The organism is Sphingomonas sp. CFBP 13728 (genome assembly GCF_014841895.1).
In the GTDB taxonomy this organism is placed as follows: domain Bacteria; phylum Pseudomonadota; class Alphaproteobacteria; order Sphingomonadales; family Sphingomonadaceae; genus Sphingomonas.
In genome coordinates this window covers 1-57671 of the sequence record NZ_JACYUS010000006.1, presented here as the reverse complement: position 1 = coordinate 57671, position 57671 = coordinate 1, and the positions used below count along the sequence as shown (strand labels likewise).

Here is a 57671-nt window from a genome sequence, read left to right as displayed (position 1 = left end):
ATGACGTCTGGATCATTCTGGACTTCGGGCGGGTTCATACCAACCGCAAAGACGTCCAGCGGAGGGCACGTCTCGAAGGTGGCCGTAGGCACGGTCGGCCATGATCGAAAGCCTTCGACCACGTCATAGTTCTTCCAGATAAAGTGGATCTGCGATCCCGGCATCATCGCCAGCACGGTCTGCACACCGATGATGTCCATCGGCACGAAGCCGGGTCCGATCAGGATACCAACGTGGAACGGCGGAACGCCTTCGGGCGCGAGCGAGGCGAGCATGCCATCGTAGGAGGTGATCTTCATGGCTGATTCCGTCACACGTGTCAGTTGGCAACGAGCGCACTACCGCCCCGTCACGGATGGCTGTAGGGCATTAATCCCTCAATTTCGGCCATAGGTCGCTTTTGCCGATGCGTCCGGAAGCAACTTGCCTAGGAGGTGAGTTGGCTTGGTTCATGAGGAGGTACGATGTCAGCGCCGTTCGCTTTCTACCTGTGCGAAGGCTTTCAACTTCTGGATCTGGCCGGGCCAACGGCGGCTCTGACTGCGGCAAACCGTTTGCTTGGTGCAGAGTATTACCGGATCGAACTCATCTCCAAAGACGGCGATACTGTTTTGGGTGATGCGGGGCTCAGCCTGGCGGCACGTCTCGCGGGGTCGTCCCCGGTCGAGACGGTCGTGGTGGTGGGGGGCATGATCGAACCGATGCTGGAACCTGACAACATTGCAGGTATTCAGCGTGCATCTGCCGAAGCCTCGAGCATCGCAAGCATTTGCACCGGTGCGTTCCTACTTGCCGCTGCGGGCTATCTGGACGGCAAACGAGCGACAACGCACTGGCAGTTCGCGCAAAGACTGCAGGATCGATATCCTAGAGTGACGGTCGATGCAGACCGGATTTTCATCAACGATGGTGCGATCTGGACGTCAGCGGGCATGACCGCTGGTATTGACTTGATGCTGGCACGCATTGAAGTCGATCACGGCGCAGAAATAGCCAAATCGGTATCACGCGAGCTCGTCGTGTATCACCGGCGACCAGGTGGACAATCGCAGTACGCGGCAATCTCCCAGATGGAGCCGCGGACCGACCGCATCCGCAAGGCGCTAACCTACGCACGCGACCACCTCTCAGAACCGTTATCAGTCGATCGGCTTGCTGAGGCTTCCTGCCTTAGTGTTCGTCAATTCACTCGCCTGTTTCGGAAGGAGACGGGTGAATCACCTGCACGTGCGATCGAACGTCTGCGCTGCGAAGCCGCACGCATCCGTCTCCGCGACGGGAATGAACCGGTCGGAACCGTCGCGCTGCTTGTCGGGTTCGCAGATGCGGAGCGCATGCGGTGCGCATTCCTACGCAACTTTGGTCATCCGCCGCAGACGCAGCGTCGGCTTGACCAGCCATTTGCAGTAAACGTTAGTGGCCTTACCTGCTGGCCTCCAGCATAACGGTGCTGACATATCAGATCCTGTAATTCCTCATCTTCGTTGCTATTTCTCATTCGGGAAGCGCTAGCAGCAATAGATCTTGGGACCGTCGCGCGGAGGTGGCGGGGCCTTGTGCCTGTCCCATCTGGGCGGCTTGGTTGACCCTCTCAGTCGGGAATGCAGACCGCTAAGCGCGGTGGGGTCCAAAGAAGATTACGCCGGCACCTAGAATGCAGAGTGCCGTGCCAACCAAATCCCAGCGGTCAGGCCTGACACCTTCCGCTCCCCAGAGCCATAAAACTGCAAAGGTGATGTAGATGCCGCCATAGGCGGCATAGGAACGTCCCGCAGCAGCGCTATCAACGCGGGTCAGAAGATAGGCAAAAATCACCAACGAGAGGCAGCCGGGAATAAGCCAGAACGGTGACTTCGACATGCGAAGCCACGCCCAAAAGGCGAAGCAACCGGCAATTTCCGCGATAGCTGCACCGCCGTAGATAAAGATCGAGAGCATTTTTAAAGCCTAGCAACCCGGCGCGATGATGTCAGTAAGGTTTTCATACTTTACTGATCATCTAATCCAATGGGGGAGCTGAACCGGGAATAAAGCTTTTTTAAAGATCTTCTTAAGAATTATAAAGTGACGGCTACTCTATATCACTGCGAGGTTCGTCACGCTGAAAATTGGGTATTAGAACCAGTCCGGAGTTTCCGGTTTTAGTATTGATGGCGCTGACGTAAATCTGCGTCGGGGTGGACGATGGTACGTCGATTGAGCCGGTGAATACGCCGGGAGATTCCGTAAACGGCAGCGATGTTGTCACCAGTTTCTTGCCGGCCGACCAGACGGATGCTGTTACCACATACTCCGATGCATCCCATTCTCCCCCCGGGGTGATTGGGCATCCGCACATCAACTCGACCTTAGCTTGAACCGCCACGGCACTGCCGCTGCGCATTGCGGTCGGGGTAATCGCCAGCCCAGGCAGTTCGACCATCCAGCCATTGCCGATATCGATTGCCTGGCCTGGCACCATCCATCGTTGAGACTTTACCTGGAGGAGCGACCCAAGCCGCCCAAGTGGTCCAGCCACCTCGAGATCGACTAGAGTTGGCTCTGCAATGTCGACAATCGTATCAAAGGTTGCCGCGCCGTCGGTTTGCAACAGTGGAGAGCGACCGGTCGCTCGCATGATCCGGACGGTGTTCCCGGTGCCGCCCTTCGTAATGCCTTGAGCCAGCGTTTTACCGGACTTGGCGTCGCGGAGGGTGATGCGCGCACCGCCAGTATGATCGCCGACAAACTTGCCGTCCTGACTCAATACCCGAACCACCACACGGGTAGGCTCAGCGTACGCGGGAGTAGCGACTGCCATCCCAAAAGCTGATACGAAAAGCCCGATTTTCATCCCCATCTCCTTGCTGACATCAAGGACTAATCCGCTAGCCGCATGTCAAGCCGTTGCTGACGCCGTGGGGCAGCATCACCGTTGTTGGCCCACGGCGCCTTGCTTAGATCGAAATATTCTCGCCGTCGGCGGGGATAAGTAGCCGCTGAGCGAAGCCTTCCTTTTTAGCAAAGGCTGCGAGATCGGCCCGACTAAGGACACAGTGATTGATTGCTTCCATATGCGTCGCGACGAGCTGAGCGGTCGGTGCCGCGCGATGGACGGATAATACCCCTTGTGGACCCATCAGTATCGGCCCCAGATCAACCCATTGGGCATACCCCGCGTTGAGGACGATGACGTCGGGTTTGTAAGTCTCGACCGCCTGCGCCACGGCTGCATCCCAAATAGTGTCCCCCACGACGTAAACCGACTTATGCGATTGGTGACGGAAGACAACGCCGCTGACGGGATCGAGCGTTGGCACTGCGCGCAACACAGCGTCTCCGCCATGATGCCCACCTGTCCGGGCAAGTTGAACACCCTTGAAGCGCGTATCCGTCGTCATAATCCGCACATCAGAAAAGCCCTGCCCCCGAATGGTGGCAGCGTCCGTTGCGTTCTGAACGAAGATTGGCATCGCCTTCGGCAGTGCCTTCTGCGCGGCGTCGTCCCAGTGATCGATATGCGTATGGGTAACTATAACAGCGTCGGCATCGACAAGGTCTGCAACTGCAACTGGCAAAGGAACGAGCGGATTGCGCAGATGGCTCATCGCTGAACCAGGGAAGCCCGGATAGGCCCCTGGATCCGCAAACATGGGATCAACCAGGAACCGCACCCCGGCATAGTTGACGCGAATTGTCGCGTTCCGGATCTGGACTATCGAGTTCCCGGTGCTTGGCGCAGGCAACGGCGCTGCCTTGAGCGAAGGGGCAACGCTGAGGGTAACGGCAGCGGCACCACCGGCTGCCAGAAGCTGGCGGCGAGAGAGGCCGGACAGAGTTTCCGATGTCATAGTAATGCTCCAGCTCAGGCAGGAAGAAAGTCGGCGGTGGAGACTACCTGACCGTAGGCAAAGGCGAGTGCGGCCATGAAGGCGGCATGAACATGGTCCGCAGGGACCTCGACGCCGTTGATCGACAAGGCGCGCGTGGCACAGGCATCATCAATGACGGTCACGGCATAACCGAAGTCGAACGCTGCGCGAGCCGTCGCATCGATGCACATGTGGCTCATCGCGCCGACGATGATCACCTCCTGCACGCTCGCGTCATCGAGCAGCGCCTTCAGCCCCGTGTCGCGAAAGGCGTTGGGGTAGTGCTTGGTGAGCGTTGTTTCACCATCGACGGGCGCTACTGCCGCGATGATTTCGGTGCCGCTCGTACCGATCGCAAAAGGTACCGCGTCCAAATTCGGTGTCTCGTGACGAATGTGAACGATCATTTCCTCGCCGTCACGCGCGGCGGTAAGGACACGCTTCGCATTCGCGACGGCTTGATCCAGATTCTCCAGCGGCAGCTTGCCACTGGCTTCATATTCGTTCTGCAGATCGACTACGATCAGGGCTCGTTTGGCCACAACATTGCTCCCGTTGAGTATGGAGCCTGTCTAACAGGATGATCAGGCCTATATGAGTGGCGACAGCGACAAAAACCGGGTTAGAAATGACATGATGGAAATTGCTCTCCTTGCCTATCGTGGAGCCCAGCAAGCAGCGATTTTGGGCATGACGGATCTCCTGATTGCTGCCGATCGCATTGCCGCTGCGTTGCCGGCGCAAGCGCACAGATCCAGGCTAGTGGTCAGTCACTGGGCTGCAGCGAAGGCAACGGGCCGGTTGGAGCGCGTTTATTCCTCGGCGTCATGTAGCACTGATCCATCGATGTGCATTTTGCCACCGGCGTTGGATGGCCCGCATGATGACAGGGATCCAGATATAAAGAGCTGGTTGCTCGAACGGCACGCCGAGGGCGCCGTGCTGGCCTCCATCTGCTCAGGTGCATTCGTGCTTGGCGATACCGGCTTGTTTGACAACCGAACCGTCACGACGCACTGGACCTACGAAGATCGCTTTCGAAGCCGCTTCCCTTTGGCGCGGGTCGAAACCGACCGGATCGTCATCGACGATGGTGACATCATCACGGCCGGGGGCGTCATGGCCTGGACCGATCTTTGCTTGACGATCATCGCGCGGTTCATGGGAGATGCCGTGATGATAGAAGTGGCCCGTGGCTTCCTCATTGATCCGCCCGGACGCGAGCAGAGCTATTACAGCGGCTTCAGTCCCCACGTTGGCCACAAGGATGAAGCCATACTGAAGGTACAGGAATTTTTAGAGGATAGTGAGGGCAAAACCGTCGACGTGGCAACGCTTGCAGCTCAAGCCAGCCTTGAGGAAAGAACACTTCTACGCCGCTTTCAAAAAGCGACCGGCTATACCACGACCGAATACTGGCAACGCCTGCGAGTATCGAACGCCAAGACAAAGCTGCGGGGTACGAGGCTTGCTATCGACCAAATCGGCTGGGATGTGGGCTACACCGACCCTAGTGCCTTTCGTAAAGTATTCCATCGCATTGTCGGCTTATCTCCTTCCGATTATCGGCGACGGTTCGCTACGGCGGTCAAGACGGTAGCCTGACATTGCCTGCACTGTGTCACCGTCAAAGATGAAGATTCTTGAAACACCATCGATGCTGCGGTGTCCGTGCCATCTCGCTTGCTGTTAGGGCGTGTCAGGAATCATGTATTCAGAATATCACACTCGTTCGATCAACAAGCCGATCCCCTGCCCTACGCCGATGCACATGAAGACCATCGCGTGGCGACCACCCGTACGATGAAGTTCCTCGACCGCGCTAATCGTGATCCGCGCGCCGGACATGCCGAGAGGGTGACCGAGCGCAATTGCACCACCATTGCGATTGACGCGCGGGTCATCGAACGGATCGATGTCGAGATCACGTAGCGTCGCGATTGCCTGGCTGGCGAACGCCTCGTTCAACTCGATCACGTCAAGTTGGTTCAGCGTGATCCCACCTAATGTCATCAGCTTACGCGCGGCCTCGATAGGTCCCACGCCCAGCTACTTCGCGCTCGAAGATATGTAGCATATTTGGTCAAACCGCACTTTCTGCGGCGAAGCTCGCAATCGCCATTCCCTGCTCTACCGTTCCAGCTACCAAGCCTCCCTGTATGACCATAAGCATGTGATGACAGACGTGCTTTGAGCCACGATGATATACGTTCGACTACGCCGATGCGTCGAGTAAAACACCGGTGCGGCTGGCTCACCGCCCCGTCGTGCTAACTGACACGGTTACCGACGCCGCGACGGTCAGGCGTATGTTGGACGCGCTCGAGGACCATCAAACAGTTGGCGCTGATATCGCTCTGAACGATATCGCAAGACCGCCGGGCCCAAGGCAACACACAACGTCGCCCTGTTCGCCGAACATCCCGGCGAGATCGAGTGACTGCAACTGGCAATTAGGGCGTCACCGCCCTTCCCGCCGAGAATCGTCGCTGATATTCGGACGGGGACAGGCCGACGATGCCACAATCTTGATCAAGCTGTCGCAAACGAGAAGCGGGTAATCGATGCCGCGCCCGACGCCGGGGAGATGGTCGTGGATTTCCAGCACGAGACGCCGGATTTGGACGACGCACCGTTTGCTGTCGGCACGAATGGCACGCACATCATCGAAGCCGTCGCGCCAGTCGAAGGCGAAACGGTCTTGACCAAGCATTATCGAACTCGTTCCGGGACAATGGTCTAAAATCGCTGTTGGATGACGCTGGCGTCGAGCACGTCGTGATCGTCGGCGCGATGGAGCCACATGTGCATCGACGTGACAGCATCTGCCGCATTCGATTTCGGTTACGGCTTCATCCAAGGAAACTTGGGTGCCCTTTTCGCTGGCCATCGTACACTTTGGTGTAAGTAGGGGTGGCAATCGAAAAACAGCAAGATCGTTCCGCAGTGACGTGCCTAGAGGCCTTGCGGCATTCGTAGGAACCGTACGTTCATGGCAGTGCTCCCCTCTGGTTACGGTGATCGGAGTAGCACGATAACCCGTTAGCTTCGGATACGGGACAGTACGCGCGCTGCGACGTTGCTCCTGGCTGCAAGCTTCCGCCCATAGCGCAGCGCGGTCGACGGTGAAGACCAGTGCAGCGCCTGCGCAATGCCAACGCCGTCCTCCCCGGCTGCGAACAGATCCTGCGTGAGGCCTACGCGCAACGAATGGCTGGACAGCGCTCGCGCTGCATGTTCGACCTTCGCGATCGGCATCTCGACCAGCCCTTGATCAAATGCACTCAGCGCCACCCGCCGATAGATCCCGTTGACGCCCTGCCGGCTCAGTGAGGCCGTACCAACGGTATACACCGTCCGCGCTGGCTCGGCCCTCTTGCCCTTCAGCTTCTCCTGCCAGTGCCGCGTGTGCCCGGGAATCGCTTCGTACGCCATCGGCGGAACCGCGGCGCGCAAACGGCGCCGATCGACCCCGACGCGGCGGAAGACGGGCCCCTCGGTAATCGCACTCGCGACCAGCCAGGCGCCGACCCGGCGCATCGTGTCGGCGGACAGCCAGCCCCAGGTCCCCTGCCCTTCCTGATCGGTCTTGGATGATGGAATGAACAGGAGCGCCGAGCCATCGCTGTGCGGATCGATGTGCGCGACGGTGACGGCGACAAGCTCGCTGACGCGCAGTCCCGCATCATAGCCGAGTGAGAGCAGCGCTGCGTCGCGCAAGCCCTGCAGATCGCCGCCACAGGCGCCGAGCAAGGCAGTAAGCGTGAACCCCTTGGTATGGGGATCTAGCGAGGTGCCGAAACGCAACGGGGCAGCCTGGCGTTGGGCAGCGCCACGACGCCGGCGCAAGCCCTTGAGCGCGGCGCGGACCATGACGTGGCTGGTGGGCGCATGCCCCCTCTCCTGCAGGCCTGACAGGCCGTGTGCCGTGGCGAGACTGGCAACCCGCCGGGCGACCGTGGCGGGCTTGGCGCCCCGCGCCTCGAGCATGGCAATGTAGCGGACCAGGTTTTCGGGCTCGGCGGGCAGCGGGGCGCCACGGATGTCCTCACACCAACGCAGATAGCAGGCTAGATCCGACGCCAGCGCCGCCTTGCTGGCTGCTGCCATAGCGCCAAGCTGCGCGGCAAAGCCGATCTCGCTGACAGGGCCGGCATCAGCGGGCAGCGCAAGGCCCAGCAACCGGGTAACCCGGGCATCGATCGGCTCGACGATCCCACGCCGCGCGCGGACTGGCAGCTCTTCCCCGTCGGTACGATGGACGACGATCTCGCTCATACCGCACCTGCCCGCTGGTCCGTTTTACCCTGCATTTCGCCTGTGTAGCACATCCCTATAGTTACCATAATGTCCGATTATGGTGAGTGCAGTCTGTCCTTCGGAAAGGTGCCTATCAGCGCGCCAGCGGTCAAATCGATCACACGCTGACGAACGTCGCGGTTCGTTGCGACATCTCCCGGTAGGTGACCTTCGCCGGAAACCATTCGGGCTTGGACGGCACTTTGAGATAGCCGCTGAGGTCCGGCAGCCGCTCGATCTCGGATGGCATGACGGCGTCATCGGTGCGCGCTGAAAGGGAATGCCCCCAGCTCTTGCCGCCTGGGGCGGCGCCTTCGTTGAAGCTCTGCTGCATATAGCTCTGCTGGCCGATCAGCGATGACGCGAAGCGTGCCGTACTGGCAGTATCGCCCCCTGCGCACCGCAGGATCAGCCGGGTGCTGCAATTTTCCACCAGTGCGGCCGCAGCGCCATCGCCGTACATCGCGCGTACCTTGCCAATGGTCTGGAACCCAAGCACGCACCGACCACCGAACTTGCGGATACGCTGAAGAGCGTCGTCCAGCCCCTCGATCTTCCCAATCGCATCCAGTTCGTCGGCGACGAACCACGTCGGCGTGGTGTCCCCTTCGAGCCGGCTCATCGTCGCAAAGATGGCCAACCGCATCCATGGTCCGATCAATGCCTTAAGGGCGGCGATCTGGTCGGCCCGGTAGGGCAGGAACACCCAGCGCCGATCGTCCGGGTCCGACGCCCAGCGTGTCAGCGAAAACGACTGCCCGCCGGTCGTGCTGGCGGCATATTCCAGCGCACTCATCGCGTCACCGCTGGATGAGCGCACGCTGTCGAACAGCCGCGTCGCACCCTCAGCCAGAAATGGCTCAGCTGCCGTACCGGCAAGCATTGCGCGCAGTTCCGCGCGATCGGCCATGGCAAACAGCCGGTAGACCTCGACCGTATCGATACCAGTCAGCCGCCCGCGGCGCAGGATCGCAGTGAGCAACGTCCGCGCGCGCGCCGCCCATGTTGCATCCGCATTACCGCCCGGGCTCGGGATCAGCGACGCGGCGAGTTGCTCAGCCGCAAAGTCGTTCGGCACCTCACCCATCATGTCCCAAACGGCCGACCGAGCATCGAACGGGTTCAGGATCACGTCGCCGCGCGCGGCATCGTAGAACCGGGACAGGAACCCGCCGTCCGGATCGGCAATAATCGCTCGGTCGCCGCGCGCTTGTGCACCGCACAGCATTTCGCGGATCGCGACCGACTTGCCGGTACCGGTCGTGCCCATGAGCAGGAAGTGCTTGGGCTCGTCCGCCCGCTCGATTGCAAGGCCGGCAAGCGAGATGACATCGGCACTGCGTGCCTGCATCCGCTGCGTCCGTTTGCGCCAGCGATCGGCGGTGGAGAGTTGCGCGCCGCGCATGACATCGCCCGCCTGAGGCCCCCTGGCCTCTCCCATCACAAAACCAAGAACATGACCACCGATTGCACACAACAGGACCAGTAACGCCGTCGCGATCAGCCACGCCATGATCGACAGGCCCGGGATCCGGCTGAGCATCTCGAGCGGTGCGGCCGTCAGTCCGGACACGGACGCTGCCAGAGATGGCACAACAAACAGCGCCACAAGAATTGAACCTATCGTGGGTCGCCTGTTCTGACGTCTCGCGCTGCGAATGAAGGCGCTCACGGACGCCACTACACTAAGGCCGATGCTGATGCTGGCCAGACCGCTCACCATAACGTCACGCTCCTACCGTCCTCGATGATCGACCCACTGTTGCGCCGCCGGAAAGTGCGGCGGCAGGAATCTCTGGCGTGGAATGCCCGGATGACGTGCGGCCCCGTTCCAAACCCATCATGATTTTTCTCGGTTCTGCACTTCCACCTCTATCGTGCAGCGCACGGCCTTCTTCGCCTTTGCCGCGCGTGTGCGGCAGGCCTCCAACACCTCCCGATTTGTGACAGCCATCCTGTTGTTTGCCACGATACCGACGAACGCTGCTGGCGACGCCGTACGCATGAGGTGCTGACCGCCTTCCCACATCGGCATGCGCAAGCTCCGCCCTGCCATCCGTTCTGGCCAGTGCCAGCCTGATGGTGCGGCCCGTACAATCGGGCCGGCAAGGATCGCCCACATGGCCATGCCCAAGGCTAACCCGAATATGCCGACGCGACGAACACGCTGGCGTTGCTCGTCCGCCATCAGATGCGATTTCAGCTGACGGCCGATCTTTGTCGCGACTTCGTCCAGCCCCTCCCTCGCGGCGACAAAGGCGCGGTGATCTTCGCGTCGAGCGTTGTAACTGGCCGCCAGCGTCTGCCGGCCGAGTTCCTCCGGCGTCAGCGACAGCGCCGGACTGTGCACCAGCGCATCCACCCGCTGCGCGGTCGCGGAGAGGTTCTGCGAGATGACCCCCAGGGTCTCGGCGTAATCGGGCATCTCCGATGGTTCGGCACGTTCCGCGGCCAGCCGCTCGACGGCTCGGCGCAACAACGACACCTCGCTGCGCAGATCGTCGAACGCCTTTGCCGCTTCGTCTTCGCCGTCTGCCATATGCGCTTCCCTATCGACTCAAATCGAGATCCTGCTGACGATCGCGGTCCATCCTCATTTGACGCTCCAGGATCTGCTCGATTGTCGGCTCTCTCTCGATCTGGATCCCCAGTTCAGGCGCGCGTCGCGCCAACTCTTCCTTCAGCGCAGGATCCTGGCTGAGGTCATCCATCATTATCGCCATGCGCTGGTGGGCAGGCCCTGTCCTTGCATCTTCGTGGCCAGCCTCAAGCAATCGCCAGCGTTCCATGAACCGATCGGCGCGCAAGGCCGGATCGCTCCGGACCCGGGCTTCCTCAGCCATGGCGCGAACAGCGCCACGGACGTCGCCAGCAGCGGCGTCCCGCGCGAGCTTCGGATTGCGCTCGATTGCCGAGTTTAGATCATCCGCTCGGCGGTAGCGGGTTTTGTCGAGCGCTTCGCCAGCACGGGTGAGAGCCGTTTCCTGGTGCGGCAGCACCGGCAGGCCCTTGTCCCGCATGCCGGCAATATCGACGGCAGCGCGTGCATAGCGCTGGATCGCCGTGGCTGCACTGGGCTGCCTCGTGCTTTCAGGCACAGGTTCGTCAGCCAGCCGAACCTCCTGCGGCCTGGGCTTGAACCCAGCAAACATGCTTCTCGCCTTAACTTCTACCTTGTGTGGGATGTCCCGCACTCGCTCGGGCAACCGGATCTCCCGCCTGTCCGCGAAGCCTCGTGCCGCGTCATCAGGAACGGCCGCGTAATCGGCGGCCATGTCCTTCGCCCGATCACGTGACAGGACTGCAGCGAGCTTTGCATCGCTCGCAAAATCGTCGTGACCATAATGCAGCTTTACCCCGTCCCGATGCCGCGACAGCGCAACATAGGCGGCGTGTCGGTCCATGCCCGGCGTAGCCAGTACGTGTACCTGATCGACCGTCACACCCTGCGACTTATGGATGGTCGCGGCGTAGCCGTGATCGATCGCCGCATAGTCCTTCACGTCGAAGGCAACCGAACAGCCATCGTCCAGCCGCACCGCAAGCGTCCCCGGGGCCGCATCGTGGATCGTGCCCAACGTACCGTTCTTCACCCCCAGCCCGCGCTCGTTGCGCAGGAACATGATCCGGTCGCCGGTTGCAAACGACCGCGCGCCACGCTCTGCTTCGATGGTCACGTCTTCGCCAAGGTCGCCGCTGTCCCGCAGCCGCGCGCGTGCTTCGCCGTTGAGCGCCTGCACCTCGGCATTGGTATGCGTAAGGATGATCCGGCTCTTGTCCGGCTCGGCCTGGCGCTGCTGGTCCCAACCGTCGACGAGCGCGGCCCGCGCCTGCTCGCGCGTGCCCGCCGCAGTCACCATGCCGTGCTCGCGGTACGCGCCAATCGCCTCGGATGTCATGCCGGTTGCCAGCCACCGCGTTGCGTCCCGCTGCCAGTCGTTGCGCTGCCGCCGGATCTCAGTGATCTCGGCGGCCCCGTGGCGCTCGCTGATCGACCGGAACGCAGCGCCCGCCTCGATCGCCTGGAGCTGCTCGGGATCGCCGACCAACACGACCTTGGCGCCGGCCTGGTCCGCCGCAGACAGCAACCGCTCCATCTGGCGTGTCCCGATCATGCCGGCCTCATCGACCACCAGCACATCGCGGGGTCCAAGCTGTTCGCGGTCCCTGCCCCATGCATATTCGAGGCTGGCGATGGTGCGCGACGCGATGCCCGAGCCGGCTTCCAGATTTTCCGCTGCAATGCCGGAAAGGGCAGCCCCGCGGACGGTGTAGCCGGCATCCTCCCACGCCTCACGCGCCACGCCTAGCATCGCCGACTTGCCGCTGCCGGCATAGCCGACGACGGAGGCAAGACCGTCACGCGTCGTGATCCGTCCCAACGCGTCACGCTGCTCGCCCGAAAGTGTAAGCCCCCTGCCCTCAGCATTCTCCAGCGCACGATTGACCTGGCGGGCGGAAACGAAGTGATCGTCAGTCGCGGCCAGCCGGTCGGCGGATCGCTCCAGACGCGCTTCCACGGCGATCATGTCGCGGCTGGTAAACCGCGCGTCGCCGCGGCCATCAAGACCGAGCGCCACGAGGTCCGGCGAGGCCTTCGTCGCCGCCATGACCTGATCATACTGATCCTTGCCATCCGAGTGTCGGAACGCGAACACCGCAAGGTCGCGGGTCGTAAACGTTGCCTGGGTGCGCGTGATCGCGTCTAGCGCGACGGTCGGATCGGCAATGATCCGCTCACCGTTCTCGCGAGCAATTCGGGCGTGATCTTCGATCCGCTCGGCTTTAAGCCCCTGTCCGGGTCGACGTGATGCCGCCGGTCCGATCTTATGCTGCGGCTCGAGCGCGATGCCCTGTTCGGCATAGGAGCGATGATCGATACGCGTATCGATCCCAAGCTCCGCAAGTCGTTCGTTAACGTGTGCGCTCCACGCCTCGCGCCACTCCTGCAGCATCTCATTTCGATTCCAATCGCGCACCTTCTGGCCAAACCCGTCAGGGCCCACTTCGCGCATCGCCAGCATGACGTGTGCGTGTGGCTTTGGACTGCCGTCTTCAGCATGATCCCAATGCACATTGAGGTCTGCGACCATGCCGCGGTCGACAAACTGCTGCTTTACGAAATCGCGTGCGAGCGAAATGCCCTGATCGCGGTTCATCTCTCGCGGGATCGAAAACTCTACCTCACGGGCCAGCTGCGCGTCCTTGCGCTTCTCGGTGGCCTCGACCTCGTTCCACAGCGTCGTGCGATCGTGCAGCCGCTCCGGCGCGCCTTCGGGCAACAGTACTTCCGAACGAACGACACCGCTCTTATTCGAGAAGTTGTGGTGGCGCTCTAGCCGTTCGTCGAACAGGTCGCTGGCCGAACGATAGGCCGCCGACGCAACTGCACTCGAGCCGTTCGCACGGCTGATGATCTTGGCCGAGAAATGGTAGATCGCCATGACGGGTCTCACCTGTTTCTGCAGTGCCACGTCGGTCCCGACGTATAAGCGCGCAATCACGACCAACTTCGTCGGCCGCTCATGACTTGATGGACTATCCGCAAGATGAGATACTCGCAAGACGTGATGAACCATCATGAACAGACACGATGCGTAAAGTCCGGGACTATGACGCCGAGCTCAAAGCGCTGAACGATCGCGCACGAGACATCAAAGCCAAGAAGATTCAGCAGCTTGGTGAGCTGGTGATCGCAACAGGTGCCCATGCGCTCAATGTCGAGACGCTCGCTGGCGTTCTGCTTGCTGCGGCGAACACAACAGATACCGAACAAAGGGAGGCATGGCGTGGCAAAGGCACCGCCTTCTTTCAACGACGCGGGCGCAAGTCGGGCGGCAGCCAGGGCTCTGGTGAAAAATCTGGCGGCGACGACCTCGGCCGAGCGCTACAACCGGGTGGCGGTCCTCCGCCTGGAAGCAACGCGGCGTCGGACTGATATGCGAGGCTGGGTTGTGCAACGGCGCGAACGCACCCGCCACCTGATCGAGCTCGGCGGTCTTGTTCAAAAAGCGGGCTTGGTCGCCCTCACCGAGGATGATCGCGCCACGATCTACGGTGCGCTTCTGGAGATAGCGGCCAGGGCGCGCGGCGACGATACCTGCGGCATACTGGCCCTGTGGAAAAGACGCGGAAAACGCGCTTTCGAGATGGAGGCGGACTGAGATGACGCAGGCCTGTCGATGCCGCTCGTCGGCCTGAACAAAGCGGACTAGGATATGCGTGTCCAGCCTAAAGATCGATTTCTCCGCTTGAAGGAAATCCGTCAGCGTATCGGGCTTAGCCAAAGCACCATCTACAGGATGATGAAAGACGGCACCTTCCCGTCGTCTCTATCGCTTGGAGCCAGAACGTCAGTCTGGCTGGAAAGCGAGGTCGAGGCATGGATCAGCGCGCGCCAGCCCGAGGAGCGGGAAGCCTGGACTTCGCCGCCGCCACCGGCACGAAGAGTGGGCGAAAAGAAGCTTCCCCCGCTCGTTCCGAATGAAAAGGGAGCGGAAGCTGCCGCCAGGATTGCTGGTGTCGTCGGCCTGGTAATCCCGCCTGACGACGTGCCGTCGGATCGGGACATAGCTCTGCGCTTTCCAGATTGGCCGGAGATGATGCGGCAACGAACGGCAGCCGCTTACCTGGACCTTTCAGAGTCGGCATTCATTCGTGAGGTCTACCGAGGGACTTTGCCAAACCCAGTCGTCCTTGGTGGACGACAATCCTGGAGCCGCAAGGAACTGGATGCCTCGATTGCGAGGCTCCTGATGCGAAAGCAGCCAGCGCGATGAGGCCGCCCGGTTTCCTGACATTCTGGCTCTTTGATGCTCTCGGCGTGAATTCGCTAGCGCGAGCTTAGCCGGCCGTAGACCACATGCATTTTGAAATGAGTGAGTTGCTCTACTCTGCAGCGTCGAGGCGCTGGGACTGGAGCGCTGCCAGCCGCTCCGAACACACTTCGTGAACAGCCCGGCCCAGGTCTTCGACACGTGCGCCGAGCCAGGTAAGTTCCTCTGCGCTGATCCGGTAATGCTTGGAATACCGCGCTTTCACATAGGCATCCTTCAGCTTCTCGAACATCGCGCGGTCACGTCGATTGTTCATCGGCCAGATGCCGTGAAGACGGGGATCAAGCCGTTCGGCTTGTGCGCGCAGAAACCCAAGGTTGTGATTATGCGGCGTGTAAAAGTTGAGAACGAGTAGTAGGCAGTGATAAAGGCTTTCAGCTGACTGATGCAGCACAAATGCAGACTGTTTGTAAATCCCCTCAGCCAACCCCGCCTTAAACATCTTGAAGAATCCATTAGACTGCGGAAACCATTCCTCAAAGTACTCCTTGGCCATCGAATATGCCTGTTCAGGTGTCTTTGGCTTAGGTTGATGAAGTTCGACCTCGTCTGCTTCGTACAGCGCAATCCCGTCCTTGGCGACGTCAATGAAGAAGTAGCGGCCGTGCGCGAGTCCGTCATTCACCTGCTGTAGCGAATGAATTATGAAATTGACCGGCGTCTGCAACGTCCTGGTAATCGCCCGTTCGCGGTTCAGTCGTTCTTCCGCCTTGTACCAATAGGTGGCACGGTCAGTGACCTCTTTCTGGCTGACGATGATCATCAGATCGAAATCGGACTGATAGCCTTTGGCGGTGTGTGGCTCATCGATCCAGCCACCCCGCGCATAGGATCCGTAAAGGATGACCTTGAGGATCCGCGCGCGCTTGCGAGGGCCCGTGGCATCACCATTGGCGGCGTCGAACTCCTCGAACAGGATCTGCAGGACGCGCTCGATCTCGCGCTGTTTTGCAGACGGTAGATGATCAAGGTCGCGGCGCATGACTGCTCATCCTAATCCACGTTCGACGCGAAGCCCAGTGCACCCTCCCCCTGTGTTTACGGGATATACAGCTGACCGCCTTATGGCCAGAGTGTCACGCCCGACGTCTTCGTCGCCTCCGACCCAGTTGCGGACGCTCACGCCCCGTCGCGCGCGTCCCAACTTCAGCCATTCGTTCATGCCGAATGCGAAGGGAACACTCTCGATAGCGACCGCGCATGGCGGCAAACGAGCTGTGTCAAAAACGACGGTGAGCCGGGAATGAGATGGCTTTCGGACCTCGTCGGTCGCGAGGATCGGAAGGCCGGCGAGTCAGTTGACAAGTTCTTTCGAGCATGGCTGACTAGGCGCATGGGGATCGCGATCTCCCCACGAGGCGTCAGCTAAAGCATCGCGTCCAGCACGAACACGCAAGGGACGCGTCATGCCTGCTCCAAACGCCATTATACCCGACAAACTTGCCCGCCTTATCGCATCCGCCAACGCGCCTCGCGTCGTCGATCTGCGCGACGGAGTTGCGGAATGCATTCCGGGGTCGACCTTTCCAGCCCATCCCGATCCAACTGGATGGGGCTATGCCGCCGGCTCTGCCGTCGTAACGGTCGACGCCGACGGCAATGGTTCGGCAGTCGCCGCGGCGGCCATACTGCGCAGCGAGGGTGTGGCGGCCGAAGTACTGGAAGGTGGGTTCGCCGCATGGGCGGCAGGCGCATTGCCGACCGTATCGCTCGCCCATCTGCCACCCCGTCACGAGGACGGACGCACATGGTGGGTCACGCGGGCGAGGCCCAAGGTCGATCGCATAGCCTGTCCCTGGCTGATCCGACGCTTCGTCGATCCCGAGGCCCGCTTCCTTTTCGTGGCTCCCGGCGAGGTGTTGACCGTCGCTACGCAGCAGCAGGCCGAGCCGTTCGACGTCGCGGACGAAGGCGTATTCTGGAGCCATCGCGGCGAGCGTTGCACCTTCGATGTGATGGTCGAAGCATTCGGACTTGAGAAGCATGAGCCGCTGATGCGCTTGGCGGCGATCGTCCGCGGGGCCGATACCGACCGACTTGACCTAGTGCCGGAAGCCGCCGGACTGCTCGCCATCTCGCTCGGCCTGTCCCGCATCCATAGTGATGACCACGTCCAGCTAGAGGCAGGCATGGTGGTGTACGATGCGCTCTATCGCTGGTGCCGCGACGCGCAGGGCGAAAAGCACAACTGGTCCTCGCATCAGCCGTCGCGCGGCAAGGCGTCGGCATGACTACGGTGACGGCGGAAGCAGCAACCTCGGCGCGCCCCGAGCCGGTCACGCTCGGCCAAGCCTTTTGGGTCTGGCTGCGCATCGCGATGCTCTCGTTCGGCGGTCCGGCCGGGCAGATCGCGGTCATGCACCGCATCCTCGTCGACGAGAAACGCTGGATCGGTGAACAGCGGTTCCTGCACGCCCTCAACTATTGCATGTTGCTGCCCGGGCCAGAGGCGCAGCAGCTTGCCACCTACATCGGCTGGCTGATGCACCGCACGAAGGGCGGCATCGTCGCCGGCGTGCTGTTCGTCATTCCCGGCGCCGTTGCGATCATGGCGCTGAGCTGGGTCTATGTCCTCTACGGTCGGGTCGGGGTCGTCTCGGCACTGTTCTTCGGCCTCAAGTGCGCAGTGCTGGCCGTCGTGCTTCAGGCAGTAGTGCGGATCGGCGGACGGGCGCTCAAGTCGACGCCTGCAAGGGCGCTTGCCGCGCTGGCGTTCGTCCTGATCTTCTTTGTCGGTGCGCCTTTTCCACTGATCGTGCTGGGTGCCGGTCTCATCGGATGGTGGTCCGCCCGGCAGGGCAGCACGGCCTTCCGGGGCGGGGGACACGGCGCATCCAAGGGCGCGGTCGTGGCCGATGCCGACACGCTGCTGGGCGAGGATCTGCCGGCCCATGCGCGGCCGACGTGGGGCGAGACGATCCGCACGGCGCTGGTCTGGCTGGCGCTCTGGCTCGTACCGGTCGCGGCGCTGCTGATCGCGCTCGGACCCGATGACGTGTTCAGCCGCATCGCGACCTTCTTCTCGACGATGGCGATGGTAACGTTCGGAGGCGCCTATGCCGTGCTCGCCTATGTCGCGCAGCAGGCGGTTGAGAATTACGGCTGGCTGGGGCCGAAGGAGATGCTGGACGGCCTCGGCATGGCGGAAACGACGCCCGGGCCGCTCATCATGGTCCTGCAATTCGTCGGCTTCCTCGGCGCCTATCGCGATCCCGGCGGGCTGTCCCCACTGGTGGCGGGCACGCTCGGAGGCCTCCTCGCGACCTGGGTGACGTTCGTGCCGTGCTTCCTGTGGATCTTCCTTGGCGCCCCCTTCATCGAGCGGCTGCGCGGCAATGCCGCGGTCGCCGGTGCGCTCTCCGCCATCACCGCGGCGGTTGTCGGCGTTGTTCTCAATCTAGCCGTCTGGTTCGCCCTGCATACGCTCTTCCGTGAAACGGCAGCCGTCGCGTTCGGTCCGATCCACTTCGACGCGCCCGTGCTTGCGAGCCTCGATCCTTGGGCAATGGCACTCGCGGGGGCAGCTGTCGCCGCGGTGTTCTGGCTGCGCGCCGGGATCATCACGACACTGGTGGCAAGCTCGATTGCTGGACTGGCGCTGTATCTCCTTGGCCTGATCGGCTGATGCGGACGATCACGATCCTCGCCGCGTCGGCGGCAGCGCTGCCATGCGTGCCGGCCATGGCACAGGTCAGCGCGAGCGGTACAACCCGCCCTCGCGTCGAAACCATCGATGGTCAGGCGCGGGCCGGCTTCAACGAGAGCGATACGCTGCTCAACCTCCGCACCACGTTGGCGGCGCAATATGAAGAGAGCCCCGTCAAGGTGGTGGGCGAGCTGTGGGATAACCGCGGATACGACAATTGGCGACGCTATGATCGTGAATGACGTGCAACCCATGGGCATGTCAGGGACGATGGTCTCTTCGTTAATTCTTCTGCTCAGTCCCGGGCTTTCCGACCGATATGAGGACCGAACCCTCCAGCATTCGTGGAACCTTCTGTGCTCCCAATTGCAGAAATTCATTCATGTTCCAAGGTAGCCTAGAATGAGATCACGCTTTCCTGCTCGGAAGCCCATCTAGGGGCACCCAGCGCCTGCAGCCCCCCCCTGGTGATCAACACGCGGTAGTTCGCATAGTCTTAGCATTCACCGCGAGTCTTTTTCGCCATCGGATTGTTATGCAAGTTCTCAAACTGGAGTCTTCCATGACCGATAGCAACGACGTGTCCGTACTGAATGGCCTTATCAAAACCACACTCGATAGCATGAAGGGCTATGAGGACGCTGCGAAAGACGCAGAAAGCACCCAGTATGCACGCATGTTCGCAGACTTCGCCCGGGATCGGGCAAAGGTTGCAACCGACCTACAGAACCAGGTCCGCAGCCTCGGCGGTGAACCGGAACTGGATTCAAGCATGTTGGCTGCCGCACACCGCACGTTCATGGACTTGAAGCAGGCAATGACCGGCAAGGATGACAAGGCGATCATTCAAGAAGTCGAGCGCGGCGAAGACCATATCAAGGCGAAATTCGAAGATGCTATGAAGGACGGCGTTTTGGAACCTGCGACACGCGAAGCGATCACGGCTGCCTTTGCTTCGGTCCGCGAAGGCCACGACAAGATGAGTACGCTGAAGCACAGCGTTGCATAAATAATTACAGGGCGGCAGATCGCCTCTGCCGCCCTGATCTCTTCGCAACATTATCGACGTATCGACCCAGAAACGGCCGTTCGCGGCCCCTTTACCACCGCCCAACTTCTGCCGTCCATTCATGTTGGTGGCTAAGGAGTGCTGAACCAATTCCAACTCGATGTCGGGCCGGCGTTCTCAATGGGAACGGCATTCTGGGAGTATTTTAAAGTTAGCTGGCCGGCATTGAGCGGTGACCCGGTGGAAAGGCGAAACGGCGTGCGGCCAACACGATAAGGAAAGCGATCAGGGTCAGCGCGACGACAGCGGGCGGCAGCAGCGTGGTCCCCCCCGTTGTAAGGAGCACCCCGCCCAGCGCCCCGCCGACCGCGATCGCCAGGTTCCAGGCCGTGGTCACCATCGCCTGCGCCAGATCTACGCCGTCCCCCGCTGCGTCCGCCGACGCCGTCTGCATCATCGCCCCGACACCACCGAAGCCAAGGCCCCAGACGATGGCTGCCGCATAGACGGCAAGGCCTTGCCCACCGGCAAACGTCAGAAGAACTGCAATGGCCGCAAACGATCCGATCGCGAGCAATACCAACATGCGCAGCATCCGATCGACCAGTCGCCCGACGATCCAGATGCCGACGAGCGAACTGATGCCGAACGCCAGCAGGACGAGATCGACCCGCGCGGACGCAGCGGTCGCGAACGGCGCGATGTAGGTATAGAGGATGTTGTGGCCCGTCATCCATGCAAGGATGACGAGCAGGATCGGTATGATACCCGGTGTCGCGACGACGCGGCGCAGAGAAGGACGATCGTCACCCGTCCGCCCGGGAGCATCGGGCACCTTGAAGATAATCCAGCCGATCAGCACGACACTCAGTGCCGAGAGGATCAGGAACGATCCGCGCCACCCAACCAAACCGCCTAGGAAGGTGCCTATGGGAACACCGACTGAAAGCGCCAGCGGCACGCCGACCATGGCGAGGGCCATTGCCGGGCCGGTCTGATCGGCACGCACAATGCTACGCGCGTAACCCGCAAGGATCCCCCAGGCGAGACCCGCCGCGCACCCGGCGACGAACCGCGCGACCAGCACGACCGTGATCGATCCGGCCCAAGCGGTCAGCGTGTTGCCCACAACGAAGCAGATGATGGTGGCAAGCAGTACCGGTCGTCTGCGAAGGCCTTGGGTCAGGCTCGTGAGCGGGATAGCTGCGAGCAAGGACCCAAGCGCATAGACGGCAACGAGTTGTCCCGCGATCGCCTCGGAGATTCGCAGGCCGGATGCGATCTGCGGGAGTAGGCCAGCGGGCAGCGTCTCGGTAACGATGCACAGGAAGCCACTGGCGGCGAGGCCGGCAAGGGCCGCGATCGGGAGTGCGGCGCGCGCCGCTGAGCCCGCTTGAACGCCAATTTTGTTGGAGGAGGGCGGCATGGGTGTCCTTGTTCGTCGATGTAATGCCCGCCTCTGCACCGTGACGGTTCTGAGGCATCGCTATTTCCGTTAATGACCGCTATATAAATGCGACTTTCAGAGGCAAGTGAATTCTGTAATGGACGTTTATATAAATAAGCGACAACGGGGGCGCCCCCGTGGGTTCGCGCTTGAGGCTGCGATCGAAGCCGGGCAGCATCTGTTTCATGAGCACGGCTATGAGAAAGTCAGCGTGGCCGTGCTGACCGAGGCGATCGGGATTTCCCTGCCGAGCTTTTATGCAGCGTTCGGCAGCAAGGCCGCATTCTTTAAAGAGAGCCTAAGGCTCTACTCGGCCACCGTGGTGCCGCTGGACCGCTTCCTCACACCGGGTGCAGCGCCGATGGCGGCGCTTGGCGACATGCTGCGAGCTGCGGCGCACGCTTATACCAATAGTCCGCAGCGGCGTGGTTGCCTGATCCTTGAACACGCAAAAGCGGGCACAACGGATTGGGGCATCGCAGCCAAACAAATTGCGGGAGAAAACCGCAGTAGGGTGACGGAATTTCTAGACGATGCGGGAATTAAAGCTTCCGGACGTGTCGCAGATTACGTTGCTACGACAATGCTCGGCCTATCGGCTGCAGCGCGAGAGGGATGGGACGAACCAAGACTGCTTGCCGTCGCTGACACGGCAGCCGAGGCTCTGCTTTGTCGCTCAACCCTAGAGGAGTGAACAGATTTCTGCTTGGGCCGGCTTTACCAACTGGGGACCTGTGACCCACAAGCGGACGCTCAGGCCGCCCTGCTCGCTTCCCAGCTTCGGTCGTTCATTCAGTGTCAATTGTTGGCCCAAATTTTTATAGGCCATCAGTAACGACCGCTTGCCGCATAGTCTTTCCTAGGAAACCGGCCGCAGTCGAAAAGCGATCGCGAACCTGGTATGTCCCGGGTGCGATGTCAGTGTCACCTGCGTAGCGTGCGCTTCGGCAACCTGCGCTACGATCGCGAGGCCGAGACCGCTGCTACCTGCCGAACGGTCCCGTTTCCAGAACCGATGGAAGATCGCCGCATGGTCCTGTTCGCGGATCCCGGGGCCGTCGTCGCAGACGGCCAACGTCCCGTCCGTGCCGACCGAAACGTCGATCCTGCTGCTGGTACCGCTATGCTTGACCGCATTCTCCAACAGGCACCCCAGCGCCTTGGCGATCCAGGCCGCGTGCCCCGCGACCATCACGCTGTCCGCACCGGGTGACAACGCGATCGACTTGTCCGAGCGGAAGGCCAGCGGTGCGATCGATGCCACGCCGTCCGTCGCGATCTGGACGAGATCGACCGATGCCGCGGTATCCAGTGCCACGGTCTCCAACTCGGCGAGTTCCAAGACCTGCTCGACGATCCGGCCGAGCGCGTCCAGGTCGCTGCAAAGCCTTGCCCGCAACGCCGCGTCGTCGACCGCCTCGACACGCAGCCGGGCGACGGCGATCGGCGTACGTAGCTCGTGGGCGGCATCGGCGATGAAATCGCGTTGCATGCGGTAACTCGACGTCAGCCGTTCGAGCAGCGCGTTGACGGCTAGCGCGAGCGGGCGAACTTCGGCAGGAAGCCGCTCGTCATGCAATCGAAGATCAAGCGGCACGCCTTCCGCGGTCTCCAGCGAAGCCGACGCCCTACGCACTGGCAAAACCGCGCGGCGGATGATCAGCACGTCGATCGCGAGCAATAGCAACAGCAGCGGCGCCACGATCGCCATTCCGTAGAGCAGGAACTGCGCGAGCAGATCGTCGAGGATATAATCCGGATGCGTGAGGTTCTGGAGCACGGCGATCCACACCCGTTCGTTACCAACCTGAGCCGGGCTACTCGTCCCTGCATAGAAGGTGCGGCGCGACTGGCGACGAAAGAAGCTTTCCTCGTCCTCCAGCGGAATATCCGCGGTCGGCAGGACCATCTTTGACGCCGATTGGAACAGGACCGTGCCGCGTTGATCGAGAATGCGGAACGAGAAGCCTGCACTGGGCGCGAACACCGCCGCGCTGGTATTGTCCTGCGTCAACCGGAGCCGGCCGGTCCCGTCGTGCGATAGCGCCTGCCGCAAGGCTTGCGCGTGGACGTGGAGCGTCTGGTGCTGAATCCGCGCCGCGGTCGTGTCGAGGAACAGGTACACGCTGCCGGCGACCGCGATGGCAGTGATCAACACCGCGATCGCATGCCACCGCAGGATCTGCGCCATCAGCGACCGCGGCTGGCTTGTCATGCGGCACGCTCCATAATCATATACCCCACCCCGCGGACGGTGACGATCTCGACATCCGCCTCGGCCAACGTCAGCCGCCTTCGCAACCGGTGGATATACACCTCGACCGCATTCGAGCCGAGATCGTCAGCGAGCCCGAACAGCAGTTGCTCGATATGCGCCTTCGTCACGACCCGGCTCGACCGACGGATCAGCGCGGCGAGCACCTCCAGTTCGCGCGCGGACAGCACCGTCGGCACGCCGCCGATCGCAACCTCGCGCGTGGCGGGATCGAAGCTTACATTGCCGCAATCGATCGTCCGATCGACAATCGTCCCGCTACGCCGGAGCAGCGCCTGGATCCGGGCGAGCAGTTCCTCGGGCGCGAACGGCTTGGCGAGATAATCGTCGGCGCCCGCTTCGAGACCCGTCACCCGGTGTGCGACGCTCGCCCGTGCGGTCAGGGCGATCACCGGCGTGCGATCGTCCCGCTCGCGCATCGCACGCACGACCGATAGCCCATCGGCATCCGGGAGTCCCAGATCGAGGATAACGACGGCGTAGCGCGTGTAGGACAGCACGATCAGCGCATCCTCGGCCGTGGTCGTGCAATCTGACGCATAGCCCGCCGTATCGAGCAGACGGACCAGCATCGTGACCAGCTCGGCATGGTCCTCAACGATCAGGATTCTCATCGCTCGGCCCGGCTCTGGGCGCGCCGATTGCGCGGCGCTTCACGCGGCGATCGGTCTGTAAGGCTCACGTAAGCCAGGCCGCGTAGCCCGGTCGATCCACGATCCAGATCTTGATCCCAATCGATGTCGCACGATGCGCCCTCAGCAAAAATCAGAGTGTCTCCATGTTCGATACCCTTCGCCCGTTCCGGCGACCCGCTACGCTTTCCGCCCCGGCGATATTCGATGTGCCACGACGGGTCGCGCTGTTTTCCGGCAACTACAACTATCTTCGCGACGGCGCCAACCAGGCGCTGAACCGCTTGGTGACGTATCTCGAACGCCGCGGCACCGACGTCCGGGTCTATTCGCCGACCTCGGATACGCCGGCGTTCGAGCCTGCGGGAACGCTCGTTTCTGTTCCGTCGGTGCGCATCCCGGGTCGCGGCGAGTATCGACTGGGCCTGGGATTGTCCGCTGAACTGCGTCGCGACGTGCAGGCATTCCGGCCCGATATCGTCCATGTGTCCGCTCCGGACTGGACCGGCGTCGCAGCACAGCGGCTCGCGAGGACGATCGATGTTCCGGTCGTTGCCAGCCTCCATACGCGGTTCGAGACCTATGCGCAGTTTTATGGCGCAGGGCTGATCCGGCCGGCGATGGAGCGACACCTCGATCGCTTCTACCGGAGCAGCGACATGATCCTCGTTCCGACCGCGCCAATTGCGGACGAATTCGCCGAGCAGGGCTTTGCCGACCGCACGCGCCTATGGGGGCGCGGCGTCGACCGCGACCAGTTCTCGGGCCGCCATCGCAATCTCGCCTGGCGGCGATCGCACGGCTTCCAGGACGACGACGTGGTCGTCCTCTTCTTCGGCCGCCTCGTTCGCGAGAAGGGCACCGCATTGTTCGCCGATATCGTCGACCGGATCACCACCTCGGGCGTCGCGATCCGGCCGCTGATCGTCGGCGACGGTCCCGAACGCCCCTGGCTCGCGAAGCGACTGGCGAATGCGCGGCTGACCGGCAGCCTGTCGGGCGACGAGCTCGGCCGCGCGGTCGCCAGCGCGGACATCTTCGTCAACCCGAGCATCACCGAAGCGTTCGGAAACGTCACGCTGGAGGCGATGGCGTCGGGCCTGCCCAGCGTGTGCGTCGACATCCCGAGCGGCCGCAACCTCCTGCGCAAGGGAACGGGCATGTTCTACGCCCCCGACGATATCGACGGCGCGGTCGCGGCCGTCCGCCGCCTCGCGGTCTTCTCCGATCTGCGGTCGACCATGGCGCGCGCCGCGCGTGCCGCGAGCGAAGAGTATAGCTGGGACAAGGCGTCGAAGATGGTCATGGACGCGTATCGCGCGCTCCTGAACCAGGAGCATGGGGAGACCGTACCGACTGCCAGGCCGCTGACCCGGTCGATCTCGGGCTGACCACGGTGATCGCACGGTGGCGTGGTCCGGCATGGTCGGGGTTGCGTCGCGCTACCTCCTCGCGGTCGGTTCGTACCGGCGTTGCCGTGGTGGCGATGCTCGCGATCGTCGGCATCGCCGTGTCGGCGTTGTCGCACCTGCTGGACGGCGTCAATGGGAGCGACATCCGCACGGCCTTGTCGCGGATCAATTGGCCACGCCTGTTCGCCGCCGCTGTCGTGACCGCGATCAGCTACGGGGTACTGACCGGATATGACGTGGTCGCGCTGCGGATCGTCGGGAAGCGCGTCCGCTATACGCGCGCCGCACTCGCGTCGTTCACCAGCTATGTCTTCAGCCACAATTTTGGGTTCGCGCTGCTGACCGGCGGCACCGCGCGATTGCGGATCTACCAGCCGGCGGGCCTGACGATCGGCGAAGTAGCGCATATCATGGTTCTGACTGGCGTAACCTTCTGGTCCGGCGTCCTGCTATTGCTGGGGTTCGGACTGATCGTCCAGCCAGGGACGGTGGCTGTCGCCGGCGTAGCGCTGTCCTATCCAGTGCACGCTGCGATCGGCGGGTCGAGCTTTGCCATTCTCGCTGCGGTTCTGGTTGGACTGAAACGTCGCGCAGGACGGACGCTCGTCCTATTCGGCCGCTCCATACCGCTGCCCAGCGTGTCGCAGGCGCTCGCTCAGATCATGCTGGCGAGTGTCGACATCGTTTTGGCAGCCACCGCGCTGTTCGTGCTGCTGCCGGGTGCGGAGGCAACGCTTTTTCCCGCCCTGCTGCTCGGGTATCTCGTCGCGATCGTCACCGGTCTCATTACGCACGCGCCCGGCGGGGTCGGCGTGTTCGAGGCGGTGATGCTCGTCAGCCTGCCCGATATCGACCGCGCAAGCCTGTTCGCCGCATTGCTCGCCTATCGCGTGGTCTATTACCTGATCCCGCTGGCGATCGGCATGCTGCTGTTCGGCATCCATGAGCTACGCGGCGCACGTGTAAGGTCCGCGTAAGTCGGAGACGCGATGAGGGCGTGTCCATATGCTCGGTCTATCGGAACCCTCACATGTCCATTCGCGCCCTGTTCTGCGCATCGGTCGTCCTCGGTGTAGTCGTCGCCACCGGCGCGGACGCGCAATCGGCGATACCAACGTCAATTCCGGGCGCGACGTCCGCTGCGATCCCCGCCATTCCCGAACCGATGATCTTCGACATGGTGCGCCCTCTTGGCGCCCGTCGCGGCGAACTCGAAGTCAACGCGCTCGCGCAGGTCAATCTCAGCGGCCCCGGCCGGCATGTCGAATGGGCACCGGAAGTCGAATACGCCGTTGCCGACGGCTTCGCGGTCGAGATCGAACTGCCGTTCACCAATAGTCGCCCGACCGATTACAAGATCGGCCTGCAAGGCACATTCGGCACGTTCCGCGGCGGCCGCAGCATCCACGGTGTCCAGTATCTGGGACTCCACAACCGCCGCGACGGCGGCTGGTCGAGCAGCCTGTTGTACCTGCTCGGCAACCGCTTCGGCGAGCGACTGAGTACGATGACGATGGTCGGCGCGGGCGACGTGACGCTCAAGAGCACGAAGGGTACCGGGCTGATCGTCAATCACACGACGTTCTGGGACGTCGGTCCAGACACCGTGCTTGGCTTCGAAGTGAACCGCCAGACGGGGGCGAGCCGGTATTGGCTGCTGATGCCGCAGTTGCACCGCGCGATCGGGCAGAAGGTGTCGGCGCAGATCGGCGCGGGTACCGAACGGAGCGCGACTGGTCCGTTCCGCCCAAGGGTCGGCTTACGCGTCATTCGCGAGTTCTGACATCTGGCTGGTTTTACGAGCGCTGGCCCGGCCGGTTTCAGACTGCCGTTGGGTCCGGCGAGCCTTGAGCAGATCCTGTCGCGAGAGGATGCCGACGACCTGTCGCGTATCGCGCGCGACGATCGGCACGCGTCCGACACCGGATTCGACCATCATGTCGGCCACGACTCCGATCGGCGTATCGGGATACGCGACGAGCAGCGAAGCGTCCGACAAGGTCTCGGTCAGCGATACGTCGGTGCCCGGTTGCATAGTCCGCCAGCGCAACGCGTCGGTCCGCGACACGAGGCCAAGTATGCGACCCGCATCGTCGACGACCGGATAGCTCCGATGTTCGGCGCAATCCGCGAAAAAAATCGCCGCGTCTGCGGTCGTCATCGAACCCGGCAGCGTCGCGGGCGCGCGTGACATCAACTGGTCCGCCTGCATCAGGTCGAGCGGATCGACGCTATATTCCTGCAGGATATGCCGGCCGCGGCGTGCGATCTTCTCGGTCAGGATCGACCGCCGCATCAGCAATACGCTGACCGCATAGGCCGCCGCTGCCGCTGCAATGGTCAGCGGCAAGGCATCGAAATGCCGCGTCAGTTCGGCCGCGAACAGCGCCCCGGTGATCGGCGCCCGCATCGCCCCGCTCATGATCCCGGCCATGCCAATCATCGCCCAGAACCCAGGACCGCCGGGCAGGACCTGCCCGGTCAGCGCGCCCGCGGCGCCACCAAGGATCAGCAACGGCGCGAGGATGCCGCCCGACGTTCCCGATCCCAGGGCAACCAGCCAGACGACCGCCTTTACGACCAGCAGCGCGAGGATGACACGCACCGCGAGGGACCCGTCGAGTAGCGCCTGGATATTGGGATAGCCGGCCCCCAGGACATGCGCGTCGACCAGTCCGCCAAGTCCGACGACGACCCCGCCGATTGCAGGCCACCACATCCAATGCACCGGCAGGCGATGAAACGCGTCCTCAACCGCATACAGCGCGACCGACAGCGCCGCTGCCAGCACGCCGGTGACGAGGCCTACTCCTGCGGCCATCGCGAGCGGCCAGGCGCCGGACGGGGTCGTGCTCGGGAACGGGAACATCGCACCGCCGTCGAGCAGCACCGGCCGCCACGCGAACGCGACCAGGACGGCGACCACGACCGGTACGAAACTGCGCGGCTTCCATTCGAACAGCAGCACCTCGATCGCCAGCAGGATTGCCGCGAGCGGAGTTCCGAAGATCGCGGTCATGCCCGCCGCCGCGCCCGCGACGAGCAGTGTCTTGCGCTCGGCGGCACTCATGTGGAAGCGTTGCGCGAACAGCGATCCGATCGCCCCGCCGGTCATGATGATCGGCCCTTCCGCCCCGAACGGCCCGCCACTGCCGATAGATACCGCGGCGGATAGCGGCTTGAGCAGAGCGACCTTGGCCGACATCCGGCTTTCGCCGAACAGGATCGTCTCGATCGCCTCGGGTATGCCATGCCCCCGGATCTTGTCGGAGCCGTAGCGCGCCATCAGGCCGATGATGAGACCGCCAATAACGGGAATGGCGACCATCCACGGCCCGACGAGCGTGTCGACGATTGCGGCTGACCGCGTGGAAAGTCGACCGAACCAGAAGAGGTTGGTCGCGAGCGCGATGAGTTTGATGAGCATCCATGCCGCAAGCGCCCCGCCGGTCCCGACGACGATCGCCATCGCCGCCAGCATCAGCATCCGCCGGTCGGCGCTATGGTCCGCGAGCTGGTGGTTTTCGATTGCTCGTACCGCTGCGATCATGATGAGAGTCTTTCGCCTCCGAGGAAGGCAGGCTATTATATCGTAGTGCGATATATATCAACACGGGCTGATTGCGATGAGTGATACGGACGCATTGAATGACGCCGATTACCAGGCACTGGCGGATTTTCGCCATGCGCTGCGGCTGTTCACGACCTTCAGTGAGACTGCGGCGGCGGCGGCTGGGCTTGCGCCGCAACAGCATCAGGCGCTGCTCGCGATCCGGGCCGCGCCGGTCGACGACATCACGATCGGCTATGTCGCGACGCGGCTCGTCCTCAAGCCGCACAGTGCCTCGGGACTGATCGACCGGTTGGAGGCGTCGAACCTCGTCGTCCGCTATAATTCCGATGGCGACAAGCGCCGCTCGCTCCTGCGCCTGACACCCGAGGGAGAAACCATGCTCGCGGGCCTGTCGTCGGTCCACCGCGACGAGATCGCCCGCCTCCGCCCCATGCTTACGGAGATGCTCGATCGATTTGGGTGAAACATCGATATCGGCCGGGAAGGTTCTGTCGTAACGCGATCTAAAATGCCAGGTAACGCAAACGCGGATGGCTGGCTGTTGCGCAAAGAAGCGCTGGGTAACGAGGGGGGAATTCGAACGATGGTGACCGGTAGGCGGGGTCTTTGGGCCTTCGTGGTCGGCTGTATCGCGGTGACGATCGGGGTCGCGCTTCATCTGCCGATGTTCCTGATGGCCCGCAGCATGGGCTACCGGATGGCCGGCATGCCGATGGACGTCGGCATGCTGATCGGCATGGCGCTGATCGTCGGCGGGACCGGCCTCGCCGCCTATGGGTTGCTGCCGGGCGATGCGATGCGGTTGCGGCGGCAATTGACGCATATGACCGTCACCGGGCTGCAGGATGCACCGTTGCGCGCATCGCACTGGGTCATGATGGGCGCACTGATCGTGGCGTTGGTGATCGACGTCATGAAGCCCGCCGCGCTTGGCTTCACCCTGTCGGGCATGACGAGCGAATATGGCGTGTCGCGTGCCACCGCCTCGCTGGTGCCGTTTGCAGCGCTGTCGGGGACGGTCGCGGGATCGATCCTGTGGGGCTTCGTTGCGGACATATACGGGCGCAAGGCGTCGATCCTGCTCTCGGCGGTGATGTTCGTCGGCACGTCGATCTGCGGCGCGATGCCGAGCCTCGCCTGGAACATCGCCATGTGTTTCATGATGGGCGCGGCCGCCGGCGGGATGCTGCCGGTCACCTATGCGCTGCTTGCGGAGATGATGCCGAACCGACACCGCGGCTGGAGCCTCGTGCTCATCGGCGGCCTGGGCGCGGCGGGAGGCTATTTCGCTGCCAGTGGCCTGTCGGCGCTCCTCCAACCGATCTTCGGCTGGAGGATCCTGTGGCTGGCCAATCTGCCGACCGGACTGCTGCTGATCCTTCTTGGTCGGCTGATACCGGAATCGCCACGGTTCCTGGTCGTTCAGGGGCGCACGCACGAGGCGGAGATGGTGCTCGCGCGCTTCGGTGGCGGGCGCGTGACGAGGCAGGACGCGCTGTCGAATGATGGGGCGGACGTTGCGGCACGGCCGACCCTGCGCAACGCTGGAGCACTCGTCGCCTTCAGCATCGCCGCGCTGGCCTGGGGCTGCGCGAATTTCGGCCTATTGCTGTGGCTGCCCGCCGACCTCGTCGCTCGCGGTTATAGCGTCGGCGTGGCTAGCGGACTGCTCGCCAAGGCCTCGCTGATCGCGGTCCCCACGATCTTCGTCGCGGCGCTGCTCTACAGCCGCTGGAGCAGCAAGGGTGCGCTCGTCGCGGCCATCGCGATGCTCGCCTTGGGACTCATCGGAGTATTGTGGGTCGAGCGGCAGTCCGGCATCGTCAGCCCCGTACTGCCGGTCGCCGCACTGATCGTCGGCGTGAACGCCATCATCGCCATCTTGTTGCCCTACGTCGCTGAGAGCTTCCCGGCGCGCATTCGGGGGCGCGCCACGGGATGGGTGGCGGCCTGTTCCAAAGCCGGTGGCCTGGGCGCACAAGGGCTCGCGATCGCGGGCGCGGTCCCGCCGCTGGCGACGGTAGCGGGCTTAGTCCTGGTACCGACGGNTCCCGCCGCTGGCGACGGTAGCGGGCTTAGTTCTGGTACCGACGGCCGCCTCTCTCGTGCTCGTGGCGTGGCTGGGTCGCGAAACGAAAGGACGAGATGTCGACGTTATCTAGTCAGCGATCTAAATGTACAATTCGCTGCGTGAAGCAAATGACGGCGTCTGACGACCTCAGACTTAACCAGCGCATTCGTGGTTAGCGTCTTCGAACTGCCAAACCTAAAACCGGGTTATACCAACTACAGAGACCCATATGTGGAAGTTCGAGTGCCCCTTTTCGCCTTCCAACTTCGGACGTACATTCATCTAGCTGAACGGTAGCGTCTCGGCGAACGGATCAGCTGCATGTACGACGCGAGATAGTGTGAATCGGACATTAGCGAGACAACCTGAGCGGGAGGTTAGCTGCTGTTATATTTACCTGCTGGGGCCACACGTGCCACTGAAAGCACGAATAATGGTTCTGAGGCACCTGTTACCGCGAGGCATAAACATCGACGTCAATACGTATTGGCTTCAGAAAAGTAACTTGCCTTGCGAATACAAAACGTTGAAGGGTTTGGTCCCAGCGCCCCATCCGATCGAGGTTTACGACTACAGCATAAAATCCATATCGTGGGCGACGTGTTTTAGATCACCCGGAAGAACGAGAGGGCAATGTAGAGCATGAATTCCACTGAGATGAACCCTAGGGTCACGACTCATTGATTAGAGCCAGAAGATGACGGTGGCGGCGAGCGCGATAGCGGAAAAGAAGACGGTCGGGCATCGATCGTAGCGGGTAGCGACGCGGCGCCAGTCCTTCAGACGACCGAACATAATCTCGATACGGCTCCGGCTTCGGTAGCGGCGCTTGTCATATTTTACGGGGATGATCCGGGATTTTCGCCCCGGAATGCAGGGCGTTATGCCCTTTGCCTGAAGGGCGTCCCTGTACCAGTCTGCGTCATAGCCGCGGTCGCCCAGCATCCACTGCGCCTTGGGTAGATCATCAAGCAGCGCGGCAGCGCCGGTGTAGTCGCTGACCTGGCCCGCGGTCATGAAGAAGCTGAGCGGTCTGCCTTCTGCATCGGTGACGGCGTGCAGCTTCGTATTCATACCGCCTTTGGTGCGACCGATGAGGCGCCCAAGGCCCCCTTTTTTACCCGCAGGCTGGACGCCGTGCGGTGCGCCTTCAGATAGGTCGCGTCGATCATGATCGTCTTCGGCGTGGCGCTCGCGGCCGCCAGTCCTTCCATTATGCGGAGGAAGACACCCCTTTCGCCCCATCGCTTCCACCGGTTGTAGAGCGTCTTGTGTGGGCCATACTCCCGAGGGGCATCGCACCATCGTAGCCCGTTGCGGTTGACGAAAACGATGCCGCTCAACACTCGCCGGTCATCAACCCGTGGCTTGCCGTGGCTCTTGGGAAAATACGGTTCGAGCCGCGCCATCTGCTCGTCGGTCAGCCATTACAGGTCGCTCATCCTCGGTCTCCTCACGGAGCCTGAATCAGATCAAGCCGCTCAGATCAATGGGTCCTGACCCTAGCGAAGCGGCGTTCTCTGGATGGCTAACACGGCAGGGGTGTCCGTGGGTTTTCATCGATCAGGCGTCAGGAGATAGTGCCGATGGTGCCTCACGAGCTAGGCCTCGCCGACCATTTCATCGACCTGACTTCCTTGCATTCATGGACGGCATCGGTACGATTGCTATCGACGTCAAGTTTTACGCGTTGCGCAGCCGGGTAGTCGAACTTTCCAGAGAGACACATAACTCGCCTTCGGAACAACACACTATTGGCTACGTGAAGCTGGCTTGGAGTGAAATCGAAGCGCTTCATGAGTTCCAGAAGGTGTCAAATATTCCGGCTTGGATATGCCTTTTCTTTGAAGCTGATGCAGGGGATATCGGGTGCCTTTACCGCGTCGACATGATCAATGATGCTTACGCACCGATCTTCGTTGCGCAGGATCGTGGCATTTGGGACAAGGATCAAAGTCCATTTGAATGGTTTGACGGATGGCCAATTGAACGTCAGATCGATTTAACGTTACCTACAAAGGAACTAGTGTTCGACTTTCCGATCGACGACGACAGCGCTGATTTTAATAATGCCGCTGACGCTCGAGCCTTCGCGGCAGTCAATGTTCCGCCTATTGTGTTACGGCTGAGTGACGACGGCTCAATTACAGAACTTATCTCCTTCAGTCGATCAGAGGTTGCGAACCAGCCCGCGACCGAAGCCGCGAAGCGTTATGTCGAGAATATTGCCCGAGCGCTAAATATACCTCTACCGCCAGATCTGGATAGGCTTAGGTGCAGTAATTTTATTGCTCGCTACAAGTCTCGCTTTAAAGGCATGCAGCCCTCCAAATGACAGGAGTAAAGTATCTTAACGGCAGAGATGGCGGAAGTATCCGCAAATCTACATCTCTATCGACAGGACACTTGATGATGCCCCCGCGTCCGGGAGGGGGGCAGTGACCCATAAGTCGCCGTTCAATGCCCTCTCAGGCATCCCCAACTTCGGCCCTTCGTTCATGTCGAGGCGGGGCCCATGCCGTACCTATTCCCCCCTGCCCGACGGCACGCCAAATTTCTCGAAAAGGATCGAATATCGGGAAAGCAGGCACCCTTCCCAAAAAACCGTCGTTCACGCTGTTTTGGGAAATCTGTCAGTCGAAGACCCGCGGCGCTCCTCCTACTTGGAGAGCAGCACTATGACACCAAAGCCGCGATCCGGTGAGGATAGAAGGGCATCGCCGTTATGGCCGATCGCGACGGCGCGAACCAATGCGAGGCCCAGCCCATGCCCTTCAGTGGTGCGTGACGTCTCGGCGCGGGCGAAACGCTGGAACAGGCGTTCGGCATCAGCAGAAGGAACCCCCGGGCCGTTGTCCTCCAGCATCACCTCGATCGCATCCCGCGTCGCCTTCGCGATCAGTATCGCCGTAGTACCGGCCGGCGTGTGGCGGAGGGCGTTTTCCAGCAGGTTCGACAGCGCCTGAGCCAGCAGACGGCGGTCGCCCTCAATGTGCAGACCGGTCGGAATGTTCGTCAATAATATGTGGCCGCTGGCTTCGAAATCCGGGCGGTAGGTTTCAGCCATGTCCTCCAACAGTGCCGAGAGATCGAGCCACGCCAGCGCCCGGCGTTCCGCCATTCCTTCGATCTCGGCGATGCGGAGCAGCGCAGCGAAGATTTCCAGCAAGTCGTCAGCTTGCAATCGGGCAACGGCAATAGCCGCGGCATCGCCCGCGGCTGCGCGATCGAGCTGGTTGCACAAGCGCGTCAGAGGCGTGCGCAGGTCGTGGGCGACGTCGGTCGACACCTGCCGCAGATTGTCCATCAGCGCCGACATTCGGTCGAGCATTCGGTTAAGCGTCGCAGCGAGGCGGTCGAACTCGCTGTCGGAGCCGTCTCGGGGTACCCGCTGCGTCAGGTCGCCGGCGATAATCGAATGCGCGGTGGCATCGATACGCGACAGGCGACGCCGGGTCAGCCATCCGACCAGCACGGCCGCGCCGATCCCAAGCGCCAGCATCGCCGTGAGGGCGGCTGCAAACAGTAGCGCCAACGTCCGGTCGATCGCCGAGAGGTCGCGCCGATCGGCGACGACGACGAGCATTCCCGCGGGCAGCGGCGTGGCGAGGGACTGTCCTACGCCGGTTTCGTTGCCGCGCCGAAAACCGAAATGCTCCTGATAGCCTGATGCCAGCGGGGCCAGTGGCGCGATGGTGGCGGCGATCTGCCGGCTTGTGTGGTCGACCAGCAAATAATCGAGACTCGCTTCGTTGCGTGCATTTTCGCGCAATCGGATCGCGTCAGCCACCGCAGCTATGCCACCCTCGCGTGCCTCCGCCACCAGCGCGCGCGTTTCGACCGCGATACGGTGGTCCAGCTGCTCCTCCAGGGCCTCGTGCGTCACCTCATAGGCGATGGCACCGATGGCTACCGTCGCGGCGCTGAATGCCAGCGCGACCAGCACGACGAGCCCGAAGGTCGAGCGCCACAGGCGGGCGAGCATCTATTCGCCCCGGATCATGTAGCCGGCACCGCGCACCGTCTCGATCGCATCGGCGTCGGAACCGGCATTGAGCTTGGAGCGCAGGCGGCTGAGGTGCGTCTCGACGATGTTGGTCTTCGGATCGAAGTCGAAATCCCACACCCGCTCCAGCAGCATGGTGCGCGTCATGACCTGGCGCGGGTTGCGCATCAGTTCGGCTAGCAGCGCGAACTCGCGCGGCTGAAGCGTGATGCGTCGACCACGCCGCTCGACGGTGCGGCGATGCAGATCGAGGACGATTTCACCGACTCGAAGAATGTGCGCGTCATCGCCACGCACAGCAGGCCGACGGGTCAATGCGTTGAGGCGGGCGGCCAGCTCGGAGAAAGCGAACGGTTTGACCAGATAATCGTCTGCGCCGCTCTCCAGTCCCTCGACGCGATCGGCGATCCCGCCGACAGCCGTCAGCATCAGAACCGGGGTCGCGTCGCCGGCCGCACGTAACGCCTTAACCAGCGCCAGCCCGTCGAGACCGGGCAGCATCCGGTCGACCACCATCGCGTCGAACCCACCCCCGGTCGCCTGGAACAGCCCGTCGCGGCCATCAGCGCTGACCGCGACCTGGTGCCCCGCCTGCCCCAGCCCCTGCGCCACGAAGGCGCGGGTGTCGGCATCATCCTCGACGATCAATATCCGCATCCCCCACCTATCGCGTAGCGGCGTCGGTTCGCCAACCGCCACCCAGCGCGCGGAATAGTGCGACCTCTGCCTGAGCGACCGCCAGATCGGACTGGACCTGTTGCAGCGTGGCCGACGCCGACGCCCGCTGGGCGTCGACCTGGAGCAGCCCGGGGGCGTCGCCGAGGCGGACCCGGGCACCGGCCCGCCGCGCGTAGGCCTGCGCCTCGCGCAAGGCGGTCGCCAGATCGCGGTTACGGCGGGCCTCAGCATCATAAGCGGCCAGCGTCGTCTCAACCTCGCGAAGCGCGCGTAGGACCGCCACGTCCCACCCGGCCAGCGCCGCACGCTCGGTTGCGCGGGCCTGTTCCAGCCTCGCGCGGACCGGTGCCTGGTTGGGGAAGGCCCAACTGACAAGCGGCGTCACTGCCGCGCTGATACCGCCGGATAGCAGCCCGACCGCCCCGCCCAGATTGACGCGGGGGTAGAGGTCCGCGCGTGCCACGCCGATCCGCGCGGCTGCGGCAGCAAGGCGGCGTTCCGCCTCGCGCACGTCGGGACGGCGCAGCAGCAGCGCGGTGCCGTCGCCGACCGGCGCGGCCCCGCGCAGGCGCGGTGCGGCGGTGCAGGCGAAGCGATAAGTGCGGGCCTCAGCAGGGGGACGGCCTTGTAGCGTGGCGAGCCGGTACAGCGCGTTGGCGCGCTGCGCCTCGAACGGGGCGATGGCGGCGCGGGTGGCGGCTGCGATCGTCGCAACTTGCGATACCTCCAGAGGCGATACGTCGCCGGCTCGAAGCTGTTCGCGGACCAGCGCGACCGAACGATCCTGTACGGAGGCAACCTCGCGTGCGGTTGCGATGGCGCGGGTCGATCCGCACAGGTCGACATAGGCGAGGACGGTGTCGGCGACGACTGCGACGCGCAAGCCATCGACGACGGCGGCCTGCGCCTCCGCATCCGCGCCCGCGGCGGTCGCGGCCGATCGCAGCCGGCCGAACAGGTCGAGATCCCAGCTCGCCGTCGCAGCGATATCGTAATCCGTCGTCGGCACGTTCCCTGACGCGCTTGGCTGTCCGGCAGGATCGTCGACGCCCAGCGCGCTTTCGATCGTCGTCTGCGGCAATCTTGCGGCCCGTGCCTGACGCAAGACCGCGCGTGCCCCGTCGAGATTGGCGTAGGCGACACGCAGATCGGCGTTGGCGGTCAGTGTAGACCGGACCAAACCGTCAAGCACCGGATCGTCATAGAGCCGCCACCAGTCGTCGGGCACCGCCGCGATCAATGCGACGGGAAGCCTGGCGAAAGCGCCCGTCGCGCTGGGCGGCGCGATCGTCGGCGATGGCGCAGGCACACTCATGCAGGCGGAGGCGAGCAGGGCAACGGCGGGGGCCAAGCGACGGATCATGCCAGCGCCTCCTTATGTGGGGCGGCAGGCGGATCGGGCTGTTCCTTGCCATAGCGGGCGTAGAGCGCGGGCAGCAGCAGCAGGTTGAGCGCAGTCGAGGAAATCAGACCCCCGAGTATCACGATCGCCATCGGATGCTCGATCTCATGCCCCGGCGCATTACCCGCGACGATCAGCGGCACCAGCGCCAGCCCGGCGCAGGCGGCGGTCATCAGGATTGGCACCAGACGCTCCTCCGCACCACGCAGCACCAGCTCGCGACCGAACGTCATCGCCTCATGCCGTTCGAGATGCTGATAATGCGACAGGAGCATGATGCCGTTGCGTGCGGCGATGCCGATGACGGTGACGAACCCGACCAGGGAGCCAAGCGACAGCACCCCGCCGGTCAGCGCGACTGCGACCACCCCGCCGACCAGCGCGAACGGCAAGCTGATGGCGACCAGTGCGGTGATGCGAGACGAGCGGAACTCCATCCAGACCAGCAACAGAATGCCGACCAAGCACAGCGCACCGATGCTCCACAGGCGGCTGCGCGATTCCTTCAGCGCGGCATATTCGCCCAGCACCTGAGGGTGATAGCCAGTGGCGAACGGCACCTTCGCGACTGCGGCCTCGACAGCCTGCGCGACGGTGCCGAGGTCCGCGCCCGCGACATTCATCGTTACGTCGAGCCGGCGTTGCCCGTTCTCACGCTTCACCTCGTTGGGGGCAGGCGCGATCTCTATATCGGCAACATCGCCGAGCCGAACCGGCGCACCGGTGACGGGGGCCTGGATCATCAGGTCGCGGAGCGCATGGACGCTGCCCCGTACTGCGGGCTCCCCCCACACCGCGACGTCGAAGGCGCGTTGATCGCGGTAGATCTCGCCGACCTTGGTCTGCGCGACCAGCGTCTGCGCCTGACGGCGGACCTCGCCCGCGGTCAGGCCGAGCCGCGCCAGTTCGCCGGCGCGCGGACGGATGCGGATTTGCGGGACCAGCACCTGGCTCTCCAGCTTTAGGTCGGAAACGCCCTGAATACCGCCGATCGCATCGCGGACACGCGCGCCAGCCGCGCGCAATTCTGCCTGATCGGGGCCGTAGATGCGTACGACAATAGTCGCGCCAGCACCCGTCAGCACCTCCTTGATCCGCTCGCGCAGATAGGTCAGCACGTCGCGGTAGAGGCCGGGATAGCCCTCCACTACCTCCTTGATCCGCTTCACCGACGCATCGTAGTCGGCATTCTCGTCGAGGCTGATCCACAGTTCGGTGAAGTTGGGGCCGACCACCTCGTCGGCCTGTTCGGCGCGGCCGATATGCGCGCCGAAATTGCGGACGCCGGGGATGCTGCGTAACTCCTTCGATGCGCGGATCGTGATCCGGTCCATCGCCTCGATCGACGTGCCCGGCTTTTCGACGAAGTGCATCAGAAAGTCGGTTTCGCGGAAGTCGGGGAGGAACTGGTCCTTGAAGGTCGCATAGCCGACGCCTGCCAGCAGCAGCCCGCCCGCCACTACCCCGACCGCCAGCGCCGGACGTCCGACGACGCGCGGCAGGAAGCCGACATAGCGGCGCTTCAGCGCGGCGACGATGCGGGTGTCTCGCTCCTCTGTCAGCGGTGCGTTCGGCAGGAGCAGTAGGCACATCGCCGGGGTCACGGTCAGCGCGACCAGCAGCGACATGCCGATTGCCAGCACATAGGCGATGGCGAGGGGCTGAAAGAAGGTGCCCGCCACCCCGCCGAGGAAGAAGATCGGCACGAACACCAGCATCACGATCAGCGAGGCGAAAACGACCGCCGAGCGCACCTCCAGCGACGCGGCGAGGACCACCTCGAAGGCTGGCTTTGGGTCGACCGACTCACGGTTCAGGCGCAACCGGCGTGCGATGTTCTCCACGTCTATGATCGCATCGTCGACCACCTCACCGAGCGCGATGACGAGGCCGGCGATAATCATCACGTTGGTCGTCGCGCCCGACCACAACAGTATCAGGCCCGCGCCGAGCAACGACAGCGGTATCGCGACTAGGCTTATCGTCGCCTGCCGCCAGTCGCGCGTGAACAGGAACAGCACCGCCGCCACCAGCGCGCAGCCGATCATCAGCGCGCGGGTGAGATTGTCGATCGAGCGTTCGATAAACGTGGCCGGCCGGAAGATCCTCGTATCGACCTTCACGTCCTTCAGACCGGGCTTCAGCTCGGCAAACGCGGCTTCGACCGCGCGGGTCAGCTCCAGCGTGTTGGCGGTGGGCTGCTTCTCGACGATCAGCATGATGCCGGGACCGTCATCGATGATCGCATTGCCGATCGGCGCGTTGAAGCCGTCGACCAGGCGCGCGACGTCGCCGATCCGCACCGGCGCTTCGCCCGCCTGCTTGACGATCGCCTGCGCGAGGTCGGCCGCAGTCTGGACGGTGCCGGTCTGCTGGACGGCGAGGCGTTGGTTGGCCGTGTCGACGAACCCGCCGCCCCCGACCAGCACCGCGTCGCCGGCCGCGGCGCGTACCTCCGCCAGCGTCACGCCGGCCGCGCGCAGGCGCTCGGGATCGACCAGCACCTGCAACTGCCGGTCGCGCTGGCCCCAGACCGCGACGTTGGCGACACCGGGAACCGCCATCAGGCGCGGCCGGATCGTCCAGCGCACCAGCTCGGACAGTTGCATCTGGTCGAGCCTGCCTGAGGAAAGGCCGACCTTCATCGCGCGACTGGTCGAGGACAGCGGAGGCATCAACACAGGTTGTCGCGCCGCGAGCGGCAGCCGCGGCTGCACCTGCGCGATCCGCTCGCCGACCATCTGTCGAGCGCGGATCACGTCGGAGCCGCGCTCGAACAGGATCTGCACCGACGACAGGCCCAGCACCGATTTGGAGCGCAACGTCATCAAGCCGGGGACGCCGTTGACCGCGGTTTCGATTGGCGCCGTGACCAGGCTCTCGACTTCCTCGGTCGACAACCCCGGTGCCTCGGTCTGGATTTCGACCATGGGTGGCGCGAACTCGGGGAATACGTCGAGCGGCACGTCGCGGCCAGCGCGGACGCCGAGCACGACCAGCAACGCGGCAAGCGCAAGGACGAGGACGCGCTGCGCCAGCGCGAAATGAACAAGCCGGCCGAGCATCAGTGCGCCGCCCCGAACTCGGTGCCGAACAGTTCGGCCGCGCCATCAGTTACCACCTGCGCCCCGGCGGCCAGGCCACGCGCGAGCAGTGCCCGTCCGCCGGTCTCCGACGCTACTTCGACGCGCTGGCGCACGAAGGTGTTCGGCGCGGTCTTCTGATAGACCCACGCGCCACCATGAATGTCGCGCAGGATCGCGGTCGATGGCACCGACAACCCTTCGGTCTGCCCAGCGAGCGGCAGGTCCACCGCTACCCGCTGGCCGACCCGGAAAGCGCGGTCGCGATTGTCGAGCGCGTAATAGAGATCGACCGTGCCCGCGACAGTGTTGGCCGAAGGCGGAGCCTGCACCGGACGTGCGATGCGCGGCGCGCCGCCTTCACCGAGCGTGCGGACCGTAGCACCAACTTCGCGGCGGACCTCTCCCATGTCACTACCGAACACGGACGCGCGCACCCACAACACGGGTTGCGAACCGAGCGATGCGACCGCCGGTCCGAGCAGTCGGCGCTGCTGCCGTGCGGCCCCGAGTGCGGCCTGCGCCGACGCCAGCGCCGCCGCGGCCTCGTCGCGGGCGCGCACGCTGCCCGCTTCCTCGCGAACGAGGCTTTCCGTGCGGTCGAGCGCGATCTGCGCAAGTCGTGTTTGCGCGGTGGCACGCGCCAGTTCGGCATCGGCTGCGGCCTGCTGGCTTCCGATCTGCTGAAGATTGGACGTCGAGTTGACGGGCACTCCGTTGGCGGTGAGTGGCGGCACGACGATCTCGCCGGCCACCTCGCGTTTTGCAGTCGCCGATCCGCCGCCCACCCGCGCCAGCACGATGCCCAACCGCTGCTGCGCCTGAGGCGTCAGGGTCAGCTTCAGCAGTTCGCTCTCGTGAGCGATCGTCTCGGCATGGGCGGGCGGTGCAGGCGACTTCGCGGTCTTCTCGCCGCAACCGGCGAGCAGGGTCAGGATCAGAAGGAAGGTTTGGCGCATCGTGACGGCTTAGTCACGAAACGATGGGCGCTGCTGGAGCCGACTATACAAAGTCCCAATGTAGCCGGTGTCCCACCAGTTTCGATTTGAATTTTATGCTCCGACCTGATGATCGCCCGCTCTGGGGGGATGCGTATAGTGAGGGTCAACGTGACGAGGAATCATCCTGCCCGTAAAGTTGCTGAAATCACTTTGGGCTTTTGGCTGGCCAAGGTCGTCGCAACCACATTGGGCGAGGTTGCTGGCGACGCCATCGCCCAGACGCTGAACCTGGGCTACGTCGCCGGGCTTGCCATTACACTGGCCATGCTGGCGGCCTTCCTCGTCGCACAGGTTCGTGCCGATCACTATCGCCATCTTCTCTTCTGGGCGACAATCGTAGGTACGACGACGGCCGGAACTGAAATAGCCGACCTGTCGACGCACACACTCAGCCTTGGCTATAACGCAACGTCGGCCATCCTTTTCGGTGGCATGTTGCTGACCTTGGGCGTTTGGTATCTGAGGCGGGGCACTTGTGACGTGAGCGCGGTGGTGGACCGTGAGAGCGAATTATTCTTCTGGGTGGCCGTTCTGTTCTCGAACAGCCTTGGCACTGCGTTCGGCGATGGACTGGTTTATGTTTTCGGCCTCACATACACCACGGGGTCTTTGGTCTGCATGGTGGTGATAGGTGTAGTGTTGCTTCTGCACTATGTTGCTCGGGTCAACGCGGCACTGATATTTTGGGCAGCATTCGTTTTCACAAGGCCGTTCGGCGCCGACTTCGGGAATTTGCTCACGAAGGAGGCAGCCAAGGGTGGATTTGGCCTCAACACCTTTGCCACTGCCTTAGTATGCGTCCTGCTACTCGCTGGCATCGTCGTATCCTTCGAACGTCGACAGCGCCGTATTGATGGACGTAGCAGTACCGCAGCTTGAGCGGCTAAGCGGAGACGACGTTGGTGGGCCTTTAGCCGATCCCCTTTCTCGATTGGGAACGGCAGGCGAGAAGGGGTGAGCGTTCTCGGAATCGATGGTTTTTCGAGAACTCGTGAAGGCCTTTCCTCAGGGTGTCGGCTGTTGGATCAATCAGGCCGACTTTATCGTCGTGACGGACGCAGACGGTAAGATGCTTGTCAGGCCGCTCGACAGTGCGTGCCCGGCCTCTTGCAAGGCTTCGTTCGGCATTCCAGCAAGGGCTTCCAAAACGAACCACATGGATCGCTCGTTGCCGTTCAGCCGAGTGCGCGTCCCCTGCCGCCAGTTCCAGCGTCGGCAGGTCACACCCACGTCATCGCGCCAGACAACTTCGCCGGGCAACGGGTGCTCGATCGCAGGCTCGCCGTTGGACATGGTGTCAAAGGCTTCTGAGCCGTCCGCGATCGTGAGCCGTGGGACGCCCACATAGGCCCCCAAATTTTCACCTCCGACCGGAACAGCGTAGCGCAGGCTGATTGCGTTATACAGGTCCACCACCGGGTTGATCGACGGGAGCACGCCACCCTTCAGCACGCGCTTACGGAGCGCCTGCGCTGAACAAGGCGTTCGGTTCGGCTTCGCGCCAAACTGGGCATAGGTGTCCGCCCAAGCGGCTAAGTGTGCGTCCGCCCATGGTGGACCACCATCGCGTACAAATTGGCAGGCTTCGACCAGCGCAGACGAAGGATTAGCGATAGCCGGCGCGTCTGGCGTGCTGACAAACAGATGAAGCGCACGAAAATCTGATGCCAAGCGAATGACGACGGGATCGATGGTCGGGATATCCTGCATGTCTCAGTTCCTACTTCTTCGCCGTCGTGGCAGCGCCAATCGAGGAGCAAACGATCAACCCGATCGCGAGCCATTGTGAGATCGCTAGCGTTTCGCCGAGCACTACGAGGCCGACAAGCGCACCCACCGCCGGTTCCGCGCTCAAGAGTGTGCTGAAAGTATTAGTCGGCAGGCGCGGCAGAGCGATCATCTCCAGAGTGTAGGGGAGCGCACTCGATACGATGCCAACGACCAATCCGAGCGCCAGCACTTCGGGCTGGAGCATGGCGGTTCCGGCATGAAGAATACCGACCGGTGCAGTGACCAAAGCGGCTATCACCATGCCGCCTGCGACAGCGGCAATCCCATGATCTTCGCCTGCCTTCTTCCCTTTAACGAGGTAAACCGCCCAGCAGACTCCTGCGGCGCCTGCCAAGGCAACGCCGCGCCAATCGAGGTGAGCGGCACCTCCCCATATGGGCAACAGCAGGGCAAGGCCTGCAACAGCAAGCGCGATCCACAAGAAGTCCGTCTTGCGCCGCGAGGTCAGCAGCGCGACCGCTAGCGGTCCGGTGAACTCGATCGCGATCCCGATACCCAACGGAATGAACGTGATCGCCTTGTAAAAGACAAGGTTCATGACTCCCAACGCGACCCCGTAAGGTATGAGAGAACGCCAATCCGACACGCTAAGGACGCGCCAAGGCCGAAATACAACCGTCAGCACGCCGGCGCTAACGATCAGGCGCATGGCGGTCGCACCCTCCGGTCCGATGGCAGGGAAAAGCCACTTAGCGAACGACGCGCCGACGCTGATCGACAGAAGCGAACAGAACAGCGCGGCGATAGCGCCGAAATCAGCGCGCGGACCAATTGGCCGCGCGATGGAGGATGTGGTCATGCAGATCTCACGAAGAAGCAGGAACCCATGAGTTTAAGTGGAACCGCCAACGAAGGTGATCAAAATGGGCTCGCTTACGATAAAGATTATCGACTAAGCTGCATGGGATGGAAAAACCGGTTTCACTCGACAGCTTTGATCTCAAGCTCCTGAAACTCGTACAAATCAACGCGCAGCAGCCAGTGGCGGAGATTGCTGAGGCAATAGGGCTATCAACGCCGGCCTGTTACCGCCGCCTCCGTCGCCTACGCGAGACGGGCGTGATTGAGCGCGAGGTAGCGATCGTCCGGCCGCGAACGCTTGGCTGGCCGCTGTCTATGATCGTAATGGTCACGCTCGAACGTGAAGGCCCGAGCACGATTGGCGAAATGATGCACTTACTGGACCGGGAGCCGGAAGTAGTCGAAGCTTGGAACGTGACTGGCGACCATGACCTGGCAGTCCGGATCGTCGCTCGCGATATGGAGAGTTACGACGAACTGGCGCAGCGCCTGTTTTCAGCGAATGAGCGCGTGCGTAGTTTCAAAACCCTCGTGGTGATCCGGCAGGTGAAAGCGCTCGGCGCTATCCCTGTCGAATGATGAGCTTGATAATGGCTCCTCTTAAGCTGTGCCTGCTAGCTGCTGTTGAAATATCGTTGATCTGCAATTATTTAGATGTGCGGTGACAACGTTCCCGCCCCAGAAACTTGGGTTAGAAGTCCGGGACGGCCCGGCAGCTTTTATGGAGGCTGCTATGGCGTGGATCGCACTTGTTTTTGCTGGTTTGTTCGAGATTGTCTGGGCGTCGGCCATGAAGCAATCTTATGGTTTTACCCGGCTCTGGCCAAGCGTCGTTACCGGCGTAGGCATGTTGGTCAGCTTCGGCCTGCTCGCGTCGGCAATGCGAGTTCTACCGTTAGGAACGGCTTACACAATTTGGACCGGCATCGGCGCGGTTGGCGCGTTTGTTGTCGGCATTATGGTTTTCGGCGAGGCAATGACCGCGATGCGCCTCCTAGCTGCCTTACTTATCGTCAGTGGCCTCGTCTTGATGAAGCTGTCCTCGGCTGCTTGATCTTCGACGTTCACAAGCGGCTTACCTAAGCTTCTCGAAAAGGAACCCGTATTGCGAATGCGTCCGCGGCAATCATACCTAGGGAGGCCTTAAGGCCTGTTTCCCAAAATCCGTTCCCAATTGCTCTTTCCCGAAATTACGGAAAGAAGACGGAGTTATGGGAATGTTCAGCGTTCCCAGACAGCGGGGGATTTTGGGAGGGCCGCACGGACCCACATTCGGACGTCCACGCCCCTTTCCTCGCTTCCCAACTTCGGACGCTTGTTCATCTTTGCGAATAACCAATCTCAAGCCCGGCTATCCGCTCGCGAATGTCGTGATGAGGAAGAAAGGCGGCCCGTCCGCTATTGGGAAGGCAGATGGCGTTAGCGGACGTCGCCCGACGCTGCCGCGTTTCTTAAAAAGGATCTTCATTGAAGATTCCGGGAAGCCAATCGGGAACAGAGAAAGCGATAGCTCGGCTTAGCCTCAGAAGGCCTTCCGGGTGCGCTTTCCCTCCACGGGTTCCCAATCAGGAACGCTATAAGGTTAAGCGCACTGGCCTGGGACTGGTCACTAATGCCGGCGACAAATAATTGAATGTGGTTCTAATCTCTTAACCCGCATCGGATATCCAATACCGAACAAGGGGTTACCATGCGCTGCCTTCGCCGTCCGATCATCGTCGCCGCACTAGGACTTTCCTCCATCGCTGGCGCTCAATCGCCAGTGGCCGCGGTGCCGCGACAGGGGCAATACCGGGCATTCGACGTTGCAATCGCCGATGCCAAAACTGCGATGATGAGCGACCCCGAGCATGCACTGAGCAAAAGCGATGCTGCGGTGAAGCTCGCCGCTTCGTTGCCTCCTTCGCACGAGGCGATGATTGCGACAGGTACCGCTGCGTGGTTGCGCGCCGAGTCTCTGATCATGGTCAATCGCGCAAAGGAAGCAAAGGCGACGGTCGACGCTGCCCTCATGACGATAAGTCGCGTTGCACCGAATTCGAAACTGCAGGGGGACTTGTTTCGGTCGCGGGGGGGGATCTTCGCTACGCAAGGCAATGTGACGGAGGCTCTTTCCGACTATCAGCGCGCCTTCAGGATTTTCGGCGTTGCCGGCGTACCTCGTAGCCAGTCGCTGGTGTTGCAGGACATGGGCCAGATATACTGGGACGCCGGCGACTACGCGAAGGCTCTGCAATATTACCGGCAGTCGTCGGAGATCTATGGCGGGGAACCGGGCCTCAATCTCGGCGCGCATAACAATCAGGGCCAGGTTCTTCGTAAGCTCGGCCGATACGCGGAGGCCGAGCGGGAATACCGTCTTGCGTTGAGCGCCGCCCAGGCGTTGGGCAGTCGGTTGCAGACCGTCGTCGTGTTGGGCAATATCGCGGAAGCACAGGTGGATAACGGCAGGGAGGTTGCGGCTGAGCAGACGGTGCGTCGCGCCCTCGCCCTGTCTGCGAGCGGTGAAGCCGCGAGTCAGCGTCCCTTCGTGTTCGGCATTGCCGCCGAGGTCGCTGCCGCGCAGAGGGATTACCCGCGGGCGGCGATCTTGCTCCGGTCCACCTTCGCGGGGACGGATCTGACCAAGACCGAGCTGCCGTTCCGGCAATTCCACGAACTGGCCGCAAAGGTTTTTGAGAAGCTGGGACGCCGCGATCTGGCGTTGGCGCATCTGAAGGCCTTCCAGCGACTGGATGGCGAGGCCCGCAACCTTACTGCCTCGGCAAGCTCACAGCTCATGAGCGCACGGTTTGACTTCTCCAATCAGAACCTGAAAATATCTCAGCTGAAGCAAGGTCAACTCGAGCGCGACATCGCGATCGAACGACAGAAGTCCCAGTTCAGGCAGATTGTGCTCGGCGGGCTGTTGGTCGCTGGTGCCGTCGTCTTCGGCCTCATGGCATTCGGGTACGTGTCGATCCGGCGAAGCCGAAACCAGGTGCGGGACGCGAACGACGTGCTGACGACGGTCAACACACGCCTGGAAAAGGCGCTGAAGGCAAAGACCGATTTCCTTGCGATGACGAGCCACGAGATCCGGACGCCTCTGAATGGCATTCTCGGCATGACCCAGATTCTGCTGACGAACCGGCGGATCGCTGCGGACGTGCGCGAGCAGGTAGAAGTGGTGCACGGTGCGGGCGAGACGATGCGGGCGCTGGTCGACGACATCCTAGATGTCGCCAAGATGGAGACGGGGACGACACTGGTGGTGGCGGAGGCAACGGATCTGCGCCGGATACTGGAGGAATCCACGCGGTTGTGGTCGGGACAGGCGACGGGCAAGGGGCTCGCCTTGTCACTTGATATCGGCAATGCGCCGCGGGAGATCGTTTCCGATGGCGCGCGTATCCGTCAGATCGTCTTCAACCTCCTGTCCAACGCGATCAAGTTCACGCCCGAGGGTTCGGTGACGCTCGCCACGCACGTCGACGACGAGACGCTCGTCATCGCGGTGACCGATACCGGCATCGGGATCCCGACCGACCAGTTCGATGCGATATTCGAGCCCTTCCATCAGGTCGATGGGGGCACCACAAGGCAATTTGCTGGCACCGGACTGGGCCTGGCGATCTGCCGCAATCTTGCCCGCGCCCTGGGCGGCGATGTCATGGTCGACAGCGTGGTCGATTGCGGTTCGACCTTCACGCTGCGGATACCGCTCGTCCTGCCGTTAGCGGCCAGCAGCGGCGCCAACGACATCGCGGTCGCACCCCGACGTCTCGCCGACGCGCGATTGCTGCTGCTAGAATCGAACGGCATCGCCCAGGGCATGCTGCGTGGCCTGATCGAGACCGAGGTGAAGAGCTTCGCGTGTGCCGCTACGGCGGAAGAGGCTTTGGACGCGATTGCGCGCGGCGAATGCGACCATCTGCTGATCGAAGGCAAGTCGATCTGTCTTGAGGGTATGGAGGCGCTGCCGTCGCTGCGAACCCTGGTCGGGCACGCGGGCGCGCACGGCGTTGCAACGACGATATTGTTCGCGTCGACCGACGTGCTGCCGCTCGACGAGGTCGCGGTGGCAGGTGCCAGCCAGATGATTCTGAAACCGGTGAGCGGACAGCGACTGATCACCGCGCTGACAGCCTTCTACGCCGACAGGGCGCCGGAAGATGTTCCTGCTAATCAACTGTTTACCTCCGCGGCATAGTCAGGCGGACGAAGGGACGGCCATGGAAGTGCTATTCGTTGAAGATGATGCGATGAACCGGCGGGTCGTGAAGGACATGCTGCGCGTCGTAGGCGCTAACATGTCCGAGGCGGCCGATGCCGAGACCGGACTCCAGATGATCAATGACTGCGATTTCAGCATCATTCTCATGGATCTGCGGATGCCTGGCATGGACGGGCTTACTGCAATCAAGCATCTCCGCGCGCGTACCGATGCGAAGGGAATGCTGCCGATCATCGTCGTGACCGCTGACATGGCAGTCGACCTTCATGAGCGCTGCCTTGCACAGGGTGCGGACGACGTCATCCAGAAACCCGTCGCCATGGGCAAGCTGCTCAACGCGATTGGACGGATGGTGGCTAAGGGGAGCGCTTCGGAAATCATGCTGGACTAGTACGGCCGCACGAGCCCTTCACCGGTTCCGTTCTATTGCTGACATTTGGCCACACACCCGATGGCCGTCGATCTGCGCGACCAGGTTGGCTCATTGCTATCGGCACGACCAGCAAGACAGGGGCATTCCGTTTGCCTGAAAGTTGAAACGTCCGACCTTGCCGACGAATAATGCCGCATCCATCACGGGTCGCGGTCGTACCTATCCGTTCGCGAAATAACGACCATCATGTGCGCACGGAGCTAACTTGGCAAAGACAACAACGCCGATCGATTACGAAGGCTTGATCCTTGCGGCGCTGGCAGAGGCATACAGGGCGCTTTCGCCGTCCGATCAACGGGACCATCTGAACAGGGCCGCAGTGTTGGCAACGCGGGGTGAGATGCAGCGACGTGAGGCTTCGAAAATCGGACCGGTCGATCACTGAACAAGATTTTGGTCGCCCGAAGTGTCTTAAAGACTGCGCCTAGCTACAAACTCGCGGAGTAGCAGGCGGGGCTATGGGGCCGGACTTCGGCCGGCTTTCGCCGTCCGCTTGTCATGGAGCATGGCAAGATCTGCAGCGGCCATGATGTTGGCGAAATGCGTATTGCCGATATCGGCGGGCGCGGCGCCGACCGAGCCGGTTACCGTAGTCGAGCCGCCTGTTATTACCATAGGCGCTGATATGCTTTCCCGGATAATGCTTTCCAGCAGTTCTATATTAATGCCCGGCTCCTGAACCACTATCAGGAACTCATCGCCCCCGAGCCTGAATATGGTAATGCCGCTATACCGATCTCGCAGGGCCAGAAGCCTGCCCGCAACGCACTTCAGGACTTCGTCCCCGACCGCATGGCCCAAAGTATCGTTGATCGCCTTGAAATCATCTAAGTCGAGAACGAGAGCGGCGAAACCGCCAATGACTGTCTGGTCAAGGTCGGCGATGTACTCGGACAGAGACAACCTGTTCGGTATACCAGTCAGAAAATCGGTTCTTGCAAGGGCATATGCCGCGCGTTGCTCAGCGTCCTTTTCTGACAACAGCCCCAGGAGATGCCGTTGGCGGATCGTGGATATGCCGACCGCGCCTAAACCGACGATCACCGCAACGAGTACAAACTCACTGGCCTTGAAAGATCGATACGGCATCAACAGCGTGCAAAGCTTGCTGCACCACTCGAATCTTACTGCGAACCCGGAGAGGGCGACTGTCGCAAAACCTGTCAGGATCTGTACGTGAAGCAGCTCTTCTCCTGTGTCGTTTTTACTCGCGATCACGTCCGACCTGCCCTTCCTCGCTGGACCTTGCTCCTAGGAGCGATCACCTAACGCCATGTTAAAACGGGCGGTTTTCAACGCGTCGTCGGCAATCACGATATTCGCAAGCCTTTACCAACAATTATCCGTCTCGCCTTACCCACACCGGATGACATCGTTATCCGCACAGCATGTACCTTCGAACGCGCCTTCGACGCCGGGCGAACTGGCGGACGCCGAAGATGCATCGGTGCGGACAGTCTTTGAGCGCGATCGGCCTATACGCGGGACGTTCGATACACTGAGGGATCACTGGAGGCTGGTCGGAACGCCCGCAGGCACGATGCAGTTTGTCGGCATCGCAGAGATTGCGCGCTTTACGACGTTGCGTCGTTCGATCGGCTTGGACCTTTCCAACCAGATACTGCATCAAGTCGGTCGCCGAATTATCGATGCCCTCAATGCCTGCCAAGTCGGTCGGACCGGCAGGACCACAATCGAGTTTGCGTTTGCCGCAAGCGATCCTGAATCCGCAAAAGGGTGCCTGGAGCTGCTCAGCGATAGGCTGGAGGAGCGCATGACGATCGATGGCTTCACGATCGATCTTCCGATCGCCATCGGCTTCGCCGACGCTGGGACGTCTACAGTGCTCGAAGAGCTCATCGATCATGCGGCCGCAGCGCTCGCCGAGGCGCAAAGTCAGCATCAGCGCGTCCGGTACGCAGACATCTCGCTTACCGTGGACCAGAGCTTCGATGACCTTGCCCTGATGCGCGACTTACCGCGGGCAATCCGCACAGGCGAGCTGCGGCTTCATTACCAGCCCAAGCTGCGGTCGAAGACGAACAGGATCGATTCCGCCGAGGCTTTGCTTCGCTGGTGGCATCCTGAGCGTGGTCAGATTGCTACTGACCGCCTGATTGAACTCGCGGAATCTACCGGCATTATTTTTGATTTGTCCGAATGGGTACTCGAGCGTGCGGTCGAGGATCAATTGAGGCTCGCAAAGGCCGGCCATGACTTGACGATCTACGTCAACGTATCCGGAGTGCTTCTGCCCGACCCTGGGTTTGCGGCACTGGCCCTGAAACTGGCGTCTCGAGCGCGAGGCAAGATCGGTTTTGAGATCACCGAGACCGCAGTCATTAAGGACCCGGACGGCGCGCTCGCGAATCTGAATGCTTTTGCCGCTGCCGGAATAAAGATCGCGATCGACGATTACGGCTCCGGTCTCTCCTCGCTGGCGTATCTGAAGCAACTGCCAGCGAACGAACTGAAGATCGACCGCATGTTTATCTCCGGCCTTACCCAGAGCCATCAGGATCCGCTTCTCGTCCGCTCCTCCATCGACTTGGCGCACGCGCTGAACATGGAAGTGACGGCCGAGGGCGTTGACGATGCGATGGCGCTCGCGTTGCTGCGGGTGATGGGATGCGACCTGATCCAGGGCTACCTGATCTCCCGCCCGATCGACATCGAAGCGCTCGTACTTTTTCTGGAGGAGGCAGTCAGCGGGCTCAAGCATTGCGCCCCGTTCCAGTTCGGAATGCCCTCAAGTGGTTCTTATTAAAACCGAAAGTCGAATTATTCGTCGTTAATGCAGATTTAAGTAATCTGTTTGAGGGGGTTTTTACCGAAACGGCTGCCAAACAAATGTGTCGACGGGGGCAACTGTCGACACAGAGGGATACGGCATGACACGTAAGGTAATAACCCGCGGGCTGCGGGCGAGCACGGCAATCGCGGCGGTATTCTTCGCGGCCATTCCAGCATATTCCCAAACCTTACCTGTCGTCACGCCTACGCCTAGCCCTGCCCTAGCGCCGACCATTCCCTCCCCTACGCCGACAAGCCCCGCCCCTGTAAATGCGCCGGCTCCTGCTGCCGGTCCTATCCGCGCTCTCAGTGGCACGATCGAACCCAATATGGGGAACATCCGGACGTTCATGGGCAACATCCGTACCTTTTGGGGCGATGCGTCGCCTTTCTTCGGGAATATCCGCACGTTCTGGGGTGACGTGAATCCTTATGAGGGCGACTTGAACGCCTTCTGGGGTGGCCTTCAGACGTACAATGGCGGCATCGGCGGGTCGGCTGTGACGCCGATGATGGGCAACATCCGCACCTTCTGGGGCGATGTTGGTCCGTTGATGGGCAACATTCGCACGTTCTGGAGCCCGCTCGGTACTTACTCCGACAATACCGCGGCCTATGCCGCGCTTGCGACGCAACTGACCACGGTCGTTGCCCAATCGCAGTCGACCTGGGGCGCGTCGGTACAGGCCCAGACGGGGCAGAGTTTCTCGTCGGCGTTCGTGAACCCGCTACTCGCACGGTACGGCGTTAACCTGTCCGACCCGTCCACGCTGGCCAGTCTGTCGGCCGTACAGCGCGATCAGTTCCTGATCGACTGGTATGACGGCCTGATGAATTATGCCGGGACCGACCATGTCGATCACTGGATGAAGGAGATCAACTGGTCGCCGGCGATCAGCGCAACAATCGGCGAGGGCAAGCGCAGCGTCATTGGACTTCTCGATTTCACCGTCACCGGCGACGGCACCAGGAACGTGACCAAGTACGACGGCATCTCGCAGTTCAGTAACGGTCATGGCGCCGCAGTCGCGAGCCTCATGATAGCGGCGCATGATGGCAAGGGCGTTATGGGCATCGCGCCGATGGCGTCGGTGGTGGCCTATAACCCGTTCGATGAGACCGGCACCGCAGGGTGGGCCGACATCAAGGCCGGCGTACTGATGCTCGCCCAGAACAACGCGAGCATCATCAACATGTCGCTGGGAGTTCCCGGCTGGACGCTAAACCAAGGGTGGAACGGCGTATTCTCGGACCCCGCGGTCGCCGCTGCGACAAAGGGGGCCGTATTCGTCGCGGCAGCCGGCAACGACGGCAGCACGCAGACCCAGAACATCGACTGGAACTTTGCCACCAATCCCAATCTCATTGTCGTGGGCTCCGTTGACCCGACCGGCACGATCTCTAATTTCTCGAATCGCCCAGGTACGGCGTGCCTACTTACTGCGGGAAAATGCGTAGCCGGAAGCGAGCTGATGAACCGCTTCATCGTCGCGCCTGGCGAGTTCATCCTCGTTTCCGACGGACAGGGCGGCGTCACCCGCATGTCGGGAACGTCGTTTGCCGCGCCACTCGTATCGGGTACTGTCGCACTCCTGCATGACCGTTGGCCTTGGCTGTCGAACTTTCCCAAGGAGAGCGTCGACATCATTCTGAAGTCAGCACGCGATCTTGGAGCACCGGGCGTCGACCCTGTATACGGGATCGGCGAACTCGATGTCGCCGCGGCGCTGTCGCCGCTCAATTTCAACAATCTGCGGTGGTACTCCTACGACGACAAGGGAAAGATCAAGGCTGAGCAGGCGACGAAAATCCGTTCGTCGGGCGAGCAGGTGAAGTGGGAGGCGAAGGGGATGTATTTCTACGCCTACGAGGACATCGGCGCGACGTTCCGCGACTTCGCGATCCCACTTTCCTCAAAACTTGTTGGGCAGACAGTCCTATCGTCGGGCGGCACCTACGAGCAATTCCAATCATACCTATACAGTCGAATGCTGGACTGGATGAAAACAAATCCGACCAAAAGCAGCATGGCGTTCAGCAATATCGCCTCGTTCTCCGCACCGGTTCGCAACTCGTTCGGCCTCGATATGTCGATGGCGGTTTCGCCCCGGACGCGACTTGCCGGCTTCGTGCAGTCCAGTGTGCCCTATCAGTCGGCGTTGCGCATCGGATCGCCCGATGGCGCCTTCTCGATGATGGGTGGCGAGGGCGATGGCGCCGTGATGCTGGGCGGATCGACCAGTTTCGGGTTAGCGTCCGACTATGACCCGATGCAGGGCGGCGCGAACCCGCTGCTTGGCTTCGCATCCGGTGGTGGATACGGTCAGTTTACCGCAAGGATCGCGGAAAACCTCACGGTGTCCACCGGTATGTCGCAGCGTGATCTACGGCGCGACACGCGCCAGTTCGGCATAGCAGATCGCATAGCGCTGAACGGTGTCGGCGCTTACCGAGCACAGGCGACACAGGTCGCGCTGGCCTATGCCGCGAGCGACGCGGTACGCTTTAGCCTCACCTATACAGGCTTGCATGAGAACAGCGCTCTGCTCGGCGTACAATCGACTGATCCATCGGATCTTGCACACGGGTCGATCACCGATGGCGTAACGATCGCGTCGGAGGCGATGCTGACGCCTACCCTATCGCTGGCTGCGTCAGGCACGGTCGGTCGTACACGGCAAGGCTCGACCCGGCAGCAGTCCATCGCCGTGGGCGACAGCGGTCTTGTTTCCTCTTCGTTCCAACTGGCGTTGACGAAGGACAAATTCACAAGTCGTCACGATCGTATCCGGTTCACCGTTTCACAGCCGATGCACGTTGAAAGTGGTAGCATCGATCTAACCCAGGTCCGGGTTATCGACCGCCAAACTGGTGAACTGGGGCCTGTTACGCAAAGCTTCTCGCTTGCTACGCAGAACCGCGAGTACGTGGCCGAGATGCTATACGGACGTGATGTCGGAAGCAGTGCGTCTCTGAACCTGTTCGGTCGCGCGCATCTCAGCGATCCGCAGGCCGTGGGCGCTACCTCCTACATAGCGGGCGGAGGGTTCAAACTCGCATTTCGATAAGCGAGGATCTAAATCGGTTGGCAATATGGGATGCCGGTTGTGACAAACTCTATTCCTGAACCGCAATCCAGACTGTGCGAGAATGTCGGCTTGCCATGTTCAGTGATTAAACCAATCAAGGCAGACGTGCATCTAGTGGCGAACAACGACATCATGAGACGACGGCATATAGTACCCCAGGGGTTTCCCGACACCTTGATGTGAGCCGGAATGTCATTCGACGAGCCTTTGGTGTCGCTTCTGACCGTCAGTGACAACAAACATGTGTTTTCGACAGTAGCGGGGCGGCCGGAATGGAAGCGGCCGGTCCGCTCCGACCCACAAGCAGACACTTGCTGCCACCTTCGGCCTTCCCAACTTCGGCCGTTTGTTCATGTAGGCTTATCGTCCCCGACGGGGCTGCATGAATGGCGAGAATTGCGACGAAGCCGTCTTTCAAAGAGACGGCGATGACTGCCGGGCTTTTTATGAACGGCCATTCGCAAAGCTCTAAATATCGGCTCAGCGCTATAGGTGTCACAATGCCCGCTGTCGGCTCACAGTAGAACGTATGCGCCGGGCTTGGCCGCCAATGAGCCACATGTCGCGCGCTGCCACCTCCCTCTCTCACCATGAAATATTGCAACACGGAAACAATTCCGTATGATACGCTATATCATGTCGCTTGCAGATTGAGGCCTATGCCCGGTAACAACGGTAACCCTATCGCTATCCACGAACTGGCGCTTGCCTACGGCAACCATCGCGTTCTCGACGGTCTTTCGCTTACCGTTCCTGTCAGCAGCATCACGGCGTTGCTGGGCGGCAACGGAGCGGGCAAGTCGACCACCTTGTCCGCCCTGCTTGGCTTTGTGCGCGCGGATGCGGGGCAGATCGCGGTCTGCGGCATCGATCCAGGTGCTGACGCTGACGCGGCACGCCGACGCATTGCCTATCTCCCCGAGAACGTCGCGCTATACGAGCATCTGAGCGCGGTTGAGAATGCCGATTACCTGTTGGCACTAGCCGATCAACGTCAGGACCGGGGAACGATCACCGCTGCGCTGGCTGCTGCCGGATTGCAGGACCGGGCTTGGGACCAGCGGCTGGGCGGATTTTCCAAGGGGATGCGGCAGAAGGTTGCGATTGCAGTGGCGCTCCTGCGCGAAGTGCCGGTGCTGCTGCTTGACGAGCCGACCTCTGGTCTCGACCCGCGCGCAACCGCCGACTTCAACGCGCTGCTCCTGAAAGTGCGCGACCGTGGCACAGCCGTGTTGATGGTAACGCACGACCTTTTATCTGCCGCCGACGTCGCCGACCGGATCGCCTTCCTTGAACAGGGCCGGATCGTCGAGGATGTCATGGCCACCGGGTCCGAACGGTTCGACATTCGGGCCCTGCACGCCCGGTTCCAGGTTAGCATAGGGACTTGTGCGGCGTGAGTGCGACCCACCTGATCGCGCGCGATGAACTCCGGTTGATGGCGCGCAACCGCGTCGCGGTGATCGCGCTTGTTCTGCTCGTCCNCGCGCAACCGCGTCGCGGTGATCGCGCTTGTCCTGCTCGTCGTGCTGACCCTGGCGGCGGTGCTCAGTTCATGGTCGCACCAACGCGGCATCGCCGAGCTGCGCACGCGGCATCAGCAGGTGGCCGCTGCGGCGTTCAAGGCTCAACCCGATCGCCACCCGCATCGCATGGTCCATTACGGCACCTTCATCTATCGACCGCTGGGTGCGTTGGCCGCGTTCGATCCCGGTGTCGATGCCTTCACGGGCAACAGCATGTTCCTCGAAGGCCACCGCCAGAACAGCGCCAATTTCGGCGACGTCCGGCAAAGCTCGCTGCTGGTGCGTTTTGGGCAACTCACCCCCGCCTTCGTCCTCCAGGTAGTCGCGCCGTTACTGCTGATCTTCCTGGGCTTCGGCGTACTGGCGCGCGAGACCGAGCGAGGGACGCTGCGATTACTGATGCTGCAGGGTGTCTCGCGCGGACAGCTGGTGCGTGGCAAGCTTGCCGCGCTCGGGATCGTGGCCTTGATCGTCGGATTTCCGGCGATGGTCGGTTTTGTCGCAATCGTCGCGCAACCCGGCACGCTGGCGTTGCCAATGGCAGCCATCGGGCTAGGCTATGCGCTGTATCTTGCATTGTGGCTCGTCCTGATCCTGCTCGCGTCGGGCTTTGCCCGGCGCGGGCGCGATGCCCTCCTTGCACTGCTGGCAATATGGACGGTCGCGGTCGTGCTGCTGCCGCGCATCGCCCCCGACATTGCGGGGGCCGCGGTGCCGCTCCAGAACCGTCTTCAGACCGATGTCGCCATCGCGCGCGACCTGCGCCAGCTGGGCGACAGTCACAATCCCGACGATCCGCATCTGGCGGTCTTCAAGCAGTCGGTTCTGCAACGCTACGGCGTAACCCGGGTCGAGGATCTGCCGGTGAACTACAAGGGACTGCTGGCAATGGAGGGGGAGCGGCTGACGTCCGGCCTGTTCGATCGCTATGCAGGTGCCAGCTTCGCAGCGCAGACCGCTCAGAACCGGTTGGTCGATGCGATCGGTGTGCTGAGCCCAACGATCGCGATCCGCGCGCTGTCGATGGCTGCGGCGGACACCGACTTTGGCGGACATCGCCGTTTCCTCGAACAGGCGGAGACGTATCGCTACGCCCTCGTGCAACGTCTCAACCGGATGGAGGCGAGAAATGTCAGCTACGCCGACGATATAGCGGAGGATGCGGGCGCCGATCGCCGCAAGCGGATCGCAGCGGACAATTGGCAACATATGCCTGATTTCGCCTTCGTTGCGCCAAGCGCCTCGGCGCTTGCGGCCGCGGCGCTGCCCGGGATCACTATTCTGGGACTGTGGCTGGCAGTCGCCACGCTGCTGCTCACACGGGTGACCCGTCGTCTGGGAGCCCGTCAATGACCTTATGGATGGCTGAACTACGCCTGTTGCTCCGTGCGCGACTAAGTGTCGTGGCACTGATCCTGCTGGCGATACTCACCGCCGCTGCCGTCACCGCAGGCATGGTGGAAATCTCCCGGCAGCGCACCGCGATCGCCGCAATCCCGGCCGCGCAATCCGAAGATATCGCGGCCGTTGCCGACTATGTCGATCGGACCAAGGACGCGGGCAGTGCGGGCTATTACAGCTTCCACCCAACCTGGGACGCACCGTCCCCGTTGGCCTTCGCCGCACTCGGGATGCGCGACGTCTCGCCCTACATCCTGCGAGTCCGGGCGTTGGGGCTGGAAGCGCAGATCTATGACGGCGATGTCTTCAATCCTGAACTCGCTCTGCCGGGCCGGTTCGATTTTGCGTTCGTCCTCGTCTTCCTCGCGCCGTTATTCGTGGTCGCGTTGTTCCATGATC

At 62.1% G+C, this 57671-nt stretch carries 48 protein-coding genes and 3 pseudogenes (1 of these 51 running past the window's edge); 26 read left to right on the top strand and 25 right to left on the bottom strand.

Annotated elements, in window-relative coordinates; translation table 11 throughout:
• On the bottom strand, positions 1–299 hold the 5' portion of the coding sequence (locus IFT67_RS18015; RefSeq protein ID WP_192071795.1) for a DJ-1/PfpI family protein. Its footprint begins 409 nt before the window's first position; the window shows 299 of its 708 coding nt (coding positions 1–299); its start codon is at positions 297–299; its stop codon lies beyond the left edge, outside the window.
• A 165-nt stretch (positions 300–464) separates the two neighbouring features.
• On the opposite strand from IFT67_RS18015, the gene IFT67_RS18010 reads away from it, so the two are divergent.
• Positions 465–1445 carry a GlxA family transcriptional regulator gene (locus IFT67_RS18010; protein ID WP_192003462.1) on the top strand — a complete coding sequence of 327 codons (981 nt, stop codon included), beginning with the start codon at positions 465–467 and terminating at the stop codon, positions 1443–1445.
• 166 nt (positions 1446–1611) lie between these two features.
• Here the strand turns inward: IFT67_RS18010 and IFT67_RS18005 are convergent, their stop codons facing one another.
• The 4 genes from IFT67_RS18005 to IFT67_RS17990 form a co-directional block, all read right to left on the bottom strand.
• Positions 1612–1938, bottom strand: coding sequence for a YnfA family protein (locus tag IFT67_RS18005; RefSeq protein WP_192003461.1), 327 nt, complete (start codon positions 1936–1938; stop codon positions 1612–1614).
• A 133-nt stretch (positions 1939–2071) separates the two neighbouring features.
• On the bottom strand, positions 2072–2833 hold the full coding sequence (locus tag IFT67_RS18000; RefSeq protein ID WP_192239509.1) for a hypothetical protein: 762 nt from the start codon (positions 2831–2833) through the stop codon (positions 2072–2074).
• 103 nt (positions 2834–2936) lie between these two features.
• Complete coding sequence (locus tag IFT67_RS17995; protein ID WP_192003459.1) at positions 2937–3830, bottom strand: MBL fold metallo-hydrolase; 894 nt, start codon at positions 3828–3830, stop codon at positions 2937–2939.
• 14 nt (positions 3831–3844) lie between these two features.
• Positions 3845–4393 carry an isochorismatase family protein gene (locus IFT67_RS17990; protein ID WP_192003458.1) on the bottom strand — a complete coding sequence of 183 codons (549 nt, stop codon included), beginning with the start codon at positions 4391–4393 and terminating at the stop codon, positions 3845–3847.
• 52 nt (positions 4394–4445) lie between these two features.
• On the opposite strand from IFT67_RS17990, the gene IFT67_RS17985 reads away from it, so the two are divergent.
• A complete protein-coding gene (locus IFT67_RS17985) occupies positions 4446–5456 on the top strand; it encodes a GlxA family transcriptional regulator (protein WP_244647509.1) in 1011 nt (336 codons plus the stop codon).
• A 117-nt stretch (positions 5457–5573) separates the two neighbouring features.
• On the opposite strand, the pseudogene IFT67_RS17980 reads toward IFT67_RS17985, so the two are convergent.
• From IFT67_RS17980 to traA, 6 genes and pseudogenes are all read right to left on the bottom strand, one after another.
• Positions 5574–5900, bottom strand: a pseudogene (locus IFT67_RS17980) (acetyl-CoA C-acyltransferase); the annotation flags it as partial.
• Positions 5901–6312: 412 nt separating this feature from the next.
• Entirely contained in the window at positions 6313–6564 is a 252-nt protein-coding gene (locus IFT67_RS20745; RefSeq protein WP_244647508.1) for a hypothetical protein, read from the bottom strand.
• Between the two features lie 329 nt (positions 6565–6893).
• Positions 6894–8129, bottom strand: a complete 1236-nt coding sequence (locus tag IFT67_RS17970) for a site-specific integrase (protein ID WP_192239508.1) — start codon at positions 8127–8129, stop codon at positions 6894–6896.
• A 139-nt stretch (positions 8130–8268) separates the two neighbouring features.
• Positions 8269–9873, bottom strand: a complete 1605-nt coding sequence (locus tag IFT67_RS17965) for a type IV secretion system DNA-binding domain-containing protein (protein ID WP_192239507.1) — start codon at positions 9871–9873, stop codon at positions 8269–8271.
• Between the two features lie 117 nt (positions 9874–9990).
• The gene (locus IFT67_RS17960) at positions 9991–10689 is read right to left on the bottom strand and encodes a DUF6118 family protein (RefSeq protein WP_192239506.1); all 699 of its coding nucleotides are present in this window, start codon (positions 10687–10689) and stop codon (positions 9991–9993) included.
• A gap of 10 nt (positions 10690–10699) precedes the next feature.
• A complete protein-coding gene (traA, locus tag IFT67_RS17955; protein ID WP_192239505.1) occupies positions 10700–13594 on the bottom strand; it encodes a Ti-type conjugative transfer relaxase TraA in 2895 nt (964 codons plus the stop codon).
• Between the two features lie 149 nt (positions 13595–13743).
• On the opposite strand from traA, the gene traD (IFT67_RS17950) reads away from it, so the two are divergent.
• The 3 genes from traD (IFT67_RS17950) to IFT67_RS17940 all read left to right on the top strand — a co-directional run bounded on the left by traD (IFT67_RS17950) (position 13744) and on the right by IFT67_RS17940 (position 14929).
• Positions 13744–14088, top strand: coding sequence for a conjugal transfer protein TraD (gene traD / locus IFT67_RS17950; protein ID WP_192239504.1), 345 nt, complete (start codon positions 13744–13746; stop codon positions 14086–14088).
• A gap of 16 nt (positions 14089–14104) precedes the next feature.
• A complete protein-coding gene (gene traD / locus IFT67_RS17945; protein WP_192239503.1) occupies positions 14105–14314 on the top strand; it encodes a conjugal transfer protein TraD in 210 nt (69 codons plus the stop codon).
• An 87-nt stretch (positions 14315–14401) separates the two neighbouring features.
• Complete coding sequence (locus IFT67_RS17940; protein ID WP_244647507.1) at positions 14402–14929, top strand: AlpA family phage regulatory protein; 528 nt, start codon at positions 14402–14404, stop codon at positions 14927–14929.
• A 109-nt stretch (positions 14930–15038) separates the two neighbouring features.
• Here the strand turns inward: IFT67_RS17940 and IFT67_RS17935 are convergent, their stop codons facing one another.
• Positions 15039–15968 carry a HEPN domain-containing protein gene (locus tag IFT67_RS17935; protein ID WP_192239501.1) on the bottom strand — a complete coding sequence of 310 codons (930 nt, stop codon included), beginning with the start codon at positions 15966–15968 and terminating at the stop codon, positions 15039–15041.
• A gap of 424 nt (positions 15969–16392) precedes the next feature.
• Between IFT67_RS17935 and IFT67_RS17930 the strand changes: the two genes are divergently transcribed.
• The 4 genes from IFT67_RS17930 (at position 16393) to IFT67_RS17915 (ending at position 19641) form a co-directional block, all read left to right on the top strand.
• Positions 16393–17217 (top strand): chromate resistance protein ChrB domain-containing protein, encoded by an 825-nt coding sequence (locus tag IFT67_RS17930; RefSeq protein ID WP_192239500.1) that lies wholly within the window; start codon positions 16393–16395, stop codon positions 17215–17217.
• Positions 17214–18611, top strand: a complete 1398-nt coding sequence (gene chrA, locus IFT67_RS17925; RefSeq protein ID WP_192239499.1) for a chromate efflux transporter — start codon at positions 17214–17216, stop codon at positions 18609–18611. Before IFT67_RS17930 ends, chrA begins: the two co-directional genes overlap by 4 nt.
• The gene (locus IFT67_RS17920; protein WP_192239498.1) at positions 18611–18874 is read left to right on the top strand and encodes a hypothetical protein; all 264 of its coding nucleotides are present in this window, start codon (positions 18611–18613) and stop codon (positions 18872–18874) included. The genes chrA and IFT67_RS17920 overlap by 1 nt, the downstream gene beginning before the upstream one ends.
• 320 nt (positions 18875–19194) lie before the next feature.
• Entirely contained in the window at positions 19195–19641 is a 447-nt protein-coding gene (locus IFT67_RS17915) for a ferritin-like domain-containing protein (protein ID WP_192239497.1), read from the top strand.
• 211 nt (positions 19642–19852) lie between these two features.
• Here the strand turns inward: IFT67_RS17915 and IFT67_RS17910 are convergent, their stop codons facing one another.
• Entirely contained in the window at positions 19853–21067 is a 1215-nt protein-coding gene (locus IFT67_RS17910) for an MFS transporter (RefSeq protein WP_192239496.1), read from the bottom strand.
• 118 nt (positions 21068–21185) lie between these two features.
• Between IFT67_RS17910 and IFT67_RS17905 the strand changes: the two genes are divergently transcribed.
• Positions 21186–21782, top strand: a complete 597-nt coding sequence (locus IFT67_RS17905; protein WP_192239495.1) for a TetR/AcrR family transcriptional regulator — start codon at positions 21186–21188, stop codon at positions 21780–21782.
• A gap of 165 nt (positions 21783–21947) precedes the next feature.
• Here IFT67_RS17905 and IFT67_RS17900 read toward each other — a convergent pair whose 3' ends face one another.
• Both IFT67_RS17900 and IFT67_RS17895 read right to left on the bottom strand, forming a co-directional pair.
• Positions 21948–23303, bottom strand: coding sequence for a sensor histidine kinase (locus IFT67_RS17900; RefSeq protein ID WP_056059973.1), 1356 nt, complete (start codon positions 23301–23303; stop codon positions 21948–21950).
• Positions 23300–23977, bottom strand: a complete 678-nt coding sequence (locus IFT67_RS17895; protein ID WP_056059971.1) for a response regulator — start codon at positions 23975–23977, stop codon at positions 23300–23302. The genes IFT67_RS17900 and IFT67_RS17895 overlap by 4 nt, the downstream gene beginning before the upstream one ends.
• A 164-nt stretch (positions 23978–24141) precedes the next feature.
• Here IFT67_RS17895 and IFT67_RS17890 point away from each other — a divergent pair, with 164 nt between their 5' ends.
• The 3 genes from IFT67_RS17890 to IFT67_RS17880 are packed head-to-tail and all read left to right on the top strand — an operon-like array spanning position 24142 to position 27190.
• Complete coding sequence (locus tag IFT67_RS17890; protein ID WP_192239494.1) at positions 24142–25386, top strand: glycosyltransferase family 4 protein; 1245 nt, start codon at positions 24142–24144, stop codon at positions 25384–25386.
• A gap of 5 nt (positions 25387–25391) precedes the next feature.
• The gene (locus tag IFT67_RS17885; protein WP_192239493.1) at positions 25392–26384 is read left to right on the top strand and encodes a lysylphosphatidylglycerol synthase domain-containing protein; all 993 of its coding nucleotides are present in this window, start codon (positions 25392–25394) and stop codon (positions 26382–26384) included.
• 53 nt (positions 26385–26437) lie between these two features.
• The gene (locus tag IFT67_RS17880; RefSeq protein ID WP_197983150.1) at positions 26438–27190 is read left to right on the top strand and encodes a hypothetical protein; all 753 of its coding nucleotides are present in this window, start codon (positions 26438–26440) and stop codon (positions 27188–27190) included.
• On the opposite strand, the gene IFT67_RS17875 is transcribed toward IFT67_RS17880, so the two are convergent.
• Positions 27167–28957 (bottom strand): chloride channel protein, encoded by a 1791-nt coding sequence (locus IFT67_RS17875; RefSeq protein ID WP_244647506.1) that lies wholly within the window; start codon positions 28955–28957, stop codon positions 27167–27169. The two genes, IFT67_RS17880 and IFT67_RS17875, sit on opposite strands and share 24 nt — an antisense overlap.
• Positions 28958–29033: 76 nt before the next feature.
• Here IFT67_RS17875 and IFT67_RS17870 point away from each other — a divergent pair, with 76 nt between their 5' ends.
• Positions 29034–29444: a MarR family winged helix-turn-helix transcriptional regulator gene (locus IFT67_RS17870; RefSeq protein ID WP_056059962.1), complete on the top strand. Its 411-nt coding sequence runs from the start codon at positions 29034–29036 to the stop codon at positions 29442–29444.
• 45 nt (positions 29445–29489) lie between these two features.
• Positions 29490–31029 (top strand): annotated as a pseudogene (locus IFT67_RS17865) (MFS transporter); the annotation flags it as partial.
• Between the two features lie 707 nt (positions 31030–31736).
• On the opposite strand, the gene IFT67_RS17860 reads toward IFT67_RS17865, so the two are convergent.
• Positions 31737–32461, bottom strand: a protein-coding gene (locus IFT67_RS17860) for an IS5 family transposase (RefSeq protein WP_446740826.1) whose coding sequence is annotated in 2 segments (ribosomal slippage) — positions 31737–32179 and positions 32179–32461 — 726 coding nt in all. Because the reading frame shifts where the segments join, the coding sequence is not laid out codon by codon here.
• A 236-nt stretch (positions 32462–32697) separates the two neighbouring features.
• Here IFT67_RS17860 and IFT67_RS17855 point away from each other — a divergent pair.
• Positions 32698–33387, top strand: a complete 690-nt coding sequence (locus IFT67_RS17855; protein ID WP_192239492.1) for a hypothetical protein — start codon at positions 32698–32700, stop codon at positions 33385–33387.
• A 324-nt stretch (positions 33388–33711) separates the two neighbouring features.
• Here the strand turns inward: IFT67_RS17855 and IFT67_RS17850 are convergent, their stop codons facing one another.
• Genes IFT67_RS17850 through IFT67_RS17830 form a run of 5 tightly spaced genes read right to left on the bottom strand, consistent with a single transcriptional unit; the run spans position 33712 to position 41180 of the window.
• Complete coding sequence (locus tag IFT67_RS17850; RefSeq protein ID WP_192239491.1) at positions 33712–35037, bottom strand: HAMP domain-containing sensor histidine kinase; 1326 nt, start codon at positions 35035–35037, stop codon at positions 33712–33714.
• Positions 35038–35715, bottom strand: a complete 678-nt coding sequence (locus IFT67_RS17845; protein WP_056678360.1) for a response regulator transcription factor — start codon at positions 35713–35715, stop codon at positions 35038–35040. It lies immediately after the preceding gene.
• Between the two features lie 7 nt (positions 35716–35722).
• Positions 35723–37099, bottom strand: coding sequence for an efflux transporter outer membrane subunit (locus IFT67_RS17840; RefSeq protein WP_056678363.1), 1377 nt, complete (start codon positions 37097–37099; stop codon positions 35723–35725).
• Positions 37096–40203, bottom strand: coding sequence for an efflux RND transporter permease subunit (locus IFT67_RS17835; RefSeq protein WP_192239490.1), 3108 nt, complete (start codon positions 40201–40203; stop codon positions 37096–37098). The genes IFT67_RS17840 and IFT67_RS17835 overlap by 4 nt, the downstream gene beginning before the upstream one ends.
• Positions 40203–41180, bottom strand: a complete 978-nt coding sequence (locus tag IFT67_RS17830) for an efflux RND transporter periplasmic adaptor subunit (RefSeq protein ID WP_056678369.1) — start codon at positions 41178–41180, stop codon at positions 40203–40205. The genes IFT67_RS17835 and IFT67_RS17830 overlap by 1 nt, the downstream gene beginning before the upstream one ends.
• A 108-nt stretch (positions 41181–41288) precedes the next feature.
• On the opposite strand from IFT67_RS17830, the gene IFT67_RS17825 reads away from it, so the two are divergent.
• On the top strand, positions 41289–42101 hold the full coding sequence (locus IFT67_RS17825; protein WP_197983149.1) for a COG4705 family protein: 813 nt from the start codon (positions 41289–41291) through the stop codon (positions 42099–42101).
• Positions 42102–42251: 150 nt separating this feature from the next.
• On the opposite strand, the gene IFT67_RS17820 is transcribed toward IFT67_RS17825, so the two are convergent.
• Positions 42252–42932: a B3/B4 domain-containing protein gene (locus IFT67_RS17820; protein WP_192239489.1), complete on the bottom strand. Its 681-nt coding sequence runs from the start codon at positions 42930–42932 to the stop codon at positions 42252–42254.
• 10 nt (positions 42933–42942) lie between these two features.
• The gene (locus IFT67_RS17815; protein ID WP_192239488.1) at positions 42943–43812 is read right to left on the bottom strand and encodes an EamA family transporter; all 870 of its coding nucleotides are present in this window, start codon (positions 43810–43812) and stop codon (positions 42943–42945) included.
• Between the two features lie 107 nt (positions 43813–43919).
• Here IFT67_RS17815 and IFT67_RS17810 point away from each other — a divergent pair, with 107 nt between their 5' ends.
• The 4 genes from IFT67_RS17810 to IFT67_RS17795 all read left to right on the top strand — a co-directional run bounded on the left by IFT67_RS17810 (position 43920) and on the right by IFT67_RS17795 (position 48421).
• Positions 43920–44393 (top strand): Lrp/AsnC family transcriptional regulator, encoded by a 474-nt coding sequence (locus IFT67_RS17810; RefSeq protein ID WP_056678377.1) that lies wholly within the window; start codon positions 43920–43922, stop codon positions 44391–44393.
• Positions 44394–44547: 154 nt separating this feature from the next.
• Positions 44548–44868 (top strand): DMT family transporter, encoded by a 321-nt coding sequence (locus IFT67_RS17805; protein ID WP_056678542.1) that lies wholly within the window; start codon positions 44548–44550, stop codon positions 44866–44868.
• Positions 44869–45504: 636 nt separating this feature from the next.
• Complete coding sequence (locus IFT67_RS17800; RefSeq protein WP_192239487.1) at positions 45505–48006, top strand: ATP-binding protein; 2502 nt, start codon at positions 45505–45507, stop codon at positions 48004–48006.
• A 22-nt stretch (positions 48007–48028) separates the two neighbouring features.
• Positions 48029–48421, top strand: coding sequence for a response regulator (locus IFT67_RS17795; RefSeq protein ID WP_192239539.1), 393 nt, complete (start codon positions 48029–48031; stop codon positions 48419–48421).
• 498 nt (positions 48422–48919) lie between these two features.
• Here IFT67_RS17795 and IFT67_RS17790 read toward each other — a convergent pair whose 3' ends face one another.
• Entirely contained in the window at positions 48920–49681 is a 762-nt protein-coding gene (locus tag IFT67_RS17790; protein ID WP_192239486.1) for a diguanylate cyclase domain-containing protein, read from the bottom strand.
• 55 nt (positions 49682–49736) lie between these two features.
• On the opposite strand from IFT67_RS17790, the gene IFT67_RS17785 reads away from it, so the two are divergent.
• The 5 genes and pseudogenes from IFT67_RS17785 to IFT67_RS17765 form a co-directional block, all read left to right on the top strand.
• Positions 49737–51230, top strand: a complete 1494-nt coding sequence (locus IFT67_RS17785) for an EAL domain-containing protein (protein ID WP_244647504.1) — start codon at positions 49737–49739, stop codon at positions 51228–51230.
• 355 nt (positions 51231–51585) lie between these two features.
• Entirely contained in the window at positions 51586–54324 is a 2739-nt protein-coding gene (locus IFT67_RS17780; RefSeq protein WP_192239485.1) for a S8 family peptidase, read from the top strand.
• A 680-nt stretch (positions 54325–55004) separates the two neighbouring features.
• Positions 55005–55745: an ABC transporter ATP-binding protein gene (locus IFT67_RS17775; protein WP_192239484.1), complete on the top strand. Its 741-nt coding sequence runs from the start codon at positions 55005–55007 to the stop codon at positions 55743–55745.
• A gap of 102 nt (positions 55746–55847) precedes the next feature.
• The gene (locus tag IFT67_RS17770) at positions 55848–57224 is read left to right on the top strand and encodes an ABC transporter permease (protein WP_446740827.1); all 1377 of its coding nucleotides are present in this window, start codon (positions 55848–55850) and stop codon (positions 57222–57224) included.
• A pseudogene (locus IFT67_RS17765) lies at positions 57221–57671 on the top strand (ABC transporter permease); the annotation flags it as partial. The gene IFT67_RS17770 and the pseudogene IFT67_RS17765, both read left to right, overlap by 4 nt.

Coding starts and splice junctions, on each gene's coding strand:
- IFT67_RS18010 (WP_192003462.1), top strand. CDS start 465: ATGTCAGCGCCGTTCGCTTTCTACCTGTGCGAAGGCTTTCAACTTCTG.
- IFT67_RS18005 (WP_192003461.1), bottom strand. CDS start 1,938: ATGCTCTCGATCTTTATCTACGGCGGTGCAGCTATCGCGGAAATTGCC.
- IFT67_RS18000 (WP_192239509.1), bottom strand. CDS start 2,833: ATGAAAATCGGGCTTTTCGTATCAGCTTTTGGGATGGCAGTCGCTACT.
- IFT67_RS17995 (WP_192003459.1), bottom strand. CDS start 3,830: ATGACATCGGAAACTCTGTCCGGCCTCTCTCGCCGCCAGCTTCTGGCA.
- IFT67_RS17985 (WP_244647509.1), top strand. CDS start 4,446: ATGAGTGGCGACAGCGACAAAAACCGGGTTAGAAATGACATGATGGAA.
- IFT67_RS20745 (WP_244647508.1), bottom strand. CDS start 6,564: ATGCTTGGTCAAGACCGTTTCGCCTTCGACTGGCGCGACGGCTTCGAT.
- IFT67_RS17970 (WP_192239508.1), bottom strand. CDS start 8,129: ATGAGCGAGATCGTCGTCCATCGTACCGACGGGGAAGAGCTGCCAGTC.
- IFT67_RS17965 (WP_192239507.1), bottom strand. CDS start 9,873: ATGGTGAGCGGTCTGGCCAGCATCAGCATCGGCCTTAGTGTAGTGGCG.
- IFT67_RS17960 (WP_192239506.1), bottom strand. CDS start 10,689: ATGGCAGACGGCGAAGACGAAGCGGCAAAGGCGTTCGACGATCTGCGC.
- traA (WP_192239505.1), bottom strand. CDS start 13,594: ATGGCGATCTACCATTTCTCGGCCAAGATCATCAGCCGTGCGAACGGC.
- traD (WP_192239504.1), top strand. CDS start 13,744: ATGCGTAAAGTCCGGGACTATGACGCCGAGCTCAAAGCGCTGAACGAT.
- IFT67_RS17935 (WP_192239501.1), bottom strand. CDS start 15,968: ATGCGCCGCGACCTTGATCATCTACCGTCTGCAAAACAGCGCGAGATC.
- IFT67_RS17930 (WP_192239500.1), top strand. CDS start 16,393: ATGCCTGCTCCAAACGCCATTATACCCGACAAACTTGCCCGCCTTATC.
- chrA (WP_192239499.1), top strand. CDS start 17,214: ATGACTACGGTGACGGCGGAAGCAGCAACCTCGGCGCGCCCCGAGCCG.
- IFT67_RS17920 (WP_192239498.1), top strand. CDS start 18,611: ATGCGGACGATCACGATCCTCGCCGCGTCGGCGGCAGCGCTGCCATGC.
- IFT67_RS17915 (WP_192239497.1), top strand. CDS start 19,195: ATGACCGATAGCAACGACGTGTCCGTACTGAATGGCCTTATCAAAACC.
- IFT67_RS17910 (WP_192239496.1), bottom strand. CDS start 21,067: ATGCCGCCCTCCTCCAACAAAATTGGCGTTCAAGCGGGCTCAGCGGCG.
- IFT67_RS17905 (WP_192239495.1), top strand. CDS start 21,186: ATGGACGTTTATATAAATAAGCGACAACGGGGGCGCCCCCGTGGGTTC.
- IFT67_RS17900 (WP_056059973.1), bottom strand. CDS start 23,303: ATGACAAGCCAGCCGCGGTCGCTGATGGCGCAGATCCTGCGGTGGCAT.
- IFT67_RS17895 (WP_056059971.1), bottom strand. CDS start 23,977: ATGAGAATCCTGATCGTTGAGGACCATGCCGAGCTGGTCACGATGCTG.
- IFT67_RS17890 (WP_192239494.1), top strand. CDS start 24,142: ATGTTCGATACCCTTCGCCCGTTCCGGCGACCCGCTACGCTTTCCGCC.
- IFT67_RS17880 (WP_197983150.1), top strand. CDS start 26,438: ATGTCCATTCGCGCCCTGTTCTGCGCATCGGTCGTCCTCGGTGTAGTC.
- IFT67_RS17875 (WP_244647506.1), bottom strand. CDS start 28,957: ATGATCGCAGCGGTACGAGCAATCGAAAACCACCAGCTCGCGGACCAT.
- IFT67_RS17870 (WP_056059962.1), top strand. CDS start 29,034: ATGAGTGATACGGACGCATTGAATGACGCCGATTACCAGGCACTGGCG.
- IFT67_RS17855 (WP_192239492.1), top strand. CDS start 32,698: ATGGACGGCATCGGTACGATTGCTATCGACGTCAAGTTTTACGCGTTG.
- IFT67_RS17850 (WP_192239491.1), bottom strand. CDS start 35,037: ATGCTCGCCCGCCTGTGGCGCTCGACCTTCGGGCTCGTCGTGCTGGTC.
- IFT67_RS17845 (WP_056678360.1), bottom strand. CDS start 35,715: ATGCGGATATTGATCGTCGAGGATGATGCCGACACCCGCGCCTTCGTG.
- IFT67_RS17840 (WP_056678363.1), bottom strand. CDS start 37,099: ATGATCCGTCGCTTGGCCCCCGCCGTTGCCCTGCTCGCCTCCGCCTGC.
- IFT67_RS17835 (WP_192239490.1), bottom strand. CDS start 40,203: ATGCTCGGCCGGCTTGTTCATTTCGCGCTGGCGCAGCGCGTCCTCGTC.
- IFT67_RS17830 (WP_056678369.1), bottom strand. CDS start 41,180: ATGCGCCAAACCTTCCTTCTGATCCTGACCCTGCTCGCCGGTTGCGGC.
- IFT67_RS17825 (WP_197983149.1), top strand. CDS start 41,289: ATGATCGCCCGCTCTGGGGGGATGCGTATAGTGAGGGTCAACGTGACG.
- IFT67_RS17820 (WP_192239489.1), bottom strand. CDS start 42,932: ATGCAGGATATCCCGACCATCGATCCCGTCGTCATTCGCTTGGCATCA.
- IFT67_RS17815 (WP_192239488.1), bottom strand. CDS start 43,812: ATGACCACATCCTCCATCGCGCGGCCAATTGGTCCGCGCGCTGATTTC.
- IFT67_RS17810 (WP_056678377.1), top strand. CDS start 43,920: ATGGAAAAACCGGTTTCACTCGACAGCTTTGATCTCAAGCTCCTGAAA.
- IFT67_RS17805 (WP_056678542.1), top strand. CDS start 44,548: ATGGCGTGGATCGCACTTGTTTTTGCTGGTTTGTTCGAGATTGTCTGG.
- IFT67_RS17800 (WP_192239487.1), top strand. CDS start 45,505: ATGCGCTGCCTTCGCCGTCCGATCATCGTCGCCGCACTAGGACTTTCC.
- IFT67_RS17795 (WP_192239539.1), top strand. CDS start 48,029: ATGGAAGTGCTATTCGTTGAAGATGATGCGATGAACCGGCGGGTCGTG.
- IFT67_RS17785 (WP_244647504.1), top strand. CDS start 49,737: ATGTTAAAACGGGCGGTTTTCAACGCGTCGTCGGCAATCACGATATTC.
- IFT67_RS17780 (WP_192239485.1), top strand. CDS start 51,586: ATGGGGAACATCCGGACGTTCATGGGCAACATCCGTACCTTTTGGGGC.
- IFT67_RS17775 (WP_192239484.1), top strand. CDS start 55,005: ATGCCCGGTAACAACGGTAACCCTATCGCTATCCACGAACTGGCGCTT.